General features: G+C 50.9%; 42 protein-coding genes. 40 read left to right on the top strand and 2 right to left on the bottom strand.

Annotation, left to right across the window (positions count from 1 at the left end; translation table 11 throughout):
- The first annotated feature begins 58 nt into the window (after window positions 1–58).
- The 4 genes from ACTOY7_RS15185 to ACTOY7_RS15170 all read left to right on the top strand — a co-directional run bounded on the left by ACTOY7_RS15185 (window position 59) and on the right by ACTOY7_RS15170 (window position 3,373).
- Window positions 59–451 carry an ATP-binding protein gene (locus ACTOY7_RS15185; RefSeq protein ID WP_482672473.1) on the top strand — a complete coding sequence of 131 codons (393 nt, stop codon included), beginning with the start codon at window positions 59–61 and terminating at the stop codon, window positions 449–451.
- A gap of 69 nt (window positions 452–520) precedes the next feature.
- The gene (locus tag ACTOY7_RS15180; RefSeq protein WP_160280825.1) at window positions 521–1,399 is read left to right on the top strand and encodes an ABC transporter ATP-binding protein; all 879 of its coding nucleotides are present in this window, start codon (window positions 521–523) and stop codon (window positions 1,397–1,399) included.
- The gene (locus tag ACTOY7_RS15175) at window positions 1,396–2,802 is read left to right on the top strand and encodes a hypothetical protein (RefSeq protein WP_160280824.1); all 1,407 of its coding nucleotides are present in this window, start codon (window positions 1,396–1,398) and stop codon (window positions 2,800–2,802) included. The genes ACTOY7_RS15180 and ACTOY7_RS15175 overlap by 4 nt, the downstream gene beginning before the upstream one ends.
- Window positions 2,803–2,860: 58 nt before the next feature.
- Window positions 2,861–3,373 carry a hypothetical protein gene (locus ACTOY7_RS15170; RefSeq protein ID WP_482671860.1) on the top strand — a complete coding sequence of 171 codons (513 nt, stop codon included), beginning with the start codon at window positions 2,861–2,863 and terminating at the stop codon, window positions 3,371–3,373.
- A gap of 252 nt (window positions 3,374–3,625) precedes the next feature.
- On the opposite strand, the gene spoVT is transcribed toward ACTOY7_RS15170, so the two are convergent.
- Complete coding sequence (gene spoVT / locus ACTOY7_RS15165; protein ID WP_160280823.1) at window positions 3,626–4,171, bottom strand: stage V sporulation protein T; 546 nt, start codon at window positions 4,169–4,171, stop codon at window positions 3,626–3,628.
- Between the two features lie 256 nt (window positions 4,172–4,427).
- Between spoVT and ACTOY7_RS15160 the strand changes: the two genes are divergently transcribed.
- The 16 genes from ACTOY7_RS15160 (at window position 4,428) to ACTOY7_RS15085 (ending at window position 22,742) form a co-directional block, all read left to right on the top strand.
- Window positions 4,428–5,300, top strand: a complete 873-nt coding sequence (locus tag ACTOY7_RS15160) for a transporter substrate-binding domain-containing protein (protein ID WP_300884704.1) — start codon at window positions 4,428–4,430, stop codon at window positions 5,298–5,300.
- 155 nt (window positions 5,301–5,455) lie between these two features.
- Window positions 5,456–6,142, top strand: a complete 687-nt coding sequence (locus ACTOY7_RS15155; RefSeq protein ID WP_160280821.1) for an amino acid ABC transporter permease — start codon at window positions 5,456–5,458, stop codon at window positions 6,140–6,142.
- A 15-nt stretch (window positions 6,143–6,157) separates the two neighbouring features.
- Window positions 6,158–6,943: an amino acid ABC transporter ATP-binding protein gene (locus tag ACTOY7_RS15150; protein ID WP_160280820.1), complete on the top strand. Its 786-nt coding sequence runs from the start codon at window positions 6,158–6,160 to the stop codon at window positions 6,941–6,943.
- 345 nt (window positions 6,944–7,288) lie between these two features.
- Window positions 7,289–8,716: an amidophosphoribosyltransferase gene (gene purF, locus ACTOY7_RS15145; RefSeq protein WP_394683874.1), complete on the top strand. Its 1,428-nt coding sequence runs from the start codon at window positions 7,289–7,291 to the stop codon at window positions 8,714–8,716.
- Window positions 8,717–8,809: 93 nt separating this feature from the next.
- Window positions 8,810–10,243, top strand: a complete 1,434-nt coding sequence (gene purB, locus ACTOY7_RS15140; RefSeq protein ID WP_482671256.1) for an adenylosuccinate lyase — start codon at window positions 8,810–8,812, stop codon at window positions 10,241–10,243.
- Between the two features lie 19 nt (window positions 10,244–10,262).
- Window positions 10,263–11,726, top strand: coding sequence for a glutamate--tRNA ligase (gltX, locus tag ACTOY7_RS15135; RefSeq protein ID WP_300884706.1), 1,464 nt, complete (start codon window positions 10,263–10,265; stop codon window positions 11,724–11,726).
- Window position 11,727: 1 nt separating this feature from the next.
- Window positions 11,728–13,596 carry an ATP-dependent helicase gene (locus ACTOY7_RS15130; protein ID WP_482671255.1) on the top strand — a complete coding sequence of 623 codons (1,869 nt, stop codon included), beginning with the start codon at window positions 11,728–11,730 and terminating at the stop codon, window positions 13,594–13,596.
- Between the two features lie 100 nt (window positions 13,597–13,696).
- Window positions 13,697–14,689, top strand: coding sequence for a sugar ABC transporter substrate-binding protein (locus ACTOY7_RS15125; RefSeq protein WP_300884708.1), 993 nt, complete (start codon window positions 13,697–13,699; stop codon window positions 14,687–14,689).
- Between the two features lie 25 nt (window positions 14,690–14,714).
- Window positions 14,715–16,475, top strand: coding sequence for an alpha-amylase family glycosyl hydrolase (locus tag ACTOY7_RS15120; RefSeq protein ID WP_160280814.1), 1,761 nt, complete (start codon window positions 14,715–14,717; stop codon window positions 16,473–16,475).
- A gap of 7 nt (window positions 16,476–16,482) precedes the next feature.
- Entirely contained in the window at window positions 16,483–17,097 is a 615-nt protein-coding gene (locus tag ACTOY7_RS15115; protein WP_300884727.1) for a DUF5662 family protein, read from the top strand.
- Entirely contained in the window at window positions 17,094–17,618 is a 525-nt protein-coding gene (gene lepB / locus ACTOY7_RS15110; protein ID WP_160280813.1) for a signal peptidase I, read from the top strand. Before ACTOY7_RS15115 ends, lepB begins: the two co-directional genes overlap by 4 nt.
- Window positions 17,619–17,695: 77 nt before the next feature.
- The gene (gene glpK / locus ACTOY7_RS15105; RefSeq protein ID WP_160280812.1) at window positions 17,696–19,192 is read left to right on the top strand and encodes a glycerol kinase GlpK; all 1,497 of its coding nucleotides are present in this window, start codon (window positions 17,696–17,698) and stop codon (window positions 19,190–19,192) included.
- Window positions 19,193–19,290: 98 nt separating this feature from the next.
- Window positions 19,291–20,148 (top strand): DUF5685 family protein, encoded by an 858-nt coding sequence (locus ACTOY7_RS15100; RefSeq protein WP_482671254.1) that lies wholly within the window; start codon window positions 19,291–19,293, stop codon window positions 20,146–20,148.
- Window positions 20,145–21,467 carry an MATE family efflux transporter gene (locus ACTOY7_RS15095; protein WP_482671253.1) on the top strand — a complete coding sequence of 441 codons (1,323 nt, stop codon included), beginning with the start codon at window positions 20,145–20,147 and terminating at the stop codon, window positions 21,465–21,467. Before ACTOY7_RS15100 ends, ACTOY7_RS15095 begins: the two co-directional genes overlap by 4 nt.
- A gap of 88 nt (window positions 21,468–21,555) precedes the next feature.
- Window positions 21,556–22,212, top strand: a complete 657-nt coding sequence (locus ACTOY7_RS15090) for a J domain-containing protein (protein WP_160280809.1) — start codon at window positions 21,556–21,558, stop codon at window positions 22,210–22,212.
- Entirely contained in the window at window positions 22,203–22,742 is a 540-nt protein-coding gene (locus ACTOY7_RS15085; protein ID WP_160280808.1) for a hypothetical protein, read from the top strand. The genes ACTOY7_RS15090 and ACTOY7_RS15085 overlap by 10 nt, the downstream gene beginning before the upstream one ends.
- Before the next feature lie 216 nt (window positions 22,743–22,958).
- On the opposite strand, the gene ACTOY7_RS15080 is transcribed toward ACTOY7_RS15085, so the two are convergent.
- On the bottom strand, window positions 22,959–23,594 hold the full coding sequence (locus ACTOY7_RS15080) for a hypothetical protein (RefSeq protein WP_160280807.1): 636 nt from the start codon (window positions 23,592–23,594) through the stop codon (window positions 22,959–22,961).
- 106 nt (window positions 23,595–23,700) lie between these two features.
- Between ACTOY7_RS15080 and ACTOY7_RS15075 the strand changes: the two genes are divergently transcribed.
- The 20 genes from ACTOY7_RS15075 (at window position 23,701) to ACTOY7_RS14980 (ending at window position 51,167) form a co-directional block, all read left to right on the top strand.
- The gene (locus tag ACTOY7_RS15075; RefSeq protein ID WP_482671252.1) at window positions 23,701–24,639 is read left to right on the top strand and encodes a tRNA dihydrouridine synthase; all 939 of its coding nucleotides are present in this window, start codon (window positions 23,701–23,703) and stop codon (window positions 24,637–24,639) included.
- A 152-nt stretch (window positions 24,640–24,791) separates the two neighbouring features.
- Entirely contained in the window at window positions 24,792–25,406 is a 615-nt protein-coding gene (locus tag ACTOY7_RS15070; protein ID WP_300884728.1) for a DedA family protein, read from the top strand.
- A 125-nt stretch (window positions 25,407–25,531) separates the two neighbouring features.
- Window positions 25,532–28,504, top strand: coding sequence for an insulinase family protein (locus ACTOY7_RS15065; protein WP_482671251.1), 2,973 nt, complete (start codon window positions 25,532–25,534; stop codon window positions 28,502–28,504).
- A gap of 72 nt (window positions 28,505–28,576) precedes the next feature.
- On the top strand, window positions 28,577–29,476 hold the full coding sequence (gene era, locus ACTOY7_RS15060; RefSeq protein WP_482671250.1) for a GTPase Era: 900 nt from the start codon (window positions 28,577–28,579) through the stop codon (window positions 29,474–29,476).
- Between the two features lie 348 nt (window positions 29,477–29,824).
- Window positions 29,825–30,007 carry a hypothetical protein gene (locus ACTOY7_RS15055; protein WP_300884716.1) on the top strand — a complete coding sequence of 61 codons (183 nt, stop codon included), beginning with the start codon at window positions 29,825–29,827 and terminating at the stop codon, window positions 30,005–30,007.
- Between the two features lie 55 nt (window positions 30,008–30,062).
- Window positions 30,063–30,806: a DNA repair protein RecO gene (gene recO, locus ACTOY7_RS15050; protein WP_482671249.1), complete on the top strand. Its 744-nt coding sequence runs from the start codon at window positions 30,063–30,065 to the stop codon at window positions 30,804–30,806.
- 152 nt (window positions 30,807–30,958) lie between these two features.
- Window positions 30,959–32,350, top strand: coding sequence for a glycine--tRNA ligase (locus tag ACTOY7_RS15045; protein WP_394684704.1), 1,392 nt, complete (start codon window positions 30,959–30,961; stop codon window positions 32,348–32,350).
- A gap of 13 nt (window positions 32,351–32,363) precedes the next feature.
- Window positions 32,364–33,734 (top strand): aminopeptidase, encoded by a 1,371-nt coding sequence (locus tag ACTOY7_RS15040; protein ID WP_394684703.1) that lies wholly within the window; start codon window positions 32,364–32,366, stop codon window positions 33,732–33,734.
- A gap of 96 nt (window positions 33,735–33,830) precedes the next feature.
- The gene (locus tag ACTOY7_RS15035; protein ID WP_482671248.1) at window positions 33,831–35,255 is read left to right on the top strand and encodes an aminopeptidase; all 1,425 of its coding nucleotides are present in this window, start codon (window positions 33,831–33,833) and stop codon (window positions 35,253–35,255) included.
- Between the two features lie 81 nt (window positions 35,256–35,336).
- On the top strand, window positions 35,337–35,480 hold the full coding sequence (gene scfA / locus ACTOY7_RS15030) for a six-cysteine ranthipeptide SCIFF (protein WP_004079507.1): 144 nt from the start codon (window positions 35,337–35,339) through the stop codon (window positions 35,478–35,480).
- A 74-nt stretch (window positions 35,481–35,554) separates the two neighbouring features.
- On the top strand, window positions 35,555–36,958 hold the full coding sequence (scfB, locus tag ACTOY7_RS15025) for a thioether cross-link-forming SCIFF peptide maturase (RefSeq protein ID WP_482671247.1): 1,404 nt from the start codon (window positions 35,555–35,557) through the stop codon (window positions 36,956–36,958).
- A gap of 30 nt (window positions 36,959–36,988) precedes the next feature.
- Window positions 36,989–39,241: a protein translocase subunit SecD gene (secD, locus tag ACTOY7_RS15020; RefSeq protein WP_482672229.1), complete on the top strand. Its 2,253-nt coding sequence runs from the start codon at window positions 36,989–36,991 to the stop codon at window positions 39,239–39,241.
- A 188-nt stretch (window positions 39,242–39,429) separates the two neighbouring features.
- Window positions 39,430–41,142: a single-stranded-DNA-specific exonuclease RecJ gene (recJ, locus tag ACTOY7_RS15015; RefSeq protein ID WP_482671928.1), complete on the top strand. Its 1,713-nt coding sequence runs from the start codon at window positions 39,430–39,432 to the stop codon at window positions 41,140–41,142.
- Between the two features lie 141 nt (window positions 41,143–41,283).
- Window positions 41,284–43,596, top strand: a complete 2,313-nt coding sequence (locus ACTOY7_RS15010) for a RelA/SpoT family protein (protein WP_300884724.1) — start codon at window positions 41,284–41,286, stop codon at window positions 43,594–43,596.
- Window positions 43,597–43,673: 77 nt separating this feature from the next.
- Entirely contained in the window at window positions 43,674–44,330 is a 657-nt protein-coding gene (locus tag ACTOY7_RS15005; protein WP_482671912.1) for an MBL fold metallo-hydrolase, read from the top strand.
- Entirely contained in the window at window positions 44,327–45,772 is a 1,446-nt protein-coding gene (gene hemZ, locus ACTOY7_RS15000; protein ID WP_482671910.1) for a coproporphyrinogen dehydrogenase HemZ, read from the top strand. The genes ACTOY7_RS15005 and hemZ overlap by 4 nt, the downstream gene beginning before the upstream one ends.
- 157 nt (window positions 45,773–45,929) lie before the next feature.
- Window positions 45,930–46,592, top strand: coding sequence for a response regulator transcription factor (locus tag ACTOY7_RS14995; protein ID WP_482671909.1), 663 nt, complete (start codon window positions 45,930–45,932; stop codon window positions 46,590–46,592).
- A 49-nt stretch (window positions 46,593–46,641) separates the two neighbouring features.
- A complete protein-coding gene (locus tag ACTOY7_RS14990) occupies window positions 46,642–47,820 on the top strand; it encodes a sensor histidine kinase (protein WP_482672228.1) in 1,179 nt (392 codons plus the stop codon).
- Window positions 47,821–47,990: 170 nt separating this feature from the next.
- Window positions 47,991–50,360 carry an ABC transporter permease gene (locus ACTOY7_RS14985; protein WP_394684192.1) on the top strand — a complete coding sequence of 790 codons (2,370 nt, stop codon included), beginning with the start codon at window positions 47,991–47,993 and terminating at the stop codon, window positions 50,358–50,360.
- 45 nt (window positions 50,361–50,405) lie between these two features.
- The gene (locus ACTOY7_RS14980) at window positions 50,406–51,167 is read left to right on the top strand and encodes an ABC transporter ATP-binding protein (RefSeq protein ID WP_160280791.1); all 762 of its coding nucleotides are present in this window, start codon (window positions 50,406–50,408) and stop codon (window positions 51,165–51,167) included.
- The last annotated feature ends 142 nt before the right edge of the window (window positions 51,168–51,309 follow it).

Raw genomic sequence — 51,309 nt, 5'->3', positions numbered from 1 at the left:
CTATTCGGTGACCACCATATCTTAGCCGATATATATCAAGATATTGAATTTTAGAAGCATGCCAAAGTATTACTTTAAACGAAGTTCACGGATTCAGGTAACAGATATTTCTCTGCCATCAGTCAATATAGATAAGAGTGTTCTTTTTCGTGTGTTAGAAAATTTACTGCAAAATGCTATGAGATATATGAATGAGCAAATAGTTGTGGGAGTATATCAAAAAGACAATCTGTTTTTGATGTCTGTAAAAGATGACGGAAAAGGATTTTCCGAAGAAGATTTAAGACAGGCGACTAATATGTTTTATGGAAATGAGAAAGGAAATGAGCATTTTGGTATAGGACTTGGAGTATGCAGGCTGCTTTGTGAAAAGCATGGCGGTTTCTTAGAGATTGGTAATAATGATATTTCAGGGGCGTATGTAATCGCTGCTTTAGATATTTTGGGATAATGTTGGCGAAAATTTGTCTTTTGCGTATTAGAATCTCCTTACAGTAAAACGTAAGGAGGTTTTCTATTTATGGAAATTGTTATTGACAATCTCTCTAAGAGATATGGAAAAAAAGAAGCTATTAAAAATCTTTCTTTGAAAATTCCATCAGGTATGTATGGGCTGTTGGGAAGAAACGGTGCAGGAAAAACAAGTTTGACGCAGATATTGGCAGCGCTTTCTGTTCCAACAAATGGAGATATTTGGTTAAATGGTGTTTCAATTAAAGAAACAGCAAAAATCAGAGAAATGGTAGGGTATCTTCCACAGGATTTTTCTATGTATAGAAGTATGACAGTTTTGGGGGCAATGGATTATCTTGGTTTGTTATCAGACATTCCGAAAGAAATACGAAAAGAACGGATTGACGAGCTACTTGAAAAAGTGAATTTGAAAGATAATGCAAAAACTAAAATCAAGGCTCTTTCGGGAGGTATGAAACGGCGGCTGGGGATTGCGCAGGCACTTCTTCATAATCCCCAAATTCTTATTGTTGATGAGCCGACGGCAGGGCTTGACCCCGAAGAACGTATACGTTTCCGCAATTTATTGAGCGATTTTGCAGATGATAGAATTGTACTTTTATCAACGCATATTGCTTCAGACATTGAATCCATCTGCGATGGAGTTGCAGTATTGAATGATGGCAAGCTAATATTTCATGGAAGTACAGAAGAATTGATACGGCAGGCAGATGGAAAGGTATATCTTATTACGGCATCAAAGGAACTGGACAGGCACATCAAGGAGAAATACGTTTGTTTAAATATGAGCAATACTCGTACTGGTATACAATACAGAATATTATCCGATACCCCGCCCAAAGAAAAGGGAAAGATACAGTCCCCTACTTTGGAAGATGGGTATATGTATTTATTACATCAAATAGAGGGAGGTGTCCGTCCATGAAGTTATATTTAAGAGAATGTCGCGGAATAGCGAGTAGTCTTGTATATTTTCTTTTTATTGCGGTATTGGTTTTTAGTTGGTGGGGGGAGTTTCGCGGTGTGACGAAAACAGAGATTGACCGGGCAAATGGTAAGACACCTGCGAATGTCGGTTTTGACCGACCTCTGCTTACAGAGCCAACAAAAGAAGATAATTATTTTGGCATGAAAACTTCTGAGGATAATCCAGAAGATATTATGACGGGTGTGACCAGAGCTTTATTGATGGAATACAAAAATAATCTATACGCCACATATCCTTTGCCTGTAAGAAATTATAAAGCAGTTTCGCTGAGCAGTAAAGAGCAGGCACGTGTGCTTGAAATTCTATGTGAGGTAACAGGACTTACAGAAGAACAATTAAGTAATTTGCCGCAAGGTTATTTTCCTGCTGTCACAGGCACGATTATTTCAACTGACGCAGCAGATTTTGATGAAGATGGAAATCTGTATATGCAAAGCAGAGAGGATAACAAAACAAATGTCATTGAAGAAATGGATAAAACAAAAAAATTTATACCACAAGTCACATACGAGCGTTTTAAAGAATTGATGCGTGAAATGGAAACAATGATTGGAGAAGAAGATTCTCAGTATTCAACAGAAATGATGATTACCTATTTTGGTTTGTCGGAAATGGGCTATGAGGAAGCGCGTTCCGAGTATGACCAGACAATCAAGGGTGATAAAGTGACAGGGAGTTTTGCCCGGCTGTTCTGCGATTACATGGGGTTGTCTTTAGGATTGTATCCGATTTTTATTATTGTGTTTATGTGGTTAAAAGACCACTTGGAGAACATGACGGAGCTGCTTTATACCCGTAAAGTATCCTCTTTAAAGTTAGTTTTAACAAGATATTTGGCAGGCATTACAATGGTTTTTGTTCCAGTCATACTATTGAGCTTTGAATCTTTGATACCGCTTATATCTTTTGGGAGTGAACACGATATTTCCATTGATTATTTTTCTTATATCAAATACACCTTATGGTGGCTTCTGCCTACTATCATGATAGTTTCTGCAATAGGTTTATTTTTTACATTATTGACAGATTCACCGATTGCTATCCTGCTGCAATTTTTATGGTGGATAATTGACAAGGGTGCGACTGGGTTATCTGGAGATACAAAAAGTACCACTCTGATGATACGGCATAATACATTGCGGGGTTATGAACTGATAGAGGATAATTTTCATGCCATTTGTGTTAATAGGTTGTTAATGGCAGGCATCAGTATTTTACTTGTTATCTTGTCAGTATGGGTATTACAGCAGAAAAGGAAAGGAAAAATCAATGTGGCAAATATCTATGGTAAGGCTTTGGGGAATATTAAAAGCAAATTTTCGTTTATCCATACGAAATAACCTGTCGATTGCAATTTTATATTTGCTGATAATTCCTGTTCTGCGGAGCATTGAAAATTTGAATGAAATCTATTCGGCAGAATGTTTGGAGCAGTCAGTAATACTCATTGGAATATTACTAATCGTGCCGCTTCATGCAGCGGAACATGAAGCGGCAATACGGGACGTGGTATTTACTAGAAAAATACCGCAATGGATGGTATTACTCATACGAATGATTACAGCAATCGTAATGCTTGTGCTTTTGACGGGTATATTTGCAGAAATTATGATAGTGAAAAATTGCACATTTCCCTATATGAGTTATGTTGTGGGAACTGTAATAAGTGAGCTGGCTTTAGGAAGCGTTGGTTTTTTTGCGGCAGTGCTAAGTAATTCAGTTATAGCAGGTTATTTGGTATCAATAGGATATTTCCTGTTCAACTATCTTGGAAATATATCAGATACTAATATTTTTTGCCTGTTTTCTATGAGAACAGGTGATTTCATAACAAAGGTATGGCTTTTCGGAATTAGTGTATTAATGATAACAAATACCTTGATTTATGTGAAGAAAAAGAAAGTTTGTTAAATGATTCTTTTATCCACCGAATAAAAAAACGGTGATTTTGGAGGGAGGTTTCGCTGAAACGGTCCTAAGGGATACAGGCGATACCTTACCGAAGAAAGTCCGTATGTTCTGCGGGAACATGGATCTTTAACGGAAGGTATCCCCACCCTTTGTATGCCTGTCAGATTAGTGCTTTTTGGCAGCTGCTTACGATTTACTGCGTATTGCCGCGATGTATCGACCGGCACGTAAGCGCGGCATTACGAATCAGGATTACTGCTCCATCTGCCGCCCCAGAAAGCCCGCCGCGCTCATGGCGACCTTCTGCTCCGTCTCGCCCATCTTTTTCTTCTCATCCCGGTTCAAAAATACTACCGAACCAATCACGTCCCCTTCACACAGGATCGGACATACGGCTTCTTCCTGGTAGTCCACGTCTCCGTCCGCGATCCGGATGAATTTGTTGCTGTCTGCTTTTGCAAGGATATGCTCCCGCTGCTGGATCACCTTTTCCAGATCCTTGCTGATATATTTATCCTGAAGATCCTTCTTTCCATTTCCGGCTGCAGCCACGATCTGATCCGTGTCCGTGATGCACACCGTACAGTTCATGGTCTGCGCCAGGCTCTCCGAATATTGCTTCGCCAGAGCGCCGAGTTCTCCGATGGGAGAATATTTTTTCAGGATCACTTCCCCTTCCCGGTCGGTAAAGATCTCCAGAGGATCCCCTTCGCGGATGCGGAGTGTCCGGCGGATCTCCTTTGGAATCACAACTCTGCCAAGATCATCTATTCTGCGTACAATTCCTGTAGCCTTCATATTCTGTATTACCTCCATCTGCAAATTATGTCGTGATTCTATTATTTGTAAATGAAGGTATTTTATACCTGAATTAAAAATGAAAAAATGCATGAAGAAATCAGTATAGAAGACTTATTTTTTTATTGACTTTAATCTGGTAAACTGCTAATATAAGAAAGTGGTTGCTGGAGGACTGGTTTCTTGGGGCCGAAGCAAGTGCTCTGAGGCACAGCAACAGTTTAGATGAAAACGATACAATAAGGAGAAGATGAAAATGAAAAAGTTAATTACCATGATGTTGACGCTGGCAATGGTTTTTTCACTGGCGGCATGCGGCAATTCTGACAATTCCGGGGATTCCAATGGAGATACGGCAGACAGCCAGGCGGAAAGCCAGGAAAGTCAGGAAGAGGACAGCTCGGATGCTTCTGACGCAGACAGCGATCTGGCTTATGTGAAGGATAAGGGCACATTGGTTGTAGGGATCACGGAATTTGAGCCCATGGATTATAAGGATGAGAGCGGAGAATGGATCGGATTTGACGCGGACATGGCAAAAGCATTTGCCGAAAGCCTGGGTGTTGAGGTAGAATTTGTAGAGATCGACTGGGACAACAAGATCATGGAGCTGGACGGCAAGACGATTGACTGCGTATGGAACGGCATGACGCTCACCAGCGAGGTGACCAGCGCCATGGAATGCTCCAAAGCATACTGCAACAATGCGCAGATCGTGATCGTACCCTCTGATGTGGCGGACAAGTATCAGGATAAGGACAGCTTAAAGGATTTGACCTTTGCCGTGGAAGCAGGAAGCGCCGGTGAAGAGCAGGTCAGCGGGCTGGAACTGGAGTATACTGCTGTTAAGGCGCAGTCCGATGCGTTGATGGAAGTGGCTTCCGGCACATCGGACGCGGCTGTGATTGATTCCCTGATGGCGGCAGCCATGGTAGGAGAGGGAACCGGCTATGCGGACCTGACCTATACGGTAGGACTGAACAGTGAAGAATACGGCGTCGGCTTCCGGAAAGGCTCCGACCTTGCGGCTGCCCTCAATGACTTCTTCACAGAGAGCTACGGGGACGGCAGTATGATGGAGATTGCCGAAAAATATGGAGTGGATGCTGCCATTGTAGAGCAGTCCTGAGAAAAATTCTAGCTGTACGGTTGGAAAAAATTAGGAGAGAGCGGCAGTCCGTTCTCTCTTTTTGAGATTCCGAAGAACGCGGATCAATCAGCCGGGGGGGACAGTTCTGCGGCTAGGAATCCAATCATGAATCAAAGAGAAAGCAGGATACATACATGGAATTGATTTTAGAACAGATGCCGATCGTCATACGTGCCCTGAACGTCGGCTTTATACAGACCCTGAAGCTGTTTTTTGTGACTCTGATCGGCGCGTTTCCGCTTGGCCTGGTGATTGCTTTCGGCTCTATGTCCAGGTTTAAGCCGCTGAGTTTTATCACCAAGATCCTGGTCTGGATCATCCGGGGGACTCCGCTGATGATCCAGCTGCTGATCATCTATTATTTTCCAGGTCTGGTGTTGCACACCCCCATCTGGGGCGGCGGCGAGGGCGGAAGGTTTCTGGCGGCGTCGGTGTCCTTTATCCTCAATTATGCCTGCTATTTTTCAGAGATCTACCGGGGCGGCATCCAGGGCGTTCCCGTGGGACAGGAGGAAGCGGGCCTGGTGCTGGGAATGACCAGGAGCCAGATCTTTTTCAAGATCACGCTGCTGCAGATGATCAAACGGATCGTTCCGCCCATCTCCAACGAGATCATTACGCTGGTCAAGGATACATCCCTTGCGCGGATCATCGCGCTGCAGGAGATCATCTGGGCGGGCCAGGCTTTCATGAAGGGATCTCAGGGAATTTCCGGCGCCATCTGGCCCCTGTTTTTTACAGCGGTGTATTATCTGATCTGGAACGGGATCCTGACCATGCTGCTGGGACGGCTGGAAAAGAAGCTGGATTATTTCAGATAGGGGAGGAGAGAGACGATGCCGATTTTAGAAGTAGAACATATTTGCAAATCCTTTGAGCGCACGGAGGTACTCAGAGACATCAGCTTTTCCCTGGAAAAAGGACAGGTGGTTTCCATCATCGGTTCCTCGGGAAGCGGGAAGACCACGCTGCTTCGGTGCCTGAACTTCCTTGAGAGGCCGGACAAGGGGGTGCTGCGTGTCAATGGAGAGGTTTTATTTGACGCGGGCGATGCCTTTACCATGCAGGAATTGGAGATCCGCAGGAAACGGCTCCATTTCGGACTGGTGTTCCAGTCCTTCAACCTGTTCCCCCAGTATACGGCCATGGAAAATGTTATGCTGGCGAAGGAATTGCTGGCAAAGGAGCAGCCGGATTATAAGGCGAAAAAAAAGGAGATCCACGAGGAGATCGCGGGACAGGCAGAAACCCTGCTGGATCAGATGGGCCTTTCCGACCGGAAGAACAATTATCCCCATCAGCTTTCAGGAGGCCAGTGCCAGCGTGTGGCGATCGCCCGGGCGCTTGCCCTGCAGCCGGATATCCTCTGTTTCGACGAACCTACCTCGGCCCTGGATCCGGAGCTGACGGGAGAGGTCCTGAGAGTCATCCGGGAGCTGGCGGATCAGAATACCACAATGATTATCGTTACCCATGAGATGGCATTCGCCCGGGATGTGGCGAACCAGGTGATCTTTATGGACGATGGGATCATCCTGGAGCAGGGGGATCCCCGGCAGGTGTTTGAACATCCGAAGGAGGAGCGGACACGGCAGTTTTTATCAAGATTTACACAGGGATGATGGTCAGGAACCACAGGTATACAGCCGGGACACCTTGCTTGTCTATGGCATTTACCTGTAGTTCCTGACCGCTTTTTTATGAGAGCATATGCGGAAAGGCTGCGGAGGCAGATTTGTGGAGGTTAACAAGTGACATGCAGCTTTCATAGATGGAAATTGTTTTGCGGCAGGTTTTCCGTATTGATTTTCATGAGGGCATGTATTATAATCGTGGAGATGAAACAGGTCCTTATGCCTGTGAATGCGCAACAGGATGCACGGACCAGGAGTGAACGATATACTGTGCGCCAGATTTCATCGGCCGTGAGTATAACTACAAGGTTTCTAAAGAAAAGGAGTTCATTCATGAGTGAATTTGAAAAAATATCCACCGGCCTGGGGGAAGAGTGTGGGGTATTCGGAGCCTATGATATGGAGGGAGGCGATGTGGCCGCTTCGGTGTATTACGGGCTGTTTGCGCTGCAGCACCGGGGGCAGGAGAGCTGCGGGATCGCGGTGACCGATACCTTCGGACAGCGTAAGGTCCTGTCAAAGAAGGGACTCGGACATGTGGACGACGTGTTCGACGAGGAAGCCCTGAAAGCACTTAAGGGCAACTTAGGAGTGGGCCATGTGCGGTATTCCACGGCCGGCGGAACCCGGGTGGAAAACGCGCAGCCTCTTGTCATCAATTATGTAAAAGGAACCCTTGCGATCGCCCACAATGGAAATCTGGTCAATGCCGTGGAGCTTCGGAGGGAGCTGGAATATACGGGCGCTATTTTCCAGACCACCATTGATTCCGAAGTGATCGCCTACCATATTGCAAGGGAACGGCTGAATGTGAAAAAGGCGGAGGACGCGGTCAAGAATGCCATGAAGAAGATCGAGGGCGCCTATGCGCTGGTGGTCAGCAGCCCGCGGAAGATGATCGGGGCACGGGATCCGAGAGGCTTAAGGCCCCTTTGCATCGGAAAGCGGGACCGCACCTGGTTTCTGGCATCCGAGAGCTGCGCTATTGCGGCCATCGGGGCAGAGTTCGTGCGGGATGTACTGCCGGGGGAGATCGTCAGCTTTACGAAGGACGGCGTGATCTCCGATATGAGTATGGCAGTGCCGCCTGAGAAGCAGACAAGATGTATCTTTGAATATATTTATTTCGCGCGGACAGACAGCACGCTGGACGGGGTGAATGTCTATCATTCCCGGATCCTGGCGGGGAAGGCGCTGGCCGAATCCTATCCGGTGGAGGCGGACCTGGTGGTGGGCGTGCCGGATTCCGGACTGGTGGCGGCCAAGGGGTATTCGGAGCATTCCGGGATTCCCTACGGGATGGCATTTCACAAAAACAGCTATGTGGGCCGGACCTTTATCAAGCCGAAGCAGAGCGACCGGGAGTCCAGTGTGAAGATCAAGCTGAATGTGATCCCGGAGGTGGTCCGGGGAAAACGGATCGTGATGGTGGATGATTCCATTGTCCGGGGGACCACCTGCGCCAATATCATTAAGATGCTGAAAAAGGCGGGCGCAGTGGAAGTCCATGTGCGGATCAGTTCGCCTCCCTTTTTGTACCCCTGCTATTTCGGAACGGATGTGCCGTCCAATGAGCAGCTTATCGCCCATTCCCATACGACGGAGCAGATCCGGGAGATGATCGGGGCGGATTCTTTAGGATATATGGAGGTCGAGAAGCTGAAAACGATGGTCGGGGAGCTGGGATACTGCGATGCCTGCTTTACCGGGCACTATCCCATGAAGGTGCCGGACCACGATATCAGCCACGCATTCGAGTAACAGGGAGGATCGCCGGATAAGCATGCATACAGGTTCTGTCCGGCAATCCATTTGCCGCGTGGATTAGTTACAAAATTGAAGGAGGATAATAACATGAGTACGGATCGTTATGTAAGCCCGCTTTCCGAGCGGTATGCCAGCAAGGAGATGCAGTACATTTTTTCACCGGACAAAAAGTTCCGGACATGGAGGAGGCTGTGGATCGCCCTTGCTGAGACGGAAAAAGAGCTGGGGCTCCCGATCACGGAGGAGCAGATCGAGGAACTGAAAGCCCATGCGGAGGATATCAACTATGATGTGGCCAGGGAGCGGGAGAAAATCGTCCGTCATGATGTGATGTCCCATGTCTATGCCTATGGGGTGCAGTGTCCGAAGGCCAAGGGGATCATCCACTTAGGCGCAACCTCCTGCTATGTGGGAGACAATACGGATATCATCGTGATGGCGGAAGCCTTAAAGCTGGCGCGTAAAAAGCTGGTCAATGTGATTGCGGAGCTGGCAAAATTTGCGGATGCGCAGAAGGCCCAGCCCACCCTGGCATTTACTCATTTCCAGCCGGCCCAGCCCACCACCGTGGGAAAACGGGCTACCCTCTGGATGCAGGAATTTGAGATGGACTTAGAAGACCTGGATCATGTGCTGGGCAGCTTAAAGCTGCTGGGCAGCAAGGGGACCACCGGGACGCAGGCCAGTTTCCTGGAGCTGTTCGACGGAGACCAGGAGACCATCGACAGGATTGATCCGATGATCGCGGAGAAAATGGGATTTGCGGCATGCTATCCGGTATCCGGGCAGACCTATTCCAGAAAGACCGATACCAGGGTCCTGAATGTACTGGCCGGGATCGCTGCCAGCGCCCACAAGCTTTCCAACGACATCCGGCTTCTGCAGCATTTAAAAGAAGTGGAAGAGCCTTTTGAAAAGACCCAGATCGGTTCCTCGGCAATGGCCTATAAGCGGAATCCCATGCGCAGCGAACGGATCGCTTCCCTGTCCCGGTATGTGATGATCGACGCGCTGAATCCGGCCATTACCTCCGCGACACAGTGGTTTGAGCGGACACTGGATGATTCGGCGAACAAGCGGCTGAGCGTGCCGGAGGGCTTTCTGGCCATCGACGGGATCCTGGATCTGTGCCTGAATGTGGTGGACGGCCTTGTGGTCTATCCAAAGGTGATTGAGAAGCGTCTGATGTCGGAGCTGCCGTTCATGGCAACGGAAAACATCATGATGGACGCGGTGAAGGCAGGCGGCGACAGGCAGGAGCTTCATGAGCGGATCCGGGAGCTTTCCATGGAAGCAGGAAAAAATGTAAAAGAGCGGGGAATGGACAACAACCTCCTGGAGCTGATCGCGGAGGATCCGGCCTTCAACCTGAGCCTGGAGGAACTGGAAAAGACCATGGATCCGGCGAAATATGTGGGACGCGCAAGGGAGCAGGTAGATGCCTATCTGGAAAAGGTGATCCGCCCCCTTCTCGAAAAAAATAAAGAACTTCTCGGCGTCAAGGCAGAGATTCATGTATAAAAGATTGGAGAGATAAGAAATGAAAAAAGTAAGGACAAGATTTGCGCCCAGCCCTACAGGAAGAATGCATGTAGGGAATCTGAGGACTGCGCTGTATGCCTATCTGATCGCAAAGCATGAAGGCGGGGATTTTATCCTCCGGATTGAAGACACCGACCAGGAGCGGTTTGTGGAAGGGGCACTGGAGATCATCTACCGGACTCTGGAAAAGACAGGACTGATCCATGACGAAGGTCCGGACAGGGACGGCGGCGTGGGCCCCTATGTGCAGAGTGAACGCCAGGCTTCCGGCCTGTATCTGAAATATGCGAAGCAGCTGGTAGAGCAGGGGGATGCCTATTACTGCTTCTGCGACAAGGAGCGGCTGGATTCCCTGCGAACCTCGGTTTCAGCGGACGGAACGGACATCGTGGTGTATGACAAGCACTGCCTGGGATTGAAGAAGGAAGAAGTAGAGGCTAATCTGGCGGCAGGAAAGCCCTGGGTCATTCGCCTCAATGTGCCTAATGAGGGCGAGACTACGTTCCACGATGAAATTTATGGGGATATCACGGTGCCCAACCAGGAGCTGGACGATATGATCCTGATCAAGTCGGATGGCTATCCGACCTATAATTTTGCCAATGTGATCGACGACCATCTGATGGGCATCACCCATGTGGTGCGGGGCAATGAATACCTGTCCTCCGCGCCCAAGTACAACCGGCTGTATGAAGCCTTCGGCTGGGAGGTGCCGGTGTATGTGCACTGCCCGCTGATCACCGATGAGGAGCACAAGAAGCTGAGCAAGCGGTGCGGACATTCCTCCTATGAGGATCTGATCGACCAGGGCTTTGTATCCGAGGCGGTGGTCAATTATGTAGCGCTTCTGGGCTGGTGTCCCTCCGACAACCGGGAGATCTTCACACTCCAGGAGCTGGTGGAGGCATTTGACTATACCCATATGAGCAAATCGCCGGCCGTATTTGACACGGTGAAGCTGAAATGGATGAACGGGGAATATCTCAAAGCCATGGATGAGGAACGATTTTTCGAACTGGCGAACCCTTATATCCGGGAAGTGGTTTCCAAAGATTTTGACCTGAAAAAGATTGCGGCGCTGGTAAAGACCCGAATTGAAATCTTTCCGGATATAAGGGAGCAGATCGACTTCTTTGAGGAAGTTCCGGAATATGATACTGCGATGTATACGCATAAGAAGATGAAATCCACACCGGAGACTTCGCTCACGGTGTTGAAGGAGCTGCTTCCGGTACTGGAAGCGCAGGAGGATTACAGCAACGACGCGCTGTTTGAGACCTTGAAAGGATACGTGGCGGAGAAGGGCGTGAAGATCGGCTATGTGATGTGGCCCATCCGCACCGCGGTTTCCGGAAAACAGAACACCCCCGGGGGCGCCACGGAGATTATGGAGGTCCTGGGAAAAGAGGAATCCTTAAAGCGGATCCGGGAAGCGGTCCGGAAACTGGAGGCAGGAGTTTAATTTGAATCAGGCACAAAAGCGGGCGGCAGCCCACACGGAGGGTCCGTGCCTTGTGCTGGCGGGACCGGGTTCGGGGAAGACCCTGACCATTGTAAACAGAATAAAGTACCTGATAGAGGAGCGGAGAGTAAGACCAGAAGAAATTCTGGTCATTACTTTTACAAAATATGCGGCCGAGGAGATGAAGCTTAGGCTGCAGGCCCTGATGGAAGGAAGAAGGCTTCCGGTGACGATGGGGACCTTTCACGGGATCTATTATGGAATCCTGAAATGGGCGTACCGTCTGGGGCCTCACAATATCCTCTCCGAGGAGGAGAAGTATGGGATGCTCCGGCAGATCGTGAGCCGGCAGGAAGCGGAGGTTTTTGACGAGGAGGATTTTCTGCAGGGGATCGTCACGGAGATCGGGACAGTCAAAAACCAAAGGGCGGACCTGGAGGAATACCAGGCAAAGCACTGTCCGGCAGAGACCTTCCGGTGTATTTACCGAGAATATGAAACTATGCGTAAGGAAGCCAAAAAAATAGACTTTGATGATATGCTGGTTTTATGTTATGATTTATTCAGACGGCGTCCGGATGTGCTGAAGCTTTGGCAGGAAAAGTTCCGGTATATCCTGGTGGATGAATTTCAGGATATCAACCAGGTGCAGTATGATGTGATCCGGATGCTGGCAGCACCGGAGCACAATCTGTTCGTGGTGGGAGACGACGACCAGTCCATCTACGGCTTCCGGGGAGCGGATGTGAAGCTGATGTTCCGGTTTTTAAAGGATTATCCCGGTGCAGAGCGGATGCTTTTAGACAGGAATTACCGTTCCACGGCCAATATCGTCCGACATGCGCTGCAGGTCATTGAGAACAACGAAGTCCGGTTCGAGAAGCAGATTCGGACGCAGAAGCCGGCGGGGAGTGCGCTGCATATCCAGGAGACGCTGGATTCTGAGGATGAAAGCGCCTATGTGGTGTTAGAGATCCGGCAGAGGATGGAGGCCGGGATCCCTCCGGAGCAGATCGCCGTGCTCTTCCGGGTGCATACGGACGCTCGGGCGCTGGCCGGGCAGCTGGTGAAGCACAGGATTCCCTTTTATATGCGGGAGTCCATGCCGGACCTTTACCAGCATTTTATCGCCAAAGATATCCGGGCCTATCTGCGTCTGGCAGGAGGCGGCCGGGACCGGGCGGATCTTCTGCAGGTCATGAATCGGCCGGTCCGTTATCTGAGCCGGGCCTCCGTGTCCGGGAGCCGGATCGTGCCCTTTGAAGAGCTGCGGAAGTTCTATTGCGATAAGGACTGGATGCAAGACCGGATCGACCAGTTTGAGTGGGACCTGAAAATGATGGAGAAGATGGCGCCTTATGCCGCGATCCAATACATCAGGAAAAAGGTCGGTTATGATGATTATCTCCGTGAATACGCAGAGACAAAGGGGCAGCAGCCGGCAGAATATTTTGACATGCTGGGAGAGCTGGAGGAGTCCGCAAAGCCCTTTGGGACGGCAGAAGAATGGTTCACCCATATGGCGGAATATACAGAAGCCCTGAAGAAGCAGAAGCAAAAGAAGCGGGAGGCCGGGACAGGCGTCCGCCTGATGACCATGCACGCGTCGAAGGGACTGGAATTTGACACCGTATTCATCATCCAGGCCAATGAGGGACGGATCCCTTACAAGCGGGCCGTGCAGGAGCATGGGACGGAGGAAGAACGGAGGCTGTTCTACGTAGCCATGACCCGGGCCAAGGAGGTGCTCAAGATCAGCTATGTGACCGTGAAAAACGGAAAAGAAGCGCAGCCCTCCCGCTTTGTGGAAGAACTGCATCCGAAAAAGAAAGAGACGCAGGGAGGAACAAATAAATCAGGCTTCTATTGACAAACCTGCAAAACACGTTAGAATAAAGATAGTGTAATAGGGTATAAGATATAGAATGCGGAAATTGTATGTATTCAAAATCGGTTGAATGAGGTATGTTATGAAACAAAAAGTATTCCGTGTGTTTTTTTCACTGCTTCTGGTCTGCTTCATGCTGGCTGGATGTAAGAAAAGTGTAGGGACGCCGGAGGACAATGCGGTGATGGAGGAAGATCCGGAGGAGGAAGAGGAGGATACGGGATACGTATTCGGATACAGCTGCATTGACATGGATAATCCTTACTTTGATACGCTGCGGCGTTCCCTTGAAAATACATTAGGAGAAAGTGAATACCAGCTGATCTCCAAGAATCCGGGATCGGATGCCCGGGTGCAGAACGAACAGCTTTTCGAGCTGATCGAGATGGAGGTGGACGCGGTATTTCTGTGTCCGGTGAACTGGGAGCTGGTCACACCGGCGTTGGAAGCTCTGCAGGAGGCAGGGATTCCAGTGGTCAATATCGATACGCAGGTGAAGGAGGAGAGCCTGACGAAGGCTTATGTGGGATCGGACAACCGAAATGCCGGGTATGTCTGCGGGGAAGATCTGAAAAAGCGCTGTCCGGACGGCGGGAAGCTTTTGCTTCTGGAATGTCCCTCCATGAATTCCATCAATGAACGGATCACCGGATTCGAACAGGCTATCGCAAATGCCGGTTTCGAAGTCCTGGACCGGGCAGACGTAAACGGAGAGAAGGAAAAAGCAAAAGAAGTGATGGAAGGCTTCCTGGAAAAATATCCGAAGATTGACGCGGTGATGTGCGGAAATGACCGTGCTGCGCTGGGTGCGCTGGAGGCGATCAGAGAATCCGGCCGGGATGGCATCCGGATCTATGGTGTGGACGGCTCGCCGGAGGTAAAGCAGGAGATCGCGAAAACAGACAGCCCGATGACGGCAACGGGCGCGCAGTCGCCGATTCGGATCGGAAAAGAGGCGGCAGAGATTGGAATTGCAATTTTAGACGGGGAAAATTTTGAAACAACCACTTATGAAGATACATTTCTCATTGACAAGGGAAACGTAGAGATGTACGGAACAGACGGCTGGCAGTAGGAAGGACTTACAGGAGGAAGAGCATATGAAGAAAGTGGAAGGGTACCCGCAGCCACTTGGGGTGAAGATAAAGCAGGACAAGGTGAACTTTGCGGTTTCCGTACCATCGGGAAAGAAATGTGAGCTTCTGCTCTATCGCGCAGGAAAGACAGAACCGGCTGTCGTTTATGAGATGCCGGAGGAGGAAGGTCTGGGGGAGATCCGCTTTCTGGCAGTAGAAGGACTGGATGTGCAGAAATATGAATATAACTTCCGGATAGATGGCAAAGTCATTCTGGATCCCTTTGTACGGGAGCTGGCCAGGACGAGAAGGTTCGGTGAGATGCCGGATGCGGATCTGCACCGGGTGCGGGGGCGTTTTCCCACTGCTTCCTATGACTGGGAGGGCGATCATATCTTAAAGCTTCCGTTCGAGGAGGTGATCGCATACAGCCTCCATGTCCGCGGATTTACCAAGCATTCTTCCTCCGGGGTAAAACAGAAGGGAACCTTTGCCGGGATCATAGAGAGGCTTCCCTATCTGACGGAGCTGGGGATCAATCAGATTCAATGCATGCCCATCTATGAGTTTGACGAAGCATTCGGAAGCCGTCTGAATTACTGGGGATATGGCGGAGGCTATTACTTTGCGCCCAAAGCGGCCTACAGCGGGTCTGGTCATGCCGCGTCCGAATTAAAGGACATGGTAAAATGCTGCCACAGGGCCGGGATAGAAGTGGTGCTGGAGATGCCTTTTGAACAGGGCATCCAGACGCAGACCGCCATCGAATGCCTGAAATACTACATGCTGGAATACCACATTGACGGATTTGTGATCAATCCGTATCATGTTTCATGGGACTGTCTGACCCGGGATCCGCTCCTGAAAGGGACCAAGATCATGCAGAAGGATGACGGATTTCAGAATACCATGCGCCGGTTCCTCAAAGGGGACGAGGACATGGTGAACCCGGTGATCGGCGCGCTTTGCCTGAATACCAATTCCAACGGCAAATGCAATTATATCACGACCCATACCGGATTTACCCTGAATGACCTGGTGTCCTATGAGGCGAAGCACAACGAGGCCAACGGGGAACGGAATCTGGACGGGCCCAATTATAACTACAGCTGGAACTGCGGCGCGGAGGGACCCAGCAGAAAGCGCTATATCAAGAATCTGAGGAAAAGACAGATCCGAAACGCGTTTCTTCTGCTGCTCACGGCACAGGGGACGCCCTGTCTTCTCGCGGGGGATGAATTCTGGAATACCCAGAAGGGAAACAACAATGTATACTGCCAGGACAACGAAACGGCCTGGCTGGACTGGGGCAGGCTGAAACGGGACGACAGCCTTTTCCAATATGTGAAAAGCTTGATCACGTTTCGTAAGGCTCATCCGGCCCTTCATCAGAGATTTCCGCTGTCCGGAACAGACCGCAGCGGCTGCGGGCTGCCGGATGTGTCCTACCATGGGGAAAATGCATGGCAGGCACCGGTGGAGGTGCACAGTCGGCAGCTGGGCGTGCTCTACTGCGCGGCCGGGGAGCAGGAGGATCTTTGTTTTATTGCCTACAATATGCACTGGCTGAAGCATTCCTTCGCACTGCCCGCATTGCCGAAGGATCTGGAGTGGTACCGGGTGATCGAGACGGAGAAGGGGGCGCTGGAAGAGAAGGAAGAGGATCCGAAGCGGATTGAGCTGCAGGCACGCAGCGTTGCGGTCCTGATGGGAAAGAAGAGGAACCGCGCGTCATGCGTGACCGGTTCCGGGACAGATACTGAGTGTTTACAGCAAAGAGGGTGAGTTGGATATGATAATAAAGGCTGCGGAACATTTCCGTACGATCACAAAGCATAAGATGCTGGTCATGAAGGAGTGCTTTCAGGTGGGGCTTTACCTGCAGGGACTGCTCCATGACCTGTCAAAATATACGTGGACGGAGTTCCGGGTGGGATGCCGGTTCTATCAGGGGACCCAGAGTCCCAATAACGCGGAGAGAAAGGCAAAGGGCTATTCTTCCGCCTGGCTGCATCACAAAGGGCGCAACAAGCACCATTATGAATACTGGGTCGATTATGGGATTGACGGAAGGAAGTGCCTGATCGGAATGAAAATGCCGGTCCGATATGTGGTGGAGATGTTCCTGGACCGGATCGCGGCCAGCAAGGTGTATAAAGGGAGCGCGTATCAGGATTCGGATCCGCTGGACTATTTTCAGAAGGGCGGCACCGCGGATTATGTGATGCATGAAGACACCAAGCGGCTGCTCACCACGCTTTTGGTCATGCTTTCTCAAAAGGGGGAGGAAGAGACCTTCCGGTACATCCGGGAGAAGGTGCTTAGACGAAAGCACAGAAGAACGATGCGCGGGCTGTTCAGAGCCGGAAGCGTGTTTCGGATACACAGGAGATATATACAGGTATGAAAGATCAGAAAAACATAATCTCTGAATTATTGGACTGGACAAAGACGATCATCATTGCCCTTGCGGTCGGATTTGTAGCCAGCAAGGTGCTGATCACCAGCGCCCAGGTTCCCACCGGTTCCATGGAAGATACCGTTATGGCCGGAAGCAGGCTTCTCATCAACCGTGTGGCATATGCTGTGTCGGAACCGAAACGGGGGGATATCATTGCGTTTTATTTTCCGGATGACGAAGAAACGGTCTATCTGAAACGGATCATTGCGCTGCCGGGTGAGACGGTGGAAGGAAGGGACGGAAAGGTCTGTGTAGATGGAGAGCCGTTGGAGGAAGATTATATAACAGAGAAGATCGACAGTGATTTCGGTCCCTTTTATGTACCCGCGGATATGTATTTTGTGATGGGGGACAATCGGAATGATTCCTGGGATTCCCGATTTTGGGAGCATAAGTTCGTAGCAAAAAAGAAGATCATCGGCAAAGCGGAGATGGAGTATTTTCCGAAGATTAAGCTGCTGTTTTAGGCAGGATACCCGCGTCCCCCGGCCGGAAGGCGAACCGAAACGAGGCAACGAGAAAAGATACAAAGGAGGACATTGGCATGGCAAAGTATGTAATGGCTCTGGATTCAGGTACGACGAGCAACCGCTGTATCCTGTTTAATGAAAAGGGCGAGATGTGCAGCGTGGCGCAGAAGGAGTTTACACAGCATTTTCCCAAACCCGGATGGGTGGAGCATGAGCCCGGGGAGATCTGGTCTACCCAGCTTGCGGTGGCCAGGGAGGCGATGACGAAGATCGGGGCTTCTGCGGAGGATATCTCTGCCATCGGGATTACGAATCAGCGGGAGACCACGATCGTGTGGGATAAAAATACGGGGCAGCCTGTGTATCCGGCCATTGTCTGGCAGTGCCGGAGGACCTCGGAATACTGCGACAGCTTGAAGGAGAAGGGGCTGACGGAGAAGTTCCGGGAGAAGACAGGGCTGGTGATCGACGCATATTTTTCAGGGACAAAGGTAAAATGGATCCTGGATCATGTGGAAGGGGCCAGGGAGCGCGCCGAGAAGGGGACTCTGCTTTTCGGGACCGTGGAGACATGGCTGATCTGGAAGCTCACCAGGGGAGCGGTACATGTGACGGACTACAGCAACGCGTCCAGGACGATGCTGTTCAACATCCATACGCTGGAATGGGACGATGAGATTCTGGAAGAGCTGGACATTCCGAAGAGCATGCTGCCCCAGGCCAGGGCGTCCAGCGAGATCTACGGGGAGACCGACCCCAGCTTTTTCGGAGGCCGTATTCCCATTGCGGGGGCGGCGGGAGACCAGCAGGCGGCCTTGTTCGGCCAGGCCTGTTTTGAGCAGGGAGACGCAAAGAATACATACGGGACTGGATGCTTCCTGCTGATGAATACGGGCAGTCAGCCTGTGCTTTCCAAGAACGGGCTTGTCACGACCATTGCCTGGGGCATGGACGGCAAGGTGACCTATGCTCTGGAGGGTTCTATCTTTGTGGCCGGCGCTGCGCTGCAGTGGCTGCGGGATGAGCTCCGGCTGATCGATTCGGCCGCGGACAGTGAATATTTTGCCCAGAGGGTGAAGGACACCAACGGCTGCTATGTGGTGCCGGCCTTTACCGGGCTGGGAGCGCCCTATTGGGATCAGTACGCCAGGGGTACCATTGTGGGGCTGACCCGGGGCGTGAACAAATACCATATCATCCGGGCAACGCTGGAATCCCTGGCATATCAGGTGAACGACGTATTGGAAGCGATGAAGGCGGATTCGGGAATGAACCTGTCGTCTCTGCGGGTGGACGGCGGCGCCAGCGCCAATAATTTCCTGATGCAGACCCAGGCGGATTTCAGCAACGCGCCGGTGAACCGCCCAAGATGCGTGGAGACCACCGCGATGGGAGCGGCTTATCTTGCAGGACTTGCTGTGGGCTACTGGAAGGATATTGAGGATGTGAAGCAAAACTGGGGCATCGACAAGATCTTTGTTCCGGCAATCGAGCCTGAGAAGCGGGAGAAAATGCTTAAGGGCTGGAAGCGTGCTGTAACGTGCTCTTACGGCTGGGCTAAGGAGGAATGACCATTCGAAAGCCCATGAATGTTTGAAATGATGTCATATGCGGATGACTGTCCGGACCCTGGGGGGGACGGACAGTCATCCTTTGCGGGAGAGGGAACATGTTTGGTTATATTACGATTTGCGAACCGGAACTCAAGGTGAAGGATCTGCGGAGATACCGGGCGCATTACTGTGGTTTGTGCAGGTCATTGAAGGAGAGGTACGGGAGCATGGGGCAGATGACCCTGAGCTATGATATGACATTTATTGTCGTACTTTTGACTTCGCTGTATGAATCCGCGCTGAAAGAGTCGGCTGGCAGGTGCAAGACGCACCCCATAAAAAAACAGCAGATGCTGCAGAGTGAGATCACGGAATACGCCGCGGATATGAATGTGATCCTGACATGGTATCACTTAAAGGACGACTGGCAGGACGAGAGGAAGCCGGGAAGTCTTTTGGGGCTTCACGTATTGGGCCGAAAGGCAAAAAAGGCGGCTCAGAAATATCCCAGACAGTGCAGGGTGATGCACCGGGAGCTGAAAGCGCTGGAGAGGATGGAAGCGGCAAAAAGCAGGGATCTTGACGAGGCGGCCGGATGCTTTGGGCGGCTGATGGAAGAGGTGCTGGTGTACAAACAAGACGTCTGGGAGGAAGACTTGCGCAGGATGGGCTTCTTTCTGGGGAAATTTATTTATATCATGGACGCCTATGAGGATCTGAGAAAGGATCTGGAACAGGGGAATTATAATCCGCTCCGGGACTTAAGCCGGAGTGTGGATTATGAGGAGCGTTTAAGGCAGATCCTGTGCATGATGATCGCGGAGAGCACGGCGGCCTTCGAAAAGCTTCCCTGCCTGCAGGATGCGGATATCCTGCGGAATATCCTCTATACCGGGGTCTGGAATCAATATAACCGGATCCAGGAAAAGAAGAAAGAGACGCTGGAAAACAAGAAAGAGCACAGAAAGAAATGAAGCAGACTACTTTAACAACCGGAAATATTACAGGCTCTCTGCTGCGGTTTGCGTTTCCCATGATGGTGGGAAACCTGCTGCAGCAGCTTTATAATATCGTGGATACGCTGATCGTGGGGCAGTTCCTTGGAAAAGAGGCTCTGGCGGCGGTGGGATCCTCCTATTCCCTGATGACATTTTTGACCTCCATCCTGCTGGGGCTCTGCATGGGGAGCGGCGTCTCCTTTTCCATCAGTTTTGGGAAACAGGAATATGACCGGATGAAGTCCGGCATTTTTATGTCCTTCGTGATGATTGGGAACGCTGCGCTGCTCTTAAGCGCTGCCGTATTTGCCGGGCTGGATCTGATCCTCAGGCTGCTGTGTGTGCCTGGAGATGTCTATGGACTGATGCGGGAATATCTGTGGGTGATCTTTTGGGGGATTTTGGCTACGTTTTTATATAATTTTTTTGCTTCTCTGCTGCGTGCGGTAGGCAATTCCACCGCGCCGCTTTTGTTTCTCGGGATTGCCGCATTGTCCAACATCGGGCTGGACCTGCTGTTTATTATCCGCTTTCATCGGGGCGTGCGGGGGGCTGCGGAGGCTACCATCCTGTCGCAGTATGCGGCGGGGATTGGGATTCTGTTGTATACAATAATACAATTTCCGCAGTTCCGTTTCAAGCGTAGGGATCTGAGATGGCAGCCAGAAGTGCTGAGGGAAATTTTTCAGTTGTCTTTTCTGACCTGCATCCAGCAGTCGGTTATGAATTTTGGAATTCTGATGATACAGGGATTAGTAAACAGTTTCGGGGCGGTCATCATGGCGGCTTTTTCCGTGGCGGTCAAGATCGATACCTTTGCCTATATGCCGGTGCAGGATTTCGGAAATGCGTTTTCAACCTTTGTGGCGCAGAATTATGGGGCAGGGAAAACAAAACGGATCCGGGAGGGGATCCGAAGCGCCGTAAAGACCGCATTTTTCTTCGGGGCGGCAGTCAGCGCGCTTGTATTTGTATTCGCCAGGCAGCTGATGCTGATCTTTGTGAAGCCGCGGGAAACGGAAATTATTTGGGAAGGGGTGCGTTATCTGCGGATTGAGGGCAGCTTTTATTATCTGATCGGTTTTTTGTTTCTCTGCTATGGATATTACCGTGCTGTCAAGCGTCCCGGCATGTCCCTGATACTGACCGTGATCTCGCTGGGAACCCGGGTGCTGCTGGCATATATCCTGTCGGCGGTGCCGCGGATCGGGGTGACCGGGATCTGGGCAGCCGTGCCCATCGGGTGGTTTCTGGCTGATCTGGCGGGATATCTGTATTACCGTAATTCAAAATGAATCTGGACAATTGGGAAATTTTATTATATCATGGTAAACGTATGAGAGCAGAGGATCAGGAAGATCAATATAGAGGAGAAAAACAAAGATGAACAAAAATCCATATGAAGTGCTGGGGATTCCAACGAACGCATCGGATGATGAAGTGAAACGGGCATACCGGGATTTGACAAGGAAGTATCACCCGGACGCAAATGTAAATAATCCGCTTGCGGACCTGGCGGAGGAAAAATTTAAGGAAGTACAGGAAGCCTATGACATGATTATGAAACAGCGGGAGCAGGGCGGCTATCAATATGGCTACGGCTACCAGGGAGGAAGCGGTCAGGGCAGCTATCAGCAGACCTACGGCAGTTCCGGCTCCGGGCAGAATCCGCAGATGCAGTCGGTGTATACCTACCTGAACGCAAGGCGCTACCGGGAAGCATTGAATGTGCTGAACGGAATGCCCAACCGGACTTCGGAATGGTATTACTTAAGCGCCGCGGCCAATGCGGGGATCGGCAACAACATCATGGCCCGCGACCACGCCGGCCAGGCCGTGAATATGGAGCCCAATAACCTGCAGTACCGCCAGCTTCTGAACCAGCTGGAATGGAGCGGGCAGAAGTACCAGAATTACCCCTATGGAGGCGGCTACGGCATGGGCGGCAATTCCTGCGGTACGGGAAACATGTGCTGTGACTTATGTATTGCTGACCAGCTGTGCGAATGTATGGGAGGAGATCTTTGTTCATGCATATAAAGGCAAAGAAAATGGCGTTCGGCGGGCTGTTGCTGGCATTGTCGGTGATCTGCATGATCCTGGGGAGCGTCATCGAGACAGGTACCTTGTTTTTGCTTGCGGCGGCTTCCTTTTTTGTAGGGATCGTCTTCCGGGAATTCGGGAGAAGGACCGCAGCCGCGTTTTATGTGGCAGGCGTATTGCTGGGATTGATCCTGGCGCCCAATAAACTGTACGTTGCCACCTATGGGGCGATGGGATTCTTCATCCTGGCGGAGGAAACCGCCTGGGATCGGCTGGGCGGCTTGAATGCCGGGGTTCGGAAAAAGACGGCTCTGCTTTGGGGCATCCGATATGGGATATTCAATCTGCTCTATCTTCCGGCAGTTCTTTTTTTTCAGAAGCTGCTGTTTGCGGGAACGCTGTCCCTCTGGGTGAAGCTGGGGGTTCTTGCCGCCGGCCAGGCGGTGCTGTTCCTGTATGTGGGTGCTTATGGATATGTACAGAGGGAGCTGTGGGGAAAGCTGCGGGGACATATTTTCCGTACATGAGGAGCTGTAGAAAATAGCGGATTTCCTCCAGAGATGCAGATCAAAAAAAGAAGGATATGCGGGTTTTGCCCTAAGTAAGGGAAGATCATCTGTATGTCTGCAGGGAGCTTTGCCGGATGCGGAAGAGAAAAAGAATCTGCCCGGCAGAATATGTATGACTGTGCCGGGCAGAGAACAGGGTCGAGATATACTATGGTATACAGTTCCTCAGGAGCCTTACAGCAATGCGGCGTAGATCACGGCATCCAGGGCATTCAGATCTTCTTCGCTGATGGTCTGAACCTTATCCCCATTGGGCTGGATATGTAAGGTCACTGTTTCTGGGTCCCCATATTTCGGGGAGGACAGCCTGGGGGTGATCAGCTGATACATTTTTTCATACAGGAACTGGTTGACCTGTTCGCTGTTGGTGAGCGTGGCCGGATCTTCGGCCCCAAGCGCGTCGATCAGGCTCTGGCTGATGCCGTCAAACATGGCAAAGGGCTCCGCGCTCACTTCTACGGTAAAACCGTCCCCGTCCTCTTTTGCATCGCCTACGGTGATCCGGCAGAGGGCATTGAGCTCTGTAAAGAGCTGCCGGTACTGGTCTTTCAGCTCTGCGGTGACGGAGGTGCCGCCCACCTTCATGGTACTGAGGAGAGCGTTCATGCCGTTTTCATGGATCAGCGACGCTTCGTATTCTTCACATTTCTTATACTCCATATAAGCGCTGTAATCTGCCTTGTAGCGGGCATCCAGAACTGCCTGCACATAAACCGGGGCATCCTCCAAGGTCATTTTTTTTCCGCATCCGACAGCCAGTAAGGAACAGCAGATGCTTACGATGGTGATCAGTGAAAGTTTTCGTTTCATCAAGAGTCTCCCTCCCATTTGTTATCATATCGTATTTCGGGTTTCCGATAATAACAATATCATAAATAAAGGTTTGATTCAAGAAAAAAGAGGAAGGTAAAAAGCAATGTATTTTTATATGGCGCCCCTGGAAGGGATTACGGGACACGTGTTCCGCCGGACACTTTGTGAGTGCTTCGGCTCTGTAGATCGATATTTTATCCCGTTTATCAAGCCGAACCAGCACGGACATTTAAGCTCCCGGGAGCGGCAGGATGTGCTGCCTGGGAACAATCCGGGCATGTACGCGATCCCGCAGATCCTGACAAATTCTGTGGAGGATTTCGTGCGTACGGCCCGGAAGCTTCGACAGTACGGCTATCAGGAGATCAATCTGAACCTGGGCTGCCCTTCCGGGACTGTGGTGTCCAAAAAGCGGGGCTCCGGCTTTCTGGCATTTCCCGAGGAGCTGGACCGGTTTCTGGACGGGGTGTTCGAACAGACGGACGCGGAAGTTTCCATCAAGACCAGGATCGGGAAGGACAGCCCGGAGGAATTTGGGCGGCTCCTGGAGATTTATAACCAGTATCCGGTGAAGGAGCTGATCATCCATCCCAGGGTCCAGAAGGATATGTATCGGAATCACCCCAATTGGGAGGTATTTGGAGAAGCCTGCAAAAACAGCAGACACCCGGTCTGCTATAACGGGGATCTGTTCTGTGCAGAGGCGTACCAGAAGGCAAAGGAGGCGTTTCCGGAGGTGGACCGATGGATGTTCGGAAGAGGGCTTCTGATGAATCCGGGGCTGTGCCGGCAGATCCGGCAGGGCGTCGGGCTGGACAAAGAAACCCTGCGCAGGTTCCACGATCAGCTCTACAGGGACTATCAGGAAGTGATGCCGGGAGCCAGGACCATCCTGTTTAAGATGAAGGAGCTTTGGAGCTTTCTGGCGCCGGCTTTTACCCATTATGAGAAATATGCGAAGCGGATCAAAAAGGCGGAAAAACTGCCGGTGTACGAGGCGGCGGTGGACGCGCTGTTCGGGGAGCAGCAGATCTGTATATAAAAAGGACATCCGGCATGCTATCGTATTCTGCGAGACTGCGGGCATATCCGGGCATTTTTCCTGGTCCAGGGGAGACACATTTTTCCGCGCGTGCTTACATATATTAAATACGAAAGCATGAAAATGTGAGGAACTGTATCGTGCAGGAAGTTATGATCTACATCATGAACACATATGGATATCTGGGAGTCTGTTTTCTGATTGCGGTGGAGAATCTTTTTCCGCCGATTCCCTCAGAAGTGATCCTGACCTTCGGAGGCTTTATGACTACATACACCAGGCTGACGGTTCCGGGAGTGGTGATCTTCTCCACTCTGGGTTCCACCATCGGGGCGCTGATTTTGTACCGTGTGGGGATGGCGCTGACCCCGGAAAAGCTGGAAAGTCTCACAAAAGGGAAGCTGTTCCATCTGCTGGGATTTGAAAAGGAGGATGTGGAGGAGACCATCGACTGGTTTGAAAAGCACGGGAAAAAGGCGATCCTCTTGGGGCGGTGCATTCCCATCATCCGGAGCCTGGTATCGGTTCCGGCGGGGATGGCCGAGATTGAGGTTCCGTTGTTTCTGGTCTATACGGTCATCGGAAGTACACTGTGGAATATACTTCTGGTGTCTCTTGGGGCGGCGCTGGGCGCTTCCTGGGAAACGGTACTCGTATATCTGGACCGATATTCGTCCGTGATCCGGGTACTTCTGATTGCGGGAGCCGCCCTTTGGCTGATCCGGTCGATTCGGAAAAAATGGAACCGGAAGAAGGAAGCGTGCTGATTTTTTCAGGGAATTTTGAAAAAAGGAAAACATCCCCTTTTAAAGCGCTTCGGGAAATGCTATAATGTGCGGAGGCATACAGAAAGAACAATTAATCAAGAACTTGATAGAAGAGAGGGTACAATATGAGTAAGTTTGATTCTATGGGATCCGGCAGGACACAGCAATGGGAGATAGCGGTTCCGGACGCGTATGAAAAGGTGCTTCAGGAGGACTTATCGGATCTGAAGTCAAAGGGCTGTCTTTTGAGACATAAGAAGAGCGGCGCGCGAGTCCTGATGATGTCCAATGAGGATGAGAATAAAGTATTCGCCATCGGATTTCGGACCCCGCCGTCGGATAGTACGGGGGTGCCTCATATTATGGAGCATTCCGTGCTGTGCGGCTCTAAGGATTTTCCGGTGAAGGATCCCTTCGTGGAGCTGGTGAAGGGCTCCTTGAACACCTTTTTAAATGCCATGACCTATCCGGATAAGACCGTATATCCTGTGGCAAGCTGCAATGACAAGGATTTCCAGAATCTGATGCATGTATATATGGATGCGGTATTTTACCCGAATATCTATCAGCATCCGGAGATCTTCCGGCAGGAGGGCTGGAGCTACCATCTGGAGGAGAAGGACGGGGAGCTGTCCTACAACGGGGTGGTCTATAATGAGATGAAGGGGGCATTTTCCTCACCCGAAGGCGTGCTGGACCGGATGATCTTAAATTCCCTGTTTCCGGATACCTCCTATGCAAATGAGTCCGGCGGGGATCCGGACGTAATCCCGGAGCTGACCTATGAGCAGTTCCTGGATTTCCACAGAACCTATTATCATCCGTCCAACAGCTATATTTACCTGTACGGAAATATGGATATGGCGGAAAAGCTGGAGTGGCTGGATCAAAATTACCTGTCGGACTTTGACATCCGGCAGGTAGATTCCCGGATCCGTTATCAGGAACCGTTTCAGGAGATGCGGGAGGTGGAGATGGAGTATTCCATTTCCAGCGAAGAGTCGGAGGAGGACAATACCTTCCTTTCCTATAACAAGGTGATCGGGACAAGCCTGGATGAGAAGCTGTATCTGGCGTTCCAGGTATTGGATTACGCGCTTCTGTCCGCACCGGGGGCTCCGCTGAAAAAGGCGTTGGTGGAGGCAGGGATCGGCAAGGATATCATGGGCTCCTACGACAACGGGATCTACCAGCCTATTTTTTCCGTGATCTCCAAAAACGCGAACCTGGAGCAGAAGCAGGCATTTATAGATACGGTGGAAGGAACCTTAAAGGATATTGTAGAAAAAGGAATGGACCGGAAAGCTTTGGAGGCCGGGATCAATTATCACGAATTCCGGTTTCGGGAGGCGGACTTCGGCAGCTATCCCAAGGGACTGATGTATGGACTGCAGCTGTTTGACAGCTGGCTCTACGATGAGACAAAGCCGTTCATCCACATGCAGGCCATTCCCATCTTTGAATTTTTAAAGGAGCAGATCGGCACCGGATATTTTGAGGAGCTGATCCAAAAGTGGCTTCTGGACAACACCCACGGTTCCATCGTGACCGTGAAGCCGGAGCGGGGCAGGACGGCCCGTCTGGACCAGGAGCTGGAAAAGCGGCTGGAAGTGTATAAGAACAGCCTCACCGATGCCGAGAAGGAACGGCTGATCGCAGATACGGCGGTGTTGGAGGACTATCAGGAGAGCGAGGACGCGCAGGAGGACCGGGAGAAGATCCCGATCCTGAGCCGGGAGGATATCTCCAGGGAGATCGCGCCCATCTTTAATGAAGAAAAAGAGGTGGAGGGAATCCCGCTGATACACCATAAGATCGATACCAACGGCATCGGATATGTGACATTGATGTTCGACCTGTCCGGCGTGCCGGAGGAAAAGCTGCCCTACGTGGGAATGCTCCAGGCTGTGCTGGGGATCATTGATACCACCAGCTATGAATACGGCGAACTGTTCAATGAGATCAATGTGCATACCGGGGGAATCGGGACTTCTCTGGAAATGTATCCGGATGTGAGAAATGTAAAAGAAAAGGCGTTCCGCGCGACCTTTGAGATGAAGGGCAAGGCGCTGTATCCGAAGATGGATGTCCTGTTTCGGATGATGCGGGAGATCCTGATGGAATCTAAACTGGAGGATGAGAAGCGTCTGAAAGAAATCCTTTCCATGCTCAAATCCCGGCTGCAGATGAGCTTCCAATCCTCCGGACATACGACGGCGGCGCTGCGGGCGCTGTCCTATTCGTCACCCATTTCCAAGTTCAAGGATGATACAGACGGGGTCGGATATTACCAGGCTGTGAAGGAAGCGGAGGAGCATTTTGAGGAACAGAAGGAAACACTGATCCACAATCTGAAAGAGATCGCCGCCCGGATCTTCCGGTGGGATAATCTGATGGTGAGCCTGACCTGCGGGGAGGAGGGACTGGATCCGGTCTGCCGTGAGCTGTCCGGGATGAAGGACCGGCTGCATGGCGGAAGTACGGAATCCCAAGAGACCAGGTGCATCCTGCACTGTACGAAGAAAAACGAAGGCTTTAAGACCTCATCCAAGGTGCAGTATGTGGCGAGAGTCGGCAATTTCATTGACGGAGGCGCCGATTACTGCGGTACACTGCAGATTCTCAAGGTGATCCTGAGCTATGGCTATCTGTGGCAGAACATCCGGGTCAAGGGCGGCGCGTACGGCTGCATGTGCAACTTCAACCGGATCGGGGAAGGATATCTTATCTCTTACCGGGACCCCAACCTGGAAAAGACCATGGAAGTATACGAGGGCGTGGTGGATTATCTGAAGGACTTTACAGTCAATGAACGGGATATGAACAAATATATTATCGGAACCATCAGCAATATGGACCGCCCTATGACGCCTTCCGCCAAAGGGGACCGTTCCATGAACCTGTATATGAACCATGTGTCCGGGGAGATGATCCAAAAAGAACGGATGGACGTACTCAACGCAGAGCAGGAGGATATCCGGAAACTTTCTGCTGTAGTGGAGGCGCTGCTCTCGGCAGATCAGCTCTGCGTGATTGGAAGTGAGGAAAAGATAGAAGCACAGAAAGAAATGTTCGGCGAGGTGAAGACGCTGTTCTAAAAGAGAAGATCCGGACTGACTGGCCGGAAATCGGAATGTACGGCGTTTTTGGCGAATACTGAAGGAGAACGGATGAAGGAAAATTATAAATCGGGTTTTGCGACCCTGATCGGGCGGCCCAATGTGGGAAAATCGACATTGATGAATTACCTGATCGGACAGAAGGTGGCCATCACCTCTAACAAGCCCCAGACCACCAGGAACCGGATCCAGACGGTGCTGACCAGGCCGGAAGGACAGATCGTGTTTGTGGATACGCCGGGGATCCACAAGGCGAAGAATAAGCTGGGGGAATATATGGTGAACATTGCAAAGCATTCCCTGGACGACGTGGACGCGGCGCTGTGGCTGGTGGAGCCTTCCACGTTTATCGGCGCCGGGGAGCGGCACATCATGGAACAGCTGAAAAAGATCACGACCCCGGTGGTGCTTGTGATCAATAAGATCGATATGGTGAAAAAGGAAGAGGTTCTAACCTGTATCGACGCGTACCGGAAGGAATATGATTTTGCGGAGATCGTTCCGGTCTCTGCCCGAAGCGGGGAAAATACGGAGGAATTGATCCGGGTGATCCTGCAGTATCTTCCCTATGGACCGCAGTTTTACGACGAGGACACCATTACGGATCAGCCCGAGCGGCAGATCGTGGCGGAGCTGATCCGGGAGAAGGCGCTGCACTGCCTGGAGGATGAGATTCCCCACGGCATCGCGGTGGCCATCGACCGGATGAAGATGCAGAAGAAGGTCATGCACATTGATGCCACGGTGATCTGTGAGCGGGATTCCCACAAGGGGATCATCATCGGGAAGCAAGGCGCCATGCTGAAAAAGATCGGAAGCACAGCCCGGTTTGAGATTGAGAAAATGCTGGGCTGCAGGGCGAATCTGAAGCTCTGGGTGAAAGTGCAGAAAAACTGGCGGGACAGCGACTTTTTGATGAAAAACTTCGGGTATACGAAGGACGAGATGTGACCGGACAGCCCATGCGCAATGCTGTACTAGTACAACGAATAATAAGTATCTGGCTATATCGCGCAGGATGATTTTTCAGATACAAGGCAGATTTTCGACGGCGTAGCGGTGGCTACGGCTAGAAAATCTAACGCAGTAGCTGGAAAATCAGACAAGTGATATGGCTAGTTATTTATTATTCGTTGTACTAGCTAAAAAACGGGGCTGTCAAGGGGAGCATGGAAAAAAACGCTGCCAGATTTTACGAGGTATAGACCCGACAAAATTCGGAAAACCTAAATCATATATAGGATGCTGTGCGGCAGATTGATCCGGCGCTCAGCATCACACAGATGAAGAGGTGATCCGATGGAGAAGAGATACTGGGAGCAATTTTCAAAAACCGGTGGGGTATGTGACTATCTGGAATATAAGATGGAGCTGTACGGACACGGGGGAAACAGGAATCAGGCGGGCTGTGAACAGCGGATCTGTAAGGAGCGGGATTCGGTGATCATCCCGCTGTACAGAGAGGAAGATGATACGGCATAAGGAGCTGTTTAGGCATGCTGCTTGTGTATCATTGCCTGCGGCAGGGGCGAGGAATTTGAATGAGATAACGGTAACCGGCATGGTGCTTTCTACGGCGCCGGTTGGGGAATATGACAGGCGGGTAGTGATCCTGACCAGGGAACAGGGAAAGGTTGCCGCGTTTGCCAGAGGGGCCAGAAAACCGAACAGCCCGCTGGTGGGCGCGGTCAATCCCTGCTCCTTCGGTGAGTTTACACTGTATGCGGGGCGGAGCTCCTATACGGTGAAGTCCGCGAAGATATCCAACTATTTTGCGGAGCTGCGGGAGAATATGGTGGGCGCCTATTATGGCTTTTATTTTCTCGAATTTGCAAATTTTTATGCAAAGGAAGCCAATGATGAGCGGGAAATGCTGAAGCTCCTGTACCAGTCCATGCGTGCCCTGACAAATGAAAAGATCCACAACCGGCTGGTTCGGTACATATTTGAACTGCGGGCGCTGTGCATCAACGGGGAAGGACCCCAGGTCTTCCGGTGCGTTTCCTGCGGAGATGAAAAGCGTCCGGCTGTGTTCAGCGTAAAAAAGGGCGGGCTGGTGTGCGGCGAATGCATGCAGGATGTGATGGACGGAATGCAGCTGGATACCTCCACCCTGTATAGCATGCAGTATATCGAGAGCAGCCGGATCGAGAAGCTCTATACCTTTGTGGTCAGCGACGCGGTGCTGGAGGAGCTGGGGCGGGTGATGGAGCGGTATCTGGATGTCTATGTGGAGAAGAAATTCAAGTCGCTGGAAATCCTGGAGACGTTGGAGACCTGACCTGAAATTTATATCCTGGTCCATCTTTACAAATCCCGGCGGAATCGGTATAATGACTATTGTTCAGGAAGCTGCAGACAGGATCCGGCTGAAAGGATTCCTTTTTGCGGTTGTGAAGAGTGATGAAAAAAAGAATGTGAGGAACAGACAGTATGGTAGAAAAGACGATGGAAAAGATTGTGGCCCTTGCAAAATCGAGAGGCTTCGTATATCCCGGCTCCGAGATCTACGGAGGTCTGGCGAATACGTGGGATTACGGCAATCTTGGCGTGGAATTGAAGAATAACGTAAAAAAAGCCTGGTGGCAGAAGTTCGTTCAGGAGTCCCCTTATAATGTGGGTGTGGACTGCGCGATCCTGATGAATCCCCAGACCTGGGTGGCATCCGGACATCTGGGCGGATTTTCTGACCCTCTGATGGACTGTAAGGAATGCCATGAGCGGTTCCGCGCGGATAAGCTGATTGAGGACTTCTGTGAAGAAAAGGGGATTGCGCTGGAGGGCACCGTGGATGCCTGGACTCAGGAGCAGATGACGGCGTTTATCCAGGAGCACCAGATTCCGTGCCCCACCTGCGGTAAGCATAATTTTACCGATATCCGGCAGTTCAACCTGATGTTCAAGACCTTCCAGGGCGTGACAGAGGACGCCAAGAATACGGTTTACCTGCGGCCGGAGACTGCCCAGGGGATCTTCGTGAATTTTAAGAATGTACAGCGGACATCCAGAAAGAAGATTCCGTTCGGCATCGCTCAGATCGGGAAGTCCTTCCGGAACGAGATCACACCAGGCAACTTTACTTTCCGTACCAGAGAATTTGAACAGATGGAATTGGAATTCTTCTGTGAGCCGGATACGGATCTGGAGTGGTTTGCGTACTGGAAGCAATTCTGTCTGGACTGGCTCAGTTCTCTCGGACTCAAAGAGAATGAGGTGCGCTACCGTGACCATGATAAGGAAGAGCTTTCCTTCTACAGCAAGGCCACCACGGATGTGGAATTTTTGTTCCCCTTCGGCTGGGGAGAACTGTGGGGGATTGCGGATCGTACCAACTATGATCTGTCCCAGCATATGGAAGTGTCCAAGCAGGATCTGACGTATTTTGATGATGTGAAAAATGAAAAGTACATCCCCTACGTGATCGAGCCCTCCCTGGGCGCAGACCGTATGGTATTGGCATTTTTGTGCAGCGCGTATGACGAGGAAGAGCTGGAAGGCGGAGACACGCGGACCGTGCTTCATTTCCATCCGGCGCTGGCTCCGGTGAAGGTCGGTGTGCTGCCGCTGTCCAAGAAGCTGAACGAAGGCGCGGAGAAGGTTTATGCGGAGCTGTCCAAATATTTCAACTGCGAGTATGATGACAGGGGCAATATCGGAAAACGCTACCGCCGCCAGGATGAGATCGGGACCCCGTTCTGCGTGACCTATGACTTTGATTCTCAGGAAGACGGCGCCGTAACCGTGCGCGACCGTGACACCATGGAGCAGGAGCGGGTGAAGATCGAAGATTTGAAATCTTACTTTGAGGAGAAGTTTAGATTTTAAGGGGAGACGAAAGATGAAAGAGAAAAATTTGTGGCTGACCTATGAAGCAGGCGAGCTGGATGCGTTGGAAAAGGTGTGTGAGGACTACCGTGCCTTCCTGGATGCCGGCAAGACGGAGCGGGAGTGTGTGACCGAGATCATCCGTCAGGCCGAGGAAAAGGGCTACCGCAATTTATACACAGCGGAGCAGCTTCGGCCCGGAGACAGGGTCTATGCGGCATGGATGGAAAAATCCATTGCGTTGTTCCAGATCGGGACAGAGCCCCTGGAAAACGGTATGAACATTTTGGGGGCGCATATTGATTCCCCGCGCCTGGACCTGAAACAGAACCCGCTCTATGAAGAAAGCGGATTCGCTTATTTTGATACCCACTATTACGGCGGGATCAAGAAATACCAGTGGGTTACGGTGCCTCTGGCGATCCACGGGGTGGTCGTGAGAAAAGACGGGACGAGAGAGACCATTTCCATCGGAGAACAGGATACGGACCCGGTTTTTGTGGTGACCGATCTTCTGGTACATCTTTCTTCCAAGCAGATGGAGAAGAAGGCTTCCGTGGTGGTGGAAGGGGAAAACCTGGACATCCTGATCGGAAGCAGGCCGCTGGCAGGAGAGGAGAAGGACGCTGTTGCCGCGCAGATATTGAAATTGATCCGGGAGACATACCACATTGAGAAAGAAGATCTGATGTCTGCAGAGCTGGAAGTCGTGCCCGCGGGAAGGGCAAGGGAGTGCGGACTGGACCGCAGCATGATCATGGCTTACGGACAGGACGACCGAATCTGCGCGTATACCTCTCTGGCAGCCATGCTGGATACGGAGCAGGTAGAACGCACGGCCTGCTGTATCCTGGTAGATAAGGAAGAGATCGGCAGCGTAGGGGCAACTGGAATGCATTCCAGATTCTTTGAAAATGCGGTGGCAGAGCTGTATGAAAAGCTGGAAGGCTTCTCCGAGTTAAAGCTGCGCCGTGCCCTGGCGCATTCCACCATGATCTCCTCCGATGTGAGCGCGGCCTATGACCCCATGTATACGGACGTATACGAAAAAAGGTCTTCCAGCTTCTTCGGAAGAGGGCCTGTGTTCACCAAGCATACGGGATCACGCGGAAAGAGCGGCTCCAATGACGCCAACGCGGAGTATATCGCAAAGCTGCGCCGGGTATTCGATGACAATCATGTGGGCTTCCAGATGGCGGAGATGGGTAAGATCGACGCAGGCGGCGGCGGTACCATTGCCTACATACTGGCCGCATACGGCATGGAAGTGATCGACGGCGGTGTGGCCGTCCTGTGCATGCACGCGCCTTGGGAGATTTCCAGCAAGGCGGATGTATACGAAGCTTACAAAGGCTACCGCGCGTTTTTGAAGGATATGAGGTAAAGTGCGGCAATCCTTCATGAAGCAGGAATAAAAACGAGGATTTTCTCCATACTATGATAGATCCAGTTTCTAAGTACGATAAAAGGAGCAGATGGTATGGAGAGAAAAAACGCATGGAATTTTTATAATGAGCAAGATTTGGCGGCGGTAGAAGAACTGAGCATTCGATACCGCCGTTTTTTGGATGCGGGAAAAACAGAGCGGGAGTGCGCTGCCGAGTCTGTCCGCATGGCACGGGAGGCGGGATACAGAGATCTCTTACAGATGATTCATCAAGGTGAGTCCTTGAAGCCCGGCGACAAGGTGTATATTTCCTTTATGGAGAAGTCGGCCGCTTTTTTCCGGATCGGCACAGAGCCTCTGGAACAGGGCATGAACATCATCGGTGCCCACATCGACTCCCCGAGGCTGGACCTGAAACAGGTGCCCTGCTACGAGGAGGCCGGAAATGTATACCTGGATACCCACTACTACGGCGGGATCAAAAAATACCAGTGGTTCGCGCTTCCGCTGGCGCTGCACGGGATCGCCGTCCGGAAGGACGGAACCTGGGCCAGGCTGTCCGTGGGCGAGAAGGAAGATGATCCGGTGTTCGTGATCACGGACCTGCTGCCCCATCTCGGCAGAGAGCGGAATGAGCAGAAAGTGAAGGACTTTTTTGACGCGGAGAAGATGGATCTGCTGATCGGAAACCGGCCCGTAAAGGAACAGGATGTAAAGCAGCATATCCTGGGGATCCTGTCCGAAACCTACCAGATTCAGGAGGAGGATTTTTTGTCCGCGGAGCTGGAGATCGTGCCCGCCGGGAGGGCAAGGGAATGCGGACTGGACCGGAGCATGGTGCTCTCCTACGGGCAGGACGACCGGAGCTGCGCTTTTGCCGCATTGCATGCGCTGCTGGGAGACGGGGACAAAGAACCCGGGACACAAGGATGCGGAAGAACAGCCTGCTGCCTGCTGGTGGATAAGGAGGAGACCGGGAGCAACGGCGCCACGGGTATGAAGTCCCGCTTTTTTGAAAACGCGGTAGCCGAGATCCTTGCCATGACCGGGGAAGCATTCGGAAAAACGCCGATACAGGAGGTTCCGTTTGATCTCCGGTTGCGCCGGGCGCTTCTGCATTCCCGGATGCTGTCCGCGGATGTAAGCGCCGCCTATGACCCGGCTTTTGAGAAATATTTTGAAAAGAAAAATTCCGCTTATCTGGGAAACGGGCTTGTATTTAACAAATACAGCGGCAGCGGCGGCAAATCCGGGGCCAATGACGCGAACCCGGAATATATGGCTAAGCTCCGCCGGATCATGGAGGAGCACCATGTGACCTTCCAGACCGCGGAGCTGGGAGCCGTAGACCAGGGGGGCGGCGGTACCATTGCCTATATCATGGCAAAATACGGGATGGAAGTGATCGACTGCGGCCTGGCGGTGCTGAGCATGCATGCGCCCTGGGAGGCGACCAGCAAGGCGGATCTGTACGAGGCCGTGAAAGGTTACAGGGCATTTTACAAAAAAATGCTTTAAAATCAGAGGGCATTGTGCTATAATATTGCGGAGCAGCGGTTTCGGAAGAACCGCAGAGCATGATGAGTAGGAGGATAAGAGATGAAACACATTAAGACACTGAATACGCAGACATTGAACCATACAGTGAATAAAGGCGGATGTGGAGAATGTCAGACGTCCTGTCAGTCCGCATGCAAGACTTCTTGTACCGTGGGAAATCAGACATGCGAGCATAAAAAATAGACAGAATAAGATTGTTAAGGCAGCGGCCTGAGTCGCTGCTTTATCCATGTATAAAGAAGAAAGCGGGGCATATCGTGATACATCAATACCAGAATCATGGATACAACATCGTCCTGGATGTAAACAGCGGTTCCGTCCATGTGGTGGACAAGATCGCCTATGATGTGATCGCCTGTCTGGAGCGGCAGAATCCCTTCCATACCTGCGGTACGCTGAACAGTCCGGGGACCCTGGAAACCCTTTTGCGGGAGCTGCCGGGATATCCGGAGGAGGAAGTGTCGGAGGTGCTGGAGGCAGTGACAGAGCTGACCAGGGTGGGACAGCTATTTACCCGGGATATTTATGAGGACTATATAGACGAAGTAAAGCAGAGAAAGACCGTGGTCAAGGCGCTGTGCCTCCATATCGCCCATGACTGCAACCTTGCCTGCAGATATTGCTTTGCGGAGGAAGGGGAGTACCACGGGCGGCGCGCCATGATGTCCCCGGAGGTCGGGAAGAAGGCACTGGATTTCCTGATCCAGAATTCCGGCAACAGGCACAACCTGGAGGTGGATTTTTTCGGCGGAGAGCCGCTCATGAACTGGAAGACGGTGAAGGAGCTGGTGGCTTATGGAAGAGAGCTGGAGCAGCGGTATGACAAGCATTTCCGGTTTACGCTGACCACCAACGGGGTACTGCTTAATGACGAGGTACAGGAGTTTGTCAACCGGGAGATGGACAATGTGGTGCTGAGCCTGGACGGGCGGAAGGAGGTCAATGACCGGATGCGGCCCTTCCCCAACGGCAGCGGCAGCTATGACCTGATCGTTCCCAAATTCCAGAGGCTGGCCGAGAGCCGGAATCAGGAAAAATACTACATCCGCGGTACATTTACCAGAGAGAACCTGGACTTTTCTAAAGATGTGATGCATTATGTGGATCTGGGGTTCCGGCAGATTTCCATTGAACCTGTGGTGGGCGGGGATACCGATCCCTATGCCATTCAGGAGAGCGACCTGCCCAGGATCTTCGAGGAATATGACATTTTGGCGGATCAGATCATTGAGCACGAGCGAAAAGGGAAAGGATTCCAGTTCTTCCACTTTATGATTGATCTGGAAGGCGGACCCTGTGTGGCAAAGAGGCTGTCCGGATGCGGTTCCGGCACGGAATATCTGGCGGTAACGCCCTGGGGGGATCTGTATCCCTGCCATCAGTTTGTGGGGGATGAGCAGTTTCGTATGGGAAATGTCGCGGACGGCATCACCCGGCCGGAGATTGCCGGGGAATTTCGCGGCTGCAGTGTGTATTCCAAGGAAAAATGCAGAAAGTGCTTTGCGCGTTTTTACTGCAGCGGAGGCTGTATGGCAAATTCTTACAAATTCCATCATACCATCCATGACACTTATGATGTGAGCTGCGAGATGGAACGCAAGAGAGTGGAATGCGCCATTATGATCAAGGCCGCGCTGGCAGATCACGCAGAGAATGCATAAGAGAAAGTAATACAGAAAGGAAAAAAAGTCATGAAAAAAAGTAAAGGCATTATCAGCCTGATTCTGATCGTAGTTCTGATCGGTCTGCTGGGATTTACGACAGCGGTCGGGTTCGGAAAGGGCGGTTCAGGCGCGGCAAGGAATATCAAGCTGGGCCTGGATCTGGAAGGCGGTGTCAGCATCACCTACCAGGTAAAGGGCGGTGCTCCGTCGGCAGAGGATATGGCAGACACCATCTACAAGCTGCAGCGCCGCGTGGAGCAGTACAGCACGGAAGCAACCGTATACCAGGAGGGAGAGGAGCGGATCAGCATCGAGATCCCGGGCGTGACTAATGCCAATGAGATCCTGGATGAGCTGGGACAGCCGGGTTCCCTGTATTTTATCGCGGAGACAGACAGCGAGGGAAAGGAAAACTATACCTATAAGGACGGCGAGTATGTTTTAAATAAGACCATCGAAGACATGCAGAAGGAGGAAGGCTCCATCGTGCTCACCGGTAGGGATGTAAAGAACGCTTCCGCACAGGTGCAGACCAATGAACTGACCAATGCGAACCAGAATGTGGTTACTCTGGAAATGACTCCGGAAGGCACTGAGAAGTTTGCGGAGGCCACCAAGCGGGCATTTAAGGCAGAGGAAAGCATCGGCATCTACTATGACGGTGAGTTTATCAGCGTACCCAATGTCAATGCGGAGATCAAGAACGGTCAGGCAGTCATTGAGGGAAGCATGAGCTATGAGGAGGCGCAGAGAATTTCTTCCACTATCCGGATCGGCGGACTGAGCCTGGAGCTGGAAGAGCTGCGTTCCAACGTGGTAGGCGCACAGCTCGGTGAGGAAGCCATCAGCACCAGTCTGAAAGCCGGGGCCATCGGACTTGCCATTGTATTTATCTTCATGTGTGCGGCATACCTGCTTCCCGGATTTGCGTCCAGCCTTGCGCTGCTGACCTATACGGGACTGATCCTTGTCCTATTAAATGCATTTGATATCACGCTGACTCTGCCGGGTATCGCAGGTATCATCCTGGGAATCGGTATGGCGGTGGATGCCAATGTCATCATCTTCGCCAGAGTCCGGGAGGAGCTGGCGGAAGGAAAAAGCGTAAAGAGTTCCTTAAATGCCGGATTCCAGAAGGCTATGTCCGCCATCCTGGACGGCAATATCACCACCCTGATCGCGGCCTTTGTCCTGCAGTGGCTGGGAAGCGGTACGGTAAAAGGCTTTGCGCAGACACTGGCAATGGGTATCGTGGTATCCATGTTCACGGCACTGGTGATCACCAGGATCATCATTTACTCCTTCTATGCAGTGGGAATCCGTGACAAGAAGTTCTACGGACATGCGAAGAAGGCGAAACAGACGACAGTCAATTTCCTGGGAAAGAGAAGGCTGTTCTTCGGGATTTCCGTCCTGCTGATCGTAGTTGGATTCGTATTTATGGGAGTCAACGGCGCACAGGGAAAAGGCGTGATGAATTACAGCCTGGAATTTAAAGGCGGTACCTCTACAAGCGTGACCTTTGATAAGGAATATACATTAGAGGAGATCGATCAGGAGATTGTTCCTGAGATCGAATACGTAACAGGAGACAACAACGTACAGGTACAGAAGGTGGAAGGCACCAATCAGGTGATCTTCAAGACCCAGACACTGGATCTGAACAAGCGTGAGGCTTTTAACACCGCAATGACCAGCATTTTCCATGCGGACGAGGCAAAGATCGCAACAGAGAATATCAGTGCCACCGTCAGCTCCGAGATGCGCCAGGATGCCATTGTGGCGGTGATCGTGGCTACGATCTGTATGCTGCTGTACATCTGGTTCCGGTTTAAGGATATCCGATTTGCCACCAGCGCAGTTGCCGCGCTTCTCCACGACGTGCTGATCGTGCTGGCATTCTATGTGGTGGCCAGGGTTTCCGTGGGAAATACCTTTATCGCGTGTATGCTGACCATTGTCGGATATTCCATCAACGCTACCATCGTTATTTTTGACCGGATCCGTGAGGAGCTGCACACGAAGAAGAAAAATGAGGGCTTGGATGAATTGGTGAACCGGTGTATCACCCGGACACTGACAAGAAGTATCTACACCTCCCTGACGACCTTTGTCATGGTGCTGGTGCTGTTCATCATGGGTGTCAGCTCCATCAAGGAATTTGCCCTGCCTCTGATGGTAGGTATCGTATGTGGCGCCTATTCTTCCGTATGTATCACGGGTGCGCTGTGGTATATCATGAAGAGCCGTGAGGGGAAAAAGGCGGCAGCGGGAAAATAAATTACAACTTCCAATGTGTAAAAAATGGGTGTATCTGTGAAGCCTCTGAACAGAGGCAGATGCTAGCAAAAAAGGGACAGGCTGTCTCCTTCCGATCTTGAACAGGAGGGAGGCAGCTTTTTATAGCTGTGGAATATGGAAAGCAGTTCCGTCGTCCCTCTAAATACGAAGAAAGAAAAGGAGCTATCATGGAAAAATGGTTTGTAACAATGAAAAAAGCAGATTTTAACGGGATTGCCGCAAAGTATCACATTTCTCCGATCCTTGCCAGGCTGATCCGTAACCGGGATGTGAAGGAGGACGCTCAGATCAGCAGCTATCTGAACGGAACTGCTGCGGACCTGTACGACGGAAGGCAGATGAAGGATATGGACAGGGCCGTGGAGATCCTGAAAGAGAAGATCCAGGCGCATGTGCCGGTCCGGGTGATCGGAGACTATGACATTGACGGAGTCAATGCGTCTTACATCCTTCAGGAAGGCCTGTCCGGGCTGGAGGCGGATGTGGACGCGGACATTCCGGACCGGATCCGGGACGGCTTCGGGCTGAACAAAATGCTGATCGACAAGGCACTCGAGGACGGGATTGATACGATCATCACCTGCGACAACGGGATTGCGGCTCTCGATGAGATCGCGTATGGGAAGGAGCGCGGGCTGACCATCATCGTCACTGACCACCATGAGATTCCCTACCTGGAAACCGAAGGTGGGAGAAGCTACCAGATCCCTCCGGCGGACGCGGTGGTGGATCCCCACCGTCCGGACTGTGAGTACCCGTTCAAGGGACTGTGCGGTGCGGCGGTCGCCTTTAAGCTGGTGGAGGCGCTCTACCGGGCTTTGGAAGAGGATCCGGGGAGGATCCGGCATCTGATGGAGCATGTGGCCATTGCCACGGTGGGGGATGTGATGGACCTCCAAGGAGAAAACCGGATTTTCGTGAAGACCGGACTGAATATGCTGAAAAGCACCCGGAACGAGGGACTCAAAGCACTCATTGAATGTACCGGAGTACCTGTGGACAAGATCAGCGCCTACCACATCGGTTTTGTCCTGGGACCCTGCATCAATGCCAGTGGCAGACTGGATACGGCCAAGCGCGCTCTGGCCCTTCTGAACGCAAAGGACGCAGAAGAGGCATCCCGTTTGGCGGAGGAATTGAAGGAGCTGAATGACAGCCGTAAGGATATGACAGAGCAGGGCGTGGAGCAGGCCGTGGAGATGATCGAAAATTCCTCTCTGAAAAAGGACAAGGTCCTGGTGGTCTATCTGCCGGATTGCCATGAGAGCATTGCCGGGATCATCGCCGGGCGCATCCGGGAGCGGTATTACCGCCCGGTTTTTGTACTGACCTCCGCAGAGGAAGGAGTGAAAGGCTCCGGGCGTTCCATTGAGAACTACCATATGTTCGAGGAGATGAACCGGTGCCGGGAGCTGTTTACCAGATTCGGGGGGCATAAGCTTGCGGCAGGATTGTCTCTGCCTGAGGAAAATGTGGATGTATTCCGGAAGCGGATCAATGAGCTGTCGGGGCTGACGGAGGAGGACCTGCTCGAGAAGGTATCCATTGACATGCAGCTTCCGATCGCCTATTTATCGCAGAAGCTGGTGGAAGAGCTGGAGCTTTTGGAACCCTTTGGAAAGGGAAACCCCAGGCCGTTATTTGTGGAAAAAAACCTGCGTGTGATATCCCCAAGGATCGTGGGAAAGAACCAGAATGTGCTGAAATTTCAAGTAGAGGATGCCAGAGGGCTTCGGATGGATGCGGTATATTTCGGAGATGTCGGTGCATGCATGGAATATATGAAGCACAAAAGCAAGATGGCGTTTACATATTATCCGTCGGTGAATGAGTATATGGGGAGAAGGAGCCTTCAGATCACGGTGGTGCATTACCGGTAAAGAAAGGCTTTACAATCTGAAAAAAAATGTTATACTTAAAGTTATATTTTGTTTAGAAAGAGCGGCGAAAGTACGCCCCGGTCGGGAGGAAAGCCAGGGTCTGCTCAGGTTACTGCTCAGGAAAGGAAGTGGGGAATTGATATGGCAGGGATAATGGAATACGAAACGATAAATAAAAGTCTTGGTACGGTTGACGGACATGCGGTCATGAATCCTGAGGATTATCAAGACCCTGACGTTTTATATCAGGCATTGGTGAACCGGATCCGGAAGTACCATCCTTCCGCCGATATTACCCTGATCGAGAAGGCGTACCATCTGGCGAAGGAAGCGCATCAGGACCAGGTGCGCAAGTCCGGAGAGCCTTACCTGATCCATCCCATGTGGGTGGGGATCATTCTTGCCAACCTGGAGATGGATAAGGAAACTATTGCGGCAGGGATGCTCCATGACGTGGTGGAGGATACGGACGTGACGCTGGAGGATATCTCCCGGGAATTTGGGGAAGAGGTCGCTCTCCTGGTGGACGGGGTGACCAAGCTGGGACAGCTCAGCTATTCCAAGGACAAGGATAAGCTGGAGATCCAGGCGGAGAACCTGCGGAAGATGTTTCTGGCCATGGCCAAGGATATCCGGGTGATCATCATCAAGCTGGCGGACCGTCTGCATAATATGCGTACTCTGGAATTTATGATTCCAAGGAAGCAGCAGGAAAAGGCAAGGGAGACCATGGATATCTATGCGCCCATTGCACAGCGGCTTGGAATCTCCAAGATCAAGATCGAGCTGGACGACCTGTCGCTGAAGTATTCCCAGCCGGAGGTGTACGGACAGCTTGTCAGCGACCTCAATGAACGGAAGACAAAGCGGGAAGAATTCGTGCAGCAGATCGTGGCAGAGGTTTCCCGGCATATGGAAAATGCCCATATTCATGCGAAGGTCTATGGGCGGGTCAAGCATTTTTTCAGCATTTACAAAAAAATGGTGCTCCAGAATAAGACGCTGGATCAGGTCTATGACCTGTTTGCCGTGCGGATCATCGTGGATTCGGTGAAGGACTGCTATGCGGCGCTGGGTGTGATCCATGAGATGTATACGCCGATTCCGGGCCGATTCAAGGATTATATCGCTATGCCCAAGGTGAATATGTACCAGTCCCTTCATACGACGCTGATGGGACCCTCCGGGCAGCCCTTTGAGATCCAGATCCGGACGGAGGAGATGCATAAGACGGCCGAATACGGAATCGCGGCCCATTGGAAATACAAAGAGAGCGGGGACTCCAGCAAGAGTACGAAAACCCAGGAGGAGGAGAAGCTGAGCTGGCTGCGGCAGATCCTGGAGTGGCAGCGGGACATGTCCGACAACCGGGAGTTTTTAAGCCTGTTAAAGGGCGATCTGGATCTGTTTACGGAGGATGTATACTGCTTCACTCCCAACGGGGATGTGAAAAGCCTGCCCAACGGCTCCACACCCGTAGACTTTGCCTATGCCATCCACAGCGCGGTAGGCAATCGGATGGTGGGAGCCAGGGTGAACGGAAAGCTGGTGACCATTGATTACAAGATTCAGAACGGGGACCGCATTGAGGTGCTGACCTCTCAGAATTCCAAGGGTCCCAGCAGGGACTGGCTCAATATCGTGAAGAGCCCCCAGGCAAAATCCAAGATCAATCAGTGGTTTAAGAAGGAATTTAAGGAAGAAAATATTGTTCGGGGGAAGGATCTGATCTCTTCCTACTGCCGGATGAAATCGATTAATATGGCGGATGTGCTCAAGCCGAAGTACCAGCAGGTGGTCCAGAAAAAATACGGCTTTCGGGACTGGGACGCGGTTCTGGCGGCAGTAGGACACGGCGGGCTTAAGGAAGGCCAGGTGGTGAACCGCCTCCAGGAGGAATACGAAAAAGAGCACAAGAAGGAACTGACCGAGGAGCTGATCCTGAGCAAGATCTATGACAGCGCCAACCAGAAGGTTCATGTGGCAAAGTCCAGGAGCGGGATCATGGTGCGCGGGATCGCGGATGTGGCGGTGCGTTTTCCAAGGTGCTGCAATCCGGTGCCGGGTGATGAGATCGTGGGATTCGTGACCCGGGGCAAAGGCATGACCATCCATCGGACGGACTGCGTCAATATGCTGCACCTCTCCGACGCGGAGCGGGAGCGGCTGATTGATGTGGAATGGGGCGAGACTCCGGAGAACGAGAGCGGCGGACAGTATCTGGCGGAGCTCAAGATCTTCACCGATGACCGCCAGGGGCTTCTGATGGAGATTACCAAGATCTTCACCGAGGGCAAGCTGGATGTAAAGTCTATGAATGTAAGGACGAGCAAAAAGGGAACCGCTACATTTGACATGGGATTTATCGTTCATGGAAGAGAAGAGCTGGATAAGGTGATCGAGAAGGTACGCCAGCTTGACGGGGTGATCGATATTGAAAGAACAGCGGGATAGAAGCGCGCCATCGTTTTGAACAGAAGGCAGGCATGCCTGAATGACACGGAAAGGACGGCAGGTAAATCGGAATTATGATAAAGATTCGAAATTTTGTACTTGGTATGGTGCGTACCAATTGTTATCTTGTGACCAATGAAGAGACCGGACAATGTGTTCTGATCGACTCGGCAGTGTATTCAACGGAAATCACAGAACAGATTTGCGGGGAGGGCCTGGATTTCCAGGGGATTCTGCTGACCCACGGACATTTCGACCACATCATGGGGATCGACGGATTCCAGAAGGAATTTCCGGGGATTCCGGTTTATGCGCACCGGGAGGAGGAAGTACTGCTGACAGATGCATCCATGAATGCGTCTGCGGACTTCGGTAGGCAATATACGTATAGCGGGGCGTCCTATACAGAGGACGGAGGGTGTCTGGAGCTTGCCGGGCTGCAGTTCCAGGTGATCCATACGCCGGGGCATACCATCGGCGGATGCTGCTATTATCTGCCTGAGGAGAAGGTATTGTTCAGCGGGGATACCCTGTTTCGGGAATCCATCGGCAGGACGGATTTTCCAACCGGAAACAGCAGCCAGCTGATGCGTTCCGTCCGGAAGAAGCTTTTTACCCTTCCGGAGGATACGGTGGTCTATCCGGGGCATATGGAGGCAACGACGATTGGGGACGAGCTGAAATACAATCCTTATTTTGAGAGAACAGCTCCTAGGAAAATGAGTGACTTATGAGTATGAATGGATGTAAAGCGGCAGCGGTTTCCTGTAAAGAAACCCTGTATACCTATAACATGTTTCATATGGTAAAAGCCTTTTTTCCGGAGGCGGAGATCAGGCAGACCGTGGATGAAGAGCAGGAACCTCTTGTAAACCTTGTGTTGGACGGAGGTTCTTGTTTTTCCGTGATGCCGGATCTGAGTGTGAAAACGGGAGCGCCGGACAGAGATGAGCGGAAAAAGCAGGTGACCCGGCAGATCTATGACTATCTGGCTGCCTATACGGGGAAGCGGCTTGCCTGGGGGACTCTGACCGGAGTCCGTCCAGTGAAGCTCGCCATGAATCGGCTGAAAGCCGGGGACGGGGAGGAGGAGATCACAGCCTTCCTTCAGCGGGAATATCAGGTTTCCGAAGAAAAGGCACGGCTTGCGGCACGGATCGCAGAGCGGGAGATGGTATTGCTGGACAGGCTGGATTATAAGAACGGATTCAGCCTGTATATCGGCATTCCGTTTTGCCCCAGTATCTGTTCCTACTGTTCGTTCAGCTCCTCGCCCATCGGGCTGTGGAAGGATCGGGTGGAGGACTATCTGGAAGCCCTGTTCCGGGAAATTCAGGCTATCGGGGCTTTGACCTCCGGCAGGCAACCGGACACGGTCTATATCGGCGGCGGAACCCCTGTAACATTGGAAGCGGCCCAGTTGGACAGGCTGCTGTCTCTGGTAGAGGACACTTTTCCTGAGGCCGTATCCGGGAAGGGGCTTTTGGAGTATACGGTGGAAGCGGGGCGGCCGGATGCCATCACGCGGGAAAAGCTGGAAGTACTTCGGCGGCACAAGATCAGCCGGATCTCGGTCAATCCCCAGACCATGCGGCAGAAGACGCTGGACCGGATCGGAAGGCGGCATACGGTGGAGGATGCGGTCCGAAGCTTTTGGCTGGCCCGGGAGCTGGGCTTTGACAATATCAACATGGACCTGATCGCCGGACTGCCGGGAGAAACCGCGGCGGATATGCAGGACACCCTCCGGCAGATTGAGGCCCTCTGTCCGGACAGCCTCACCGTGCATTCCCTTGCAGTCAAGCGGGCGGCGCAGATGGGGCAGGAGAAAAGCGAAGCGTGCAATCTGGAACACCGGGAGATCTCCCGGATGATCCAGGACAGTGGGGATGCGGCAAAACGGATGGGGATGGTTCCCTATTATCTGTACCGGCAGAAAAATATTGCCGGGAATTTTGAAAATGTCGGCTATGCAAGGGCTGACAAGGCCGGGATTTATAATATACTGATTATGGAGGAAGTGCAGACTATTATTGCTTGCGGAGCAGGCAGCGTGTCAAAGCGAGTTTATCCAGATGGGGGGATTGAGCGAAGCGAGAATGTGAAGGATGTGGCTCTATATATACATAAAATAGACGAAATGATTGAGAGAAAACGGAAACTTCTTGAGGATTAGAAAGAGTTTTTGTTGTACGCTTTTGGAAGTAGTAAGCAACCTGTCGAACCCATTAAGAAGATATTAAGGATTTACCAGAGCCTTGACAGGAATGTTGGGGCTCTTTTTCTTCGGATTCTGAGGTGTAAGAAGAGCAAGGAAGGATAAGTAAGGAAAGATGCTGGATATATTAATTGTAGAAGATAACAAAGAAATCGGTACTCTGCTGTGTGATTTTCTGCGTAAGGAGAATTACACGGTCAGTGTAGCCCGGACCGGGGAAAAAGCTCTGGAATTGTATGAAAAATACGGAGCCAGAGTGATCATTTTGGATATCATGCTTCCCGGAATCGATGGATTTGCGGTTTGTTCCAGGATCAGGGAGACTTCCAATACCCATATTCTGATCGCCAGCGCCAGGGTGGAAAAGAACGATCAATTAAAAGGCTTAAATCTTGGCGCGGACGATTACATTGAGAAACCTTATGACATAGATATTTTAATTGCCAAGATCAACGGTATTTTTAAAAGAAAATATGGTCAGGCAGAGATTGTAGAAGGGAACATCCGATTGAATACTGTGCATCAGACGGTATCTGTAGACGGGCAGAAAAAGGAAGTGACCGAAAAGGAGTTTGCACTGTTAAGGCTGTTGATCGAGAATAAGAATGTAACGATGAAGAAGGAGTATTTGTTCAATTCTGTTTGGGGAAGCGACAGTGATTCGGAGCTTCAGACACTGACGGTACATATTAAGCGGCTCAGGGAAAAAATAGAAGAAGAACCCAGAAACCCTAAGCATATTATCACAGAGTGGGGAGTTGGGTATCGGTTTGAGTAAGTTTAAGATTTTTATGCGTTGGATTGTCCTTGCTGAGATATTGCTCCTATTGTCGGCGAATATACTGTATTTTTATCAAAATCATGACAGCGACGGAAAACTATATCTTGTGGAAGCAAAGCGCGCGATCAAAGAAATAGAAGAACAAAAATCAGAGGCATCGGAAATAGAAGCAATGCGTTTCGATCAGTATGAGACGATCATGGGAATCAGGGAATTTGTTGCAGGAGAAGCCTGTGATCACGAGTATTTAGTGGAAGAAATAGACGGCAAACTGTATCGGATCGAATATGCAGAGGAAAGAAGTACGCGTCTGCCTTTGTACATCAATCTCTCGTTGCTGGGGATGATGATCGTGACAAATATTGTGCTGGTGTATGTGTATATAAAAATCTTAAAACCTTTTCAGGATATGAGTGATTTACCTTATGGGCTGGCGAAAGGGAATCTGTCCATGCCTGTAAAAGAAGAAAAAAGCAAGCTGTTTGGACGTTTCCTGTGGGGAATGGACATGCTTCGCAAAAAGCTGGAGGAAACAAAGGAGAAAGAGCTTGCATTTCAAAAGGAGCGGAAGGAATTGATTCTTTCTCTGTCCCATGATATCAAAACACCGCTTTCTTCCATTGAATTGTATTCGAAAGCGTTGTCGGAGGATCTGTATGACACACAGGAGAGAAAGGACGAAGCTTTGCAGGGCATTGCGAGGAATGTGAAGGAAATCAAGGGATACGTGAATGAAATTGTAACAGCATCCAGAGAAGATTTCCTGAATTTGGAAGTGCATATGGGAGAGTATTACCTTTCAGAGGTTATAAAAGCCACAGAAAGCTATTATAAGGAGAAGCTGTCCGTCATCCATACGGAATTTCAGGTGGATGAAATTACAGAATGTCTTGTTAAAGGGGATCAGGACCGTATGGCCGAGGTCCTGCAGAATGTGATGGAAAATGCCATAAAATACGGTGATGGCAAGCGGATCCGCATTTCCTTTGGGGAGGAAGAAGACTGTAAATTAATACAGATCGAAAACTCAGGGCGCAGTCTGAAAAAAGAGGAGCTTCCCAATCTTTTCGATTCCTTTTACCGCGGAAGCAACAGCACCGGCAGGAAAGGGAGCGGCCTGGGGCTTTATATCTGCAAAACATTGATGCGTAAAATGGACGGTGAAATCTTTGCCGGGATGAAGGAAGATCTTTTTTGCGCGACGATCGTCGTCAGAAAAGCATAATGGATATGGAAACCTCAGGGTTAGATTTATTGACTCTGAGGTTTTCTGTATACCATCGTATGCAGAAAGGCTGCCAGTGGCAGGCTTTCTGCATTTAAGGATTATTTCATAATTTTGGTGTTAGTATATCTCTTGCGGAATCGATTCAGAAGCAAGAGAGGAGTAAAAGAATGTATCTGAACATACTGAAAAAGGATTTAAATCGAAAAAGGGCAATGAACATCATTCTTCTGTTATTTATGATTCTTGCCACAATGTTTGTAGCGTCAAGTGTAAACAACATCATAAATGTCACCACGGCACTGGACAGCTATTTTGAAATGGCGGATGCGCCTGATTATGCTGCGGCTGCCATGAATAAAAATCTTGTTGTTGACATTGATGAAACGGTAAGCCAGGCAAGCGCGGTAGATCGTTATGCAACGGAAAACGTATTGTTTTTATCGTCCGACAATTTTATCTATGGGAACGAGGATATCGTCAGCAAGGGTTCGAATCTGGTTCACAGTGACATTTGTATGAATTATTTCCTTTCCGACGGCAGTATCCTTGAAACGGTCAGGCCGGGCGAATTTTATATGTCGGAGGGGGAAGCGGACGCGCGCGGTATTGATGTGGGCGATCAGCTTACCATAGAATGTAACGGCGCGCGCCGTGAATTTGTCCTTGCGGATAAAATAAAGGACGCGCTTTTCGGCTCAAAGCAGATGACATTAACCCGTTATATCATAAGCGAGGAGGATTTTGAGAACTTCCTTTCCGCAGAAAACACAGAAGAATATTATGGCGGTACGCTTGTTTACATCTATTCTTCCGATATGGAAACGGCTCTGCCGCAGATCAAACCGCTTGTAGACAACAGCGCTCTCACAATGGACAGAGCCACTATGAAATTCACCTATGTTTTTGATATGATCGTGGTAGGTCTTCTGCTTATGGTAAGCATGATTCTTATTATCATCGCATTTGTGGTTTTACGTTTTACCATTTCCTTTACGCTTTCGGAGGAATTCCGTGAAATCGGAGTCATGAAAGCGATTGGTATCGGCAATTTCAAAATCCGGGGCTTCTACCTTGTGAAATACATGGGGCTTTCTATCATCGGCGCGGCGGTCGGACTTGTCCTCAGCTTCCCCTTTGGTAAAATGCTGATGAGCGTTTCCTCGCAGAACATCATTGTCGGAAATCAGAGTCCGGTTTTGGTAAACATTGTCTGTGCTATCCTTGTCGTCGCGGTCATTTTATGGTTCTGCTATGGCTGTACAGGCAGGGTGAAGAAATTGACGCCCATTGACGCAATCAGAAACGGCCAGACCGGGGAGCGTTTTCGGAAAAAGAGCCTTATGAGTCTGGGGAAATCCAGGCTCCCGATGGCGCCTTTCCTTGCGCTGAATGATATGGTAAGCAGCCCCAGGCGTTATGGCATCATTACGCTCACATTCTTCCTGTGTCTGTCTCTTTTGCTGATCCTTTCGGCAACGGTTTCTACCATGAACAGCGGCAGTCTTGCCGCAACATTTGGATGGGCAGACTGCGATATTTATCTGGACAGTAAAATCATCGCGGAATGTATGCTGGAAGACGGACACGAAAAGCTTGAAAAGCACATCGATGAAATGGAACAGACTCTTGCAGAGCACGGTATTCCTGCAAAATGCTATCAGGAAATGATGTTTATCCTGCCCGCCTCTTTCGGAGAAGACGAGAGCAATATCTGTATCTATCAAGGCACAGGCTCCACAATGGATATGTACGAATACACGGCAGGAACAGCACCGCAGAATACCGATGAAATTGCCATCACTCGGATTGCCGCGGATAAGCTGAACGCAACGATTGGTGATACTGTTACGATCAAAACCATTGACGGAGAGAAGGAATATATCATTTCGGCGTTTTTCCAGTCTATGAATATGCAGGGCAGCGGTATCAGGCTTCACAGCGATGCGTATATCAATTACGTTCAGGCGGCTGCCAGTGTCGATGGTACGCAGATCACCTTTACGGATCATCCTGACAGCAGGGAAATCGAACGGAGAATGGAAGAAATCCAGAGGATTTTTCCTGATTATAAAAATATAAGAACCTGCGCCGAAGCAACCGCGGATATGATCGGTATTGGGGGAGCTCTTGATGCGGTAAAATCTCTTGTAGGGGTTCTCACAATCGTATTAGCCGCACTCATAACCGTACTTATGGAGCGCTCTTTTATCGCAAAGGAGCAGGGTGAAATTGCGCTCATGAAAGCCGTAGGCACACGAAACGGAAAAATCTATGCATACCACACTTTACGGTTTTTATTCGTGGGTATCATGGCTGTGATGATCGGCGAAATTTTCACAATGCCCCTGACCCACCTGTGCATTGACCCGATCTTTCAAATGATGGGGATGGAGCTTGCGGTTGACTACGTGACCGATCCTGTTGAAATGTATCTGATCTTCCCTGTAGTCGTTCTTGCCACAACAACGGTAAGTGCGTTCCTGACCTCGCTTTACACAAGAAAGATCAAGTCCTCCGACACTGCCAATATGGAATAGGTTTCAATCATTTTGAGTCATTTTGAATTAAGAAAGGAAACGACTATGAATATCTTAGAAGTAAAAGACCTCTGTAAAACATATATCGTAAACAAACGCCAGAACAACGTTTTGAAAAATGTAAGCTTTACCGTTTCTGAAGGCGAAATGGCAGCCGTTATGGGTCCTTCAGGCTCGGGGAAATCCACGCTTTTGTATGCCGTTTCGGGTATGGACTCCATTACAGCGGGCGAAGTAAAATTCTGCGGAAGGAACATTGCAAAAATGGGGGAAAAGGAACTTGCGGATTTGCGTCTGCATGAAATGGGCTTTATCTTTCAGCAGATGTATATGCTGAAAAATCTGACCGTGCTCGACAATATTATTCTTCCCGCTGTACAATCTAAGAAAAATACCGAGACACGTAAGGAAACGGCCCGGCGCGGACAGGATTTCATGCATAAGCTGGGTATTATCGACATTGCCGATAACGACATCAATGAAGTCTCGGGAGGGCAGCTTCAGAGAGCCTGCATCTGCAGAAGCATGATCAACAGCCCGAAGGTTCTGTTCGCGGACGAACCTACGGGAGCCTTGAACAGAACCGCGTCCAATGAGGTGATGGCAGAACTGGTGAAGCTAAACGAAGAGGGAACAACGATCATGATGGTGACCCATGACGCTAAGGTAGCCGCAAAGTGTTCCAGAGTATTGTATATTGTAGACGGCAACATTAAGGGCGAGTATAGAAGCCCGAAAGACTTAGAGACGGAAGAGAAGGACAGGGAGAGACTATTAAATCACTGGCTGTTGGAGCTGGGATGGTAGGTGTATGTTTCCTTCTTTGGCTTCAATGCTTCCAGATTCCAGGTTACTGGTCAGACCCTGACCAAAAATAAACGACCCCGCAGCAAGCTGCGGGGTATTGAGAGAGGTCGCCCCACTACATATAGTCGAATATGCTATACTG

Source organism: Schaedlerella sp., assembly GCF_056796775.1.
The sequence above is the reverse complement of the archived record's forward strand: the minus strand, read 5'-3'. Positions and strand labels throughout refer to the sequence as shown.

Bases quoted from the DNA above. Each gene is read 5' to 3' on its own strand.
- ACTOY7_RS15185 (WP_482672473.1), top strand. From the start codon at position 59: ATGCCAAAGTATTACTTTAAACGAAGTTCACGGATTCAGGTAACAGAT.
- ACTOY7_RS15180 (WP_160280825.1), top strand. From the start codon at position 521: ATGGAAATTGTTATTGACAATCTCTCTAAGAGATATGGAAAAAAAGAA.
- ACTOY7_RS15175 (WP_160280824.1), top strand. From the start codon at position 1,396: ATGAAGTTATATTTAAGAGAATGTCGCGGAATAGCGAGTAGTCTTGTA.
- spoVT (WP_160280823.1), bottom strand. From the start codon at position 4,171: ATGAAGGCTACAGGAATTGTACGCAGAATAGATGATCTTGGCAGAGTT.
- ACTOY7_RS15160 (WP_300884704.1), top strand. From the start codon at position 4,428: ATGAAAAAGTTAATTACCATGATGTTGACGCTGGCAATGGTTTTTTCA.
- ACTOY7_RS15155 (WP_160280821.1), top strand. From the start codon at position 5,456: ATGGAATTGATTTTAGAACAGATGCCGATCGTCATACGTGCCCTGAAC.
- ACTOY7_RS15150 (WP_160280820.1), top strand. From the start codon at position 6,158: ATGCCGATTTTAGAAGTAGAACATATTTGCAAATCCTTTGAGCGCACG.
- purF (WP_394683874.1), top strand. From the start codon at position 7,289: ATGAGTGAATTTGAAAAAATATCCACCGGCCTGGGGGAAGAGTGTGGG.
- purB (WP_482671256.1), top strand. From the start codon at position 8,810: ATGAGTACGGATCGTTATGTAAGCCCGCTTTCCGAGCGGTATGCCAGC.
- gltX (WP_300884706.1), top strand. From the start codon at position 10,263: ATGAAAAAAGTAAGGACAAGATTTGCGCCCAGCCCTACAGGAAGAATG.
- ACTOY7_RS15125 (WP_300884708.1), top strand. From the start codon at position 13,697: ATGAAACAAAAAGTATTCCGTGTGTTTTTTTCACTGCTTCTGGTCTGC.
- ACTOY7_RS15120 (WP_160280814.1), top strand. From the start codon at position 14,715: ATGAAGAAAGTGGAAGGGTACCCGCAGCCACTTGGGGTGAAGATAAAG.
- ACTOY7_RS15115 (WP_300884727.1), top strand. From the start codon at position 16,483: ATGATAATAAAGGCTGCGGAACATTTCCGTACGATCACAAAGCATAAG.
- lepB (WP_160280813.1), top strand. From the start codon at position 17,094: ATGAAAGATCAGAAAAACATAATCTCTGAATTATTGGACTGGACAAAG.
- glpK (WP_160280812.1), top strand. From the start codon at position 17,696: ATGGCAAAGTATGTAATGGCTCTGGATTCAGGTACGACGAGCAACCGC.
- ACTOY7_RS15100 (WP_482671254.1), top strand. From the start codon at position 19,291: ATGTTTGGTTATATTACGATTTGCGAACCGGAACTCAAGGTGAAGGAT.
- ACTOY7_RS15095 (WP_482671253.1), top strand. From the start codon at position 20,145: ATGAAGCAGACTACTTTAACAACCGGAAATATTACAGGCTCTCTGCTG.
- ACTOY7_RS15090 (WP_160280809.1), top strand. From the start codon at position 21,556: ATGAACAAAAATCCATATGAAGTGCTGGGGATTCCAACGAACGCATCG.
- ACTOY7_RS15085 (WP_160280808.1), top strand. From the start codon at position 22,203: ATGCATATAAAGGCAAAGAAAATGGCGTTCGGCGGGCTGTTGCTGGCA.
- ACTOY7_RS15080 (WP_160280807.1), bottom strand. From the start codon at position 23,594: ATGAAACGAAAACTTTCACTGATCACCATCGTAAGCATCTGCTGTTCC.
- ACTOY7_RS15075 (WP_482671252.1), top strand. From the start codon at position 23,701: ATGTATTTTTATATGGCGCCCCTGGAAGGGATTACGGGACACGTGTTC.
- ACTOY7_RS15070 (WP_300884728.1), top strand. From the start codon at position 24,792: ATGATCTACATCATGAACACATATGGATATCTGGGAGTCTGTTTTCTG.
- ACTOY7_RS15065 (WP_482671251.1), top strand. From the start codon at position 25,532: ATGAGTAAGTTTGATTCTATGGGATCCGGCAGGACACAGCAATGGGAG.
- era (WP_482671250.1), top strand. From the start codon at position 28,577: ATGAAGGAAAATTATAAATCGGGTTTTGCGACCCTGATCGGGCGGCCC.
- ACTOY7_RS15055 (WP_300884716.1), top strand. From the start codon at position 29,825: ATGGAGAAGAGATACTGGGAGCAATTTTCAAAAACCGGTGGGGTATGT.
- ACTOY7_RS15045 (WP_394684704.1), top strand. From the start codon at position 30,959: ATGGTAGAAAAGACGATGGAAAAGATTGTGGCCCTTGCAAAATCGAGA.
- ACTOY7_RS15040 (WP_394684703.1), top strand. From the start codon at position 32,364: ATGAAAGAGAAAAATTTGTGGCTGACCTATGAAGCAGGCGAGCTGGAT.
- ACTOY7_RS15035 (WP_482671248.1), top strand. From the start codon at position 33,831: ATGGAGAGAAAAAACGCATGGAATTTTTATAATGAGCAAGATTTGGCG.
- scfA (WP_004079507.1), top strand. From the start codon at position 35,337: ATGAAACACATTAAGACACTGAATACGCAGACATTGAACCATACAGTG.
- secD (WP_482672229.1), top strand. From the start codon at position 36,989: ATGAAAAAAAGTAAAGGCATTATCAGCCTGATTCTGATCGTAGTTCTG.
- recJ (WP_482671928.1), top strand. From the start codon at position 39,430: ATGGAAAAATGGTTTGTAACAATGAAAAAAGCAGATTTTAACGGGATT.
- ACTOY7_RS15010 (WP_300884724.1), top strand. From the start codon at position 41,284: ATGGCAGGGATAATGGAATACGAAACGATAAATAAAAGTCTTGGTACG.
- hemZ (WP_482671910.1), top strand. From the start codon at position 44,327: ATGAGTATGAATGGATGTAAAGCGGCAGCGGTTTCCTGTAAAGAAACC.
- ACTOY7_RS14995 (WP_482671909.1), top strand. From the start codon at position 45,930: ATGCTGGATATATTAATTGTAGAAGATAACAAAGAAATCGGTACTCTG.
- ACTOY7_RS14985 (WP_394684192.1), top strand. From the start codon at position 47,991: ATGTATCTGAACATACTGAAAAAGGATTTAAATCGAAAAAGGGCAATG.
- ACTOY7_RS14980 (WP_160280791.1), top strand. From the start codon at position 50,406: ATGAATATCTTAGAAGTAAAAGACCTCTGTAAAACATATATCGTAAAC.